Genomic DNA, 56,944 nt, shown 5'->3' on the forward strand with positions numbered 1-56,944 from the left:
CCGCCGGCGCCGCCGCGGCGGCGCCGGGCCGATGGTGGCCGTGGTCGCGGCCGTCGCCGGGACGGGCGTGATCGCCGCGCTGACCGGCGCCGGGTACGCGGTGTTCCGGGGCGAGGAGGGGGCCGACGCGGGCGCGCGGGCCGCCGCCTACGAACCGCTGGTCGCCGCGGAGGCCGGCGACCGCAACGGCATCCAGGTGCCCGGCGCGGGCCTCGGCGCCCCGGACCTGCTCCCGTCCGCCACCGACCAGGCCCACGCGGCCACGGCCGGTCCCACGGCCACCGCCGCCACCACCGCCCCCGTGACGCCCTCGCCCTCGGCCTCGGCCGCCACCCCGGGCCGGAGCGCCTCCGCCGCCCCCGGCACCGCCTCCGCCACGCCCCATGACCCGGCCGCGAGCACGGCGCCCGGTGGCGCTCCCGGCGGTCCGGCCGGACCGCAGCAGCCGAGTTCCCCGGCCCCGGCCCCGACCACCGCGACCGCCAGGCCCTCCGCGACCGCCCCGCGCCCGACCGCCACCGCCGACCCGGGCGGCTCGTCCAACGGCTCCTTCGCCCAGCAGGTGGTGGACCTGGTCAACGTCCGGCGCGCGCAGGCCGGCTGCGGGCCGCTCATCGCCGAACCCCGGCTGACCACCGCCGCCCAGTTCCACAGCGACGACATGGCGAACCGCGGCTTCTTCGACCACGCCAGCCCCGAGGGCCGGCACGCCGACCAGCGCATCGAGGCGGCCGGCTACCGCTGGAGCACCTGGGGCGAGAACATAGCGCGCGGCCAGAAGGACCCGGCGGCGGTGATGGAGTCCTGGATGAACAGCCCCGGCCACCGCGCCAACATCCTCAACTGCTCCTTCAAGCAGATCGGGGTCGGCGTACGGACCGGCTCGGGCGGCCCCTGGTGGACGCAGGTCTTCGCCGCGCCGTCCTGACGGGTGTTCCGAACCACCCTCCCCGGCGGCGGTCCGGCCCCGCGTGCACCCGTGGGGCCGGACCGCCGCACCCCCGCCGACCTCCGATTTTCCGAATCAGCGTGAATTGTTGTTATCTGAGCACTCCTCGGAGGTCTCCCAGGAGGCAGGGCGGACGGATGACAGCAAGACGGAGTGCGGACCCATGAACGTTGACGTGCAGGGCGGTGCCGGGGCGACCCTGGTGCTCGCGGCCCAGGCGGGCGACCCGCAGGCGCGCGAGGCGCTGGTCGCCGCCTGGTTCCCGCTGGTCTACAACGTCGCCGGCCGGGCACTGAACGGCCACGCCGACGTGGACGACATCGCCCAGGAGACCATGATCCGGGCCCTGGACGGCCTGGAGGACCTGCGTGACCCGCAGGCGTTCCGCTCCTGGCTGGTCGCGATCACCATGAACCAGGTCCGCCGCCGGTCGACCGGCCAGCAGAAGGCGGCCGTCGGCGGCCTGGACGAGAGCTGGGAGCTGGCCGACCCGCGCGCGGACTTCACCGACCTGACCATCCTGCGGCTCGGCCTCTCCGGCCAGCGCCGGGAGGTCGCCGAGGCCACCCGCTGGCTGGACCCGGACGACCGGGAACTGCTCGCCCTCTGGTGGCTGGAGGCCGGCGGTGAGCTGACCCGCGCCGAACTCGCCGAGGCGCTCGACCTGACGCCGCAGCACGCCGCCGTCCGCGTCCAGCGGATGAAGAAGCAGCTGGAGGCCGGCCGGGTGGTGGTCCGCGCGCTCGGGGCCTACCCGCGCTGCCCGGAACTCGTCGAGCTGACGGCGGGCTGGGACGGCACGCCGAACTCGGTCTGGCGCAAGCGGATAGCCCGGCACATCCGCGGCTGCGCCGCCTGCGACGGGCTGGGACGCGATCTGTTCCCGGCCGAGGGACTGCTGGCCGGGCTGGCGCTGGTCCCCGTGCCGATGGACGCCCCGGGCGGACTCGCCCTCCAGGCCGCGGGCGCGGCGGCCGGCGGCTCCCCGGCCTCGTCCGCCTCCGCCGGCGCCTCCTCCGGAGCTGCGGCCGGCGCACCGGTGGGCGGTGCTCCGGAGGGAGCACCGCCCACCGACCCGGCCGGCGGACCGGGCGGCCGTGCGGGGTCCGTCCGCCGCAAGACGGTGCTGGCGGGCGGGACGGCGGCCGTGCTCGCCGCGGCGACGCTCGTGATGGTCTGGCCCCAGCACACCGGACCGGGCGATCCCGTGCCCGGAGCGACCACCCCGGTCAGCACCCTCGACACCGCGCCGCCGACGGCCGCCGTGACCGCGACGGCCACCGCGCCGATTCCCGCGGCCCAGCCGCCCACGGCCGCCGCTCCGATCGCGACACCGCCGGCGGCCGAAGTGCCGGCCCCGGCGGCCACCCCGACGGGGAGTGCGAGCCCGGGCCCGAGCGGCACCCGGCCGAGCACGGCCCCGGCCACCCAGGAACGCCAGCTGGTCGACCTGGTCAACGCCGAGCGGGCCAGGCGCGGCTGCGCCCCCCTGCGGATCGACCCGAAGCTGCGCGCCGCCGCCCAGAGGCACTCCGACGACATGGCCGCCCGCAACTTCTTCGACCACGCCGCCCCCGACGGCAGCCGCGCGGACACCCGGCTGAACGCGGCCGGCTACCGGTGGTCGCAGTGGGGCGAGAACCTCGACCGGGGACCGAGCTCCCCGGGCGCGGTCTTCACGCGCTGGATGGACGGCGGTATCCACCAGTCGAACATGCTGGACTGCGCGTTCAAGGACGTCGGCATCGGCGTGGCCACCGGCCCCGGGGGCGTCTACTGGACCCAGGACCTCGCCGCCCCGCTCGGCTGACCGGGGCGGCGAGGAGGCGGGTCAGACCGGCAGGCCGACCAGACCGGGCGCCTCGCCCGTGACGTGGCCGGTCGCCTGACCGACCACCGCGCCGGCGTCCGTGACCTGCCCCGGCAGGGCGTCCGGCACCGAGGAGAGCGGCCCGCCCCGGAGCGGTCCGGTCAGCTCGCCCCGGCCGTCGGCGGCGTGGGCACTGGGAGCGGTCAGGGAGGCCACGACGCCGACGGCGAGCGAGGCGACGGCAAGCATGCTGCGCTTCTTCATGTCCGGTCCAACGACGCTCCGCCACCCGGGTTACGGCCCGGCCGCCACGACGGGGCGCGCCGGGGCCGGCGGCGCGCCCTCCGCCTCATGGCGTCGGGGCGAGCGGTGAGCGCGGACCCCCCGGGACCACCGAGGCGGTCGGGACGGTCGAGCCGTCCGGGGCGGTGGCGGCCGGGCGCAGCGAGGCGGCCAGCTTCGACAGTGCCGTGAGCGTCTCGTCCGTCGGGCGGCTCGCACAGGCCGTCAGCTGGACGACCTCCGGCCTGCCGTTGAGCAGCATGGCCCGGGACCCGAACAGCTGCAGGGTGCCGCCCCGGGCCTCGCAGTCCTTGTCGCGCGCCATGTTCTGCATCGTGCCCACCTCGCCCAGGTACTTGCCGACGGCGTTCGGGTCGCGGATCAGCCGGAGCGTGACCAGCACACCGTCGTCGAGCAGCGTCCCCGCGGTGAGGCACACCGACTCCTGCCGGCCGTCGCGGGTCGGGCAGCCGGTTCCACCCGCGAGCCGCTGGCTGGCGAGGTAGCCGACCGGATCCAGCTGTCCGACGCCGGGCAGCACGGTGAGGTCGTACCAGCCTCCCGGCACGTCCACGGCCACGTCGTCCAGCACGGTGAACCGGACCGTCCTGGCCCCGGTGGATCCGGCGCCCGGCGCGGCGCTCGGGGGCACGCTCGACGGCCGTGCGCCGGGCGGGACCGCGCCGAGGGCCGGACCGGAGGCGGCCGGGCCGAGCGCGGTGCCGCCCGGCCCCGGCGCCAGCGCGGGGGCCGCGGCCAGCGCGGCCGCGGTCAGGCCGACGGCGAGTCCGCCCGCGAGGGCGGCCCGGCGGCGGCGACGGCGCGTGCGGGCCGCCCGGGCCAGCACGCGCTCCATCCGGTCCTCGGGCGCCGGCAGGTGGGGGGCGGCCAGCTGAAGCAGGACCCGCAGCTCGTCCGCCACCTCGCGGTCCTCGTCGCCCTCCGGGGCACCGGGGTCCCAGTCGGTGTCCTCAGGCCCCGTCACGACGCCCCCCGTCCAGGAGCAGTTCCCGGGTGGGCAGCTTGCCGCGCAGCGCCTGCAGGGCGCGGTGCGTCTGGCTCTTGACGGTGCCCGTGCTGCAGCCCAGCGCCTCGGCGGTGTCCTCCACACTGAGGTCCTCGAAGAAGCGCAGCACCACCACCGCCCGCTGCCGGGGCGGCAGCGCCCGCACGGCGGTCGCCACCACCTGGCCCAGCACCACGTCGTCGAACGGGTCGGCGGCCGCCGGCGGCTCCGGCAGCTGGTCGTGCGGCAGCTCCCCGTGCCAGCGGCGGCGCCACCACGAGACGTGCGAGTTCACCAGCACCCGGCGGACGTACGCCTCGGGCCGGTCGATGGAGATCTGCGCCCAGCGCGGCCACACCTTGGCGAGGGCCGTCTGCAGCAGGTCCTCGGCCAGGTGCGGGTCGCCGGTGAGCAGCCAGGCCATCCGTAGCAGCCGGGGGCTGCGGGCGGCGACGAACTCCTCGAAGTCCGGTGTCGCGTCCCTCATCCCGCCGCCCCCGCCATGCCGTTCCCGCCACCGTCTCCGTCGCCCGTGCCGCCACCCCGGTGGCGGCGGTCCTGCCGGTCGGCCGTGGCCGCCGGGTCCTCGCTGTCGTTCTCACGGCTGCTGAACGCGCTGGGGTCCGCTCCGGGTTGCCCGGTCGGCGGGCCCATTTTTCCCGGGCCGGTGGGGCGGGGGCCACGCGGGGGGCCGTGCGGTGGCGTGAGGGGCCGGGCGGTGGCGGGAACGGCATGGCGGGGCCGGCCGGGGACGCTGGACGGCCCGCGAGCCGGCCGGGACTCGGCCGGGCGGCGGGCGGGCCGTGGCCACCACGATCCGCCCCCCTCCCGCGCCCGCCAAGGGCGCGCGGAGGGCGCCCGGGGGCACCCGCAGGGCGCGCCGGGCGAAGCGGCCCGCCCGCCGTCCGCCGTCTCCCGCCCCCGCGCGTCCACCGGTCTCCCGTACGGCTCAGAGCGTCCCCGACCCGCGCGGCACACCGCCCGGACGCCGGGCGGCGTCGGGATCCACCGGGTCCACCGTCCAGTCCGGGTGACCGGGCATCGGCGGGGTCCGCTCGCCGTAGAGCCACTCGCGCAGGAAGCCGTCCAGCGGCTGCCCGGAGACCTCGGCGGCGGTGCGCAGGAAGTCGGCGGTGGTGGCGGTGCCGTGGCGGTGACGCCGCAGGAAGGCCCGCTCGATCCGGTCGAACACCTCCGGCCCGACCAGCTCCCGCAGCGCGAACAGCACCAGCGTGCCGCCGGTGTACCGCTGGCTGTCGAACAGCGTCGCGGCGGTCGGCACGGCCACCGGGCCGGAGTCGTGGCGCCACTGGTCGCCCTGGGCGTAGACCCGGCGCATCCGGTCGGTGAGCGTGGTGGAGCCGCCGGAGTCCGGCCAGCCGCGCTCGTAGCGGTACGTCAGCCCGTAGAAGTCGGCATGGCCCTCGTTGAGCCAGAGGTCGGCCCAGGTGCCCGGGGTGACGCTGTTGCCGAACCAGGAGTGCACCAGCTCGTGCATCATGTGGGAGCCGATCAGCGGCTCCGGCTGGCGCAGGAAGTTCGGTTTGTAGAGCGTCAGGGTCTGCGTCTCCAGCCCGGTGAAGCCGAACGCCTGCGGGTCGTCGGTGTCGGCCGGCAGCAGCCCGTACGTCTCGAACGGGTACCGCCCGAGGTGCTGCTCGGCCCAGGCCAGCTGGCCGGGGGTCAGGGCGAGGGCCGGCTCCAGGTCGGCGGCGCGCGCGGTGGGCACGACGTCGCGCAGCGGCTGCCCCTGCGGGCCCCGGCGCTCGCGGACCGTGTAGCGGCCCACCGAGGCCTGGAGCAGCTCGGTCGCCATCGGCTCGCGGACGGCGTACCGCCGGGTGGTGGTGCCGTCGGCGTGCGGCTCGGTGGAGGTGGGCAGGCCGTTGGCCACGCCGAGGAGGTCGTCCGGCGCGGTGACGGCGATGGTGAAGCGGGCCTTGTCGCCCGGCCGGTCGTTGCAGGGGAAAACGGTGTGCGCGCCGTCCGGCTGCCCGGCCACCGCGAAGCCGTCGGGCGTCACCACCCAGCCCGTGTGCGGCAGCGTGGCGCGCGGGTCGGCGGTGTACTCGACCTCCACCCGCAGCACGGTGCCCGCCCGTACCGGACGGGCGGGCAGCACGGTGAGCTTCTCGTCGTGCGCCCGGAACCCGGCCGGGCGGCCGTCGACCCGCACGGCGTGCACGTCCAGGCCCAGCGCGTCCAGCTCCAGCTCCGCCGTCCTGGTCAGCGCGCGGGCGGTCAGCACGGTGGTGCCGTCGACCGTGCGGGTGGCGGGCCGGTAGGTGAACGCGAGGTCGTAGGCGAGCGCGTCGTAGGCGGTGGTGCCGAGCGAGGGGTAGACGGGGTCCCCGGTGCCCCCGGCCGGCGCTGCGGCGGCCGCGGCCGGTCCGAGCGGGAGCGCCGCCAGCGCGAGCGCGGCGGCGAGGGCGGAACGGTGCCAGGACAAGGTGATCACCTCTCTCGTGTCGTACGGACCGGCGCCCGGCCCGGGAACGGTTCCGGCTTCGGTTCCGGTTCCTCTCAGCGATGCTCCGGACACGGACCGTAGCAGAGTGCTCCGACAGTCCGGGCGACACGCGGCGTCGCCCGGACGGACCACCGGAGTAGCGGGGCGGCTGCGCAGTGTCATACCTTCGAAGTGCTCCGCCCCCTGACGGACGGAGCCACGGCCGTCGGAGCGCCTGGCCAGGTCCGGCGGCCGTACTCGTGCCCGCACACCCGGGCCCGTCACCTCGTAGGCTGGGCAGCCGTGCCGGCCGCCCGCAGCCCCGCCGGCCCACCGGACCGGCAGGAGCGAGCCCCGTGACCAGCCCGCACTTCGTGGTGATCGGCGAGTGCGTCGCCGACGTCGTCCGCACCGACGGCGCGCCCGACGCGATCCACCCGGGCGGCAGCCCGGCCAACGTCGCGTACGGGCTGGCGCGGCTGGGGCAGCCCGTCGCGCTGCTCACCGAGCTCGCCGACGACCCGTACGGGCGGCTGATCCGCGCCCATCTGGAGTCGGCCGGCGTCACCCTGCTGCGCGAGCCGGCCGCCGGGGACGACGGCCCGCGCACCCCCTCGGCGGTGGTGCGGCTGGACGCCGAGGGCCGGGCGCACTACACCTTCGACATCGGCTGGACCCTCCCGGCGATCGAACTCCCCTTTCCGCCGGGGCACCTGCACATCGGCTCGATCGCGGCCGTCACCGAGCCCGGCGCGGCGGCCGTGCTGGCCCTGGTCGAGCGCCGGCGCGGCCGGGCGTCCGTCAGCTACGACCCGAACGTGCGGCCCGCGCTGATGGGGGAGCACGCCGAGGCCGTCCGCCGGGTGGAGCGCTGCGTGGCGCTCAGCGACCTGGTCAAGGCCAGCGACGAGGACCTCGCCTGGCTCTACCCGGACCGCACCCCGGAGGAGTCCGCCCGCCACTGGCTCGGCCTCGGCCCGGCCACCGTCGCGGTCACCCGGGGCCCGGCCGGCGCCTTCGCGCTCACCGCCGACGGCCGCCGCGCCGAGGCGCCCGCCCGTCCGGTCCGGGTCGCCGACACCGTCGGCGCCGGCGACGCCTTCACGGCCGCCCTCCTGCACGCCCGTTACGCCGGCGCCGACCTCCCCGCCGCGCTCACCCGTGCCACGACCGCCGCCACCCTCACCGTCACCCGCCCCGGCGCCACCCCGCCCGACGGCGCCGAACTCACCGCCGCCCTGCGCGCCTGACCCCCTGCCGGGGCGGCGCGGCGGGCCGCTCCGCACGGTCCGGCGGACACCCGCCGCGCCCAGCGGCCGCTGCTGTCAAGGGACTCCGGCCGGGGATCCGGGCGCCGAAGCCCTGCTCGCGGACGCGGCGGACGGCCCGGCCGGTAGGGGGTGGCGGTCGACGCCGCGTCGGCCCTGGTTCATGGGTTGGTCAAATCTGCGATCCCGCCCGGGCGTTCGCAAGCCACGGTGCGCGAACCCGCGGCGCGCTGATGCCGCACGCCGTGCCGCCCGGCGCGGGCGCGATGGCGGCGCTGATCATGACCGGCGTCGCGGACAGCGACGCGTCCGGGCCGATCCGGGCGGCGGGCGCCGAGGTGGTCAACCACAACTCGCCCGACCAGGTGGTGATCGGCGGCAGCACGGAGAGCGTGGAGCGGGCCGGGGCCGCGCTGGAGGAGGCGCTGCCGGACCTGACGTTCGTCCGGCTCCGGGGCAGCGCGCCGTTCCACTCGACCCCGATGGGCGCCCGGGAGCGGTTCGGGGAGCCGCTCGCGCGCTGCGCGGGCCGGCTGCGGCCCGAGCGGGCGGCGCAGGTCACCTCCAACTACACCGGCGGGTTCCACGATCCGGACACGCTGCTCGAACACCTGCGCGGGCAGGTGGCCGGCCCGGTGCGCTGGACCGACAAAAATGCGGGCGCTGCGTGCCCGCGCCGGCCGTGACCGCCGACCCGGTCCCGGTCCCCGTCGCCGCGCCCGCGGCGGCGTCCTGCGACGACGGGCCCGCCACGCTGGGCGATCCCGGGTTCCGGCGGGACCGCAACACCCGCCCGGAGCTGGTGGTCGGCCTGGGCCGGGCGGGGCTGCTGGGCCACCTCGGCCCCGGCGGTCTGTCCCGGGAACGGGCGGCGGAGGACCTCCGCCGGGCCCGCTGGCTCCGCCTCGAACACCGGCCCGGCTACCGCAGCCCGGTCGGCCGGCGCTGACGGGTGTCACCCGTGGCCGGGGGCGCCCAGGGGGCGGGTCCGCTGGGTGTCGGAGTCGAAGGTGCGGGCGGCGGTGAAGGTGCCGGTGAGGTCGGGGTGGCGGCCGAGGAGGGTGTGGGCGAGGGTGACGGCCTCCGGGGTGAGGCGGCGGGTCAGTCCGAGGTGGGGGGACCAGCGGCCGGGGACGTAGTGGGGGTCGGGCTCCTCGGCGTGCTCCAGCACCTCCCAGACGCGCTGGTGCAGCCGCAGCAGGTCGAGGGTGGGCACGACCGACCAGCTGAGCACCCGGCGCCGGCTGCGGGCGGAGAAGGAGAGCAGGCCGGTCATCCGCACGGTCAGCGGCAGGGAGCCGGCGAGGAGTCCGTCCAGCCGCTCGCCCGCCCCGGCGGGCATCCGGGCGCAGGAGGCCAGGGTGAGGTGGGGGCGGTGGCCGGGGTGCTGGTTGTGGGCGAGGCTGTCCACTCCGCCGTCGGCGAGCCGCTGCCAGACCTCGCGCACGGCGCGGTCCAGCGGCGGGTCGCAGAGCAGTTCAACGGTCTGCACGGGTGAGGTCCTTGGCGTACCAGATCTCGGCGTACGGGCGGTCGGAGTAGGCGGGGATCTCCCGGTAGCCGTGCCGGGCGTACAGGGCGCGGGCCTCCACCAGGTCGAGCCGGGTGTCCAGGACGATCCGCTCGGCGCCCAGCGCCCGCGCCGCCTCGTCGACGGCGGCCATCAGCCGGGGCCCGCCGCCGGTGCCGCGGCGGGCCGGGCGGACGTAGACCCGGGTCAGTTCGACCGTGGTGGCGTCGACGACCCGCAGCCCGGCGCAGGCGGCGCTCTCCCCGGCGTAGCGGCCGACCAGGAACACGCCGGTGGGCGGCGCGAGGTCGTCGCTGGGCGAGCCGGCGAGCCCGGTCTCGATCTCCTCCGGAGTCCCCTCCCGGCCGAGGCGCAGCCGGTAGTAGCTGTTGGCGACGTCGATGTAGTAGTCCCGGAGCAGCGCCAGGGCCTCCGCGGACCCGACATCGGCGGGCGCGATCGCCCAGTGTTCGGTCGTACTGGGCTGCGTGCTGGCTGTCATGCGCGCATTATCGACGGCCCGCCGCTTCCCCGGCGAGCCCTTTTCGATCATCGTCGGCCCGGTGGGCCGGGCGGGTGACGGGGGGATTGGGCGGCCGGTGTGGCGGGGGAGCAGTGGGTCTATGGACAGACCATCAGATTGTCGTAGGGGCGGAGGGGTGGCGGGGCGCCGGCGTCGGCGGGGACGCGGCGGGCTGCTCGCGGCGGTGTGCCTGGCGGCCGCGGTCGCGGGGTGCGGCGGGCAGGGCGGGGACGGGGCGGCGCCGTCGGCCGCGCGGAACGGGGCGGACCCGGTGGCGGACCGCGGGGTGCCCCGCCCGCCCGCGGCGCCGCTGGTGCTGCCGGGGCCGGCCCGGGCGGAGGAGGAGGCCGGCGGCGAGGCGGTGGCCCGCAAGGCGCGGGAGGCCAGGGCGGTGCTGGAGACCGCGGCGCGCTGGGGTCTGGCACGCCCGCCGCTGCCCGCCCCGCCGCCCCCGGCGAGCCGGCCCGCGCTGTACGCCGCGCAGGGGGTGAAGCTCGCCGACGGGCTGCCGCCGGTGGTCTACCGGGTGCCCACCGACGAGAAGATCGTCTTCCTGACCGTGGACGACGGCGCCGAGAAGGACCCGGAGTTCAACCGGATGGCCAACGAGCTGGGCGTCCCGCTGTCCACCTTCGTCGCGGACTACCTGGCCCGCTCCGACTACGGCTACTTCCGCGGGCTCGCGGCCCAGGGCGACGCGGTGAACAACCACACGATCAACCACCGCAACCTCAAGCTGCTCGGCTACGGCACCCAGCGCGAGGAGATCTGCCGCCAGCAGGACCAGCTGGAGGAGCAGATCGGCACCCGTCCGCGGCTGTTCCGCCCGCCGTACGGCGAGTACAACGAGGACACCCTGCGGGCCGCCGCCTCCTGCGGCATCGAGGCGGTGCCGCTGTGGAACGAGGAGGCGTTCCCGGACCGCATGGAGTACCGCTACGAGGACCAGCGGCTCCACCCGGGCGACATCATCCTCACCCACTTCCGCGGCGCCGACCTGTGGCCTGGCACCATGCCGGACCTGCTGCGCAAGGTGGTCGACGAGGTGACCGCGCAGGGCTACGCGCTGGCCCGGCTGGACGACTACCTGTAGGCCCCGGAGCGGGGGCCCGGCGGCGTCAGCCGAGCGAGAGGGCGTCCAGGTACACCCAGGCGCCCTCGTGCCGGACGAACCGGCTGTCCTCGGTGAGGGCGCCCTCCTCGCGCCCGTCCGCGTAGTGGGCCCGGAAGGCCACCGTGCCCTCGGCGTGGAACGGCCCGCCCTCGGTGCCGGAGAGCACCTCCAGCCGCAGCCAGCGCAGCGCCGGGTCGAAGTCGACGCTGTCCGGCCGGGTGTCCGGGTGCCAGGTGCGCAGCAGGTAGGCCTCGTCCCGGGCGGCGAAGGCGCTGTAACGCGAGCGCATCAGCGCCTCCGCGGTGGTCGCGGCGGCCTGGCCGCGGTGCAGCCGGCCGCAGCACTCGGCGTAGCTGGCGGGCAGGCCGCAGGGACAGGGCGAGGAGGGCAGCAGGCGCGGCGCGGGGGCGGCGGCGCGGGTGGCGGATCGGCGTCGGGACATGGCTCCATTCTTGCGCCTCGCGGGGGCGGCTCGCGCCCGGCGTCCGGTCCGGGACGTCCCGGACCGCCGTGGGCGGGTGCCCGGGACGGGGCGGGCGCCGGTCCGGCGCCGGACCGGGGCCGGGACGCGGCCGACGCCCCAGGCGTCCGGGACGGCGGGTGGCGGACCTTGGAGGCGGACCCGGTGCCCGCCGGGTCCGCGTCCCGCCCGCCCCCTCCCACGAGTCTCCCCACGACACCCCTCGATTGACTGTCCTCGGACAATGTAAAGTCCGGAAATCTGCTTGCGGTGTCGGCAGGGCGCACGGGTGCCCGAGCTGACGGACCGTTGGCGAAGACGGTAGCGGTCCGAACTGTCGCTGCCAAGGGGGCGTCAAGGGGGCTGACAATCTGTAAGAAATCGCCAACGAACCGTCACGCTTCAGCACCGCTGACGGGGGAGAAGAGGGTGATCTTTCCGGCATATCGAACGAGTGACGGAAATGTGCTGGTGATTCGTAGATCTTTACCCCACCATCTCCCAGGGCACACCGCCCATTTCTCGCCGACCACAAGTCGATGCAGCAGCACCCTCGGGAGATAGTGATGAGTTCGACGGGACTTCCTCCGCTGGATCCGGCCGCGCCGCTGGCCGAACTGGTAGCAGCCCAGGCCAGACGGAGTCCGGACGCCACCGCCGTGATCGACGGCACGCGCCGGCTGACCTACCGCGAGCTGGATGCCGCGGCCGACGCGATGGCGGGCCGGCTGGCCGCCGCCGGTGTCCGGGCCGGGACACTGGTCGGTGTCTGCCTGCCGCGGACGGCGGAGCTCGTGGTCGGCCTGCTGGCGGTGCTGCGGGCCGGCGGGGCGTACGTGCCGCTCGACCCGGCCTATCCGCGCGACCGCCTGGAGCTGGTCATCGGCGACGCGCAGGCCCCCGTCGTGGTCACCGACCGCGCCCACGAGCACCTGCTGAACGGCGCCGGCGCCACCCTGCTGTACGTCGACGGCGAGAGCCCCGCCGCCGCGCTCGACCCGGCCGCCGCGCACCCCACCACCGGTGACGCCACCACCGACGCGCTCGCGTACGTGCTCTACACCTCCGGCTCCACCGGCCGCCCCAAGGGCGTCTCGGTCACCCAGCGCGGCGTCAACGCCATGCTCCGCTGGGCCGCCGGCACCTACACCGCCGCCGACCTCGCCGGCGTGCTCCTCGGCACCTCCGTGTGCTTCGACATCTCGGTGTACGAGCTGTTCCTCCCGCTCTCCGTCGGCGGTACGATCATCGTCGCCGAGAACGTCCTCGCCCTGCCCGAGCTGCCCGCCCGGGACGAGGTCACCCTGGTCAACACCGTGCCCAGTGCCATGGCGGCCCTGCTGCGCGGCGACGGTCTTCCCGGCGGCGGGGGTCTGCCGGGCACGGTGCGCGTGGTCAACCTCGCCGGCGAGGCGCTGCCCCGCCACCTGGCCGACAAGGTCTACGCCCAGCCCCAGGTCGAGCGCCTCTACAACCTCTACGGGCCCACCGAGGACACCGTCTACTCCACCTGGTCGCTGGTCGCCCGCGACGAGGCCGGCGAGCCGGTCATCGGCCGCCCGCTCGAAGGCACCCTCGGCCACGTCCTCGACGAGCACCGGATACCCGTGCCCGACGGCGGCATCGGCGAGCTCTACCTCTCCGGCGAGGGCCTGGCCCGCGGCTACCACGGCCGCCCCGACCTCACCGAGGAGCGCTTCGTCCACGTCGACGGCGTGCGCTGCTACCGCACCGGCGACCTGGTCCGCCGGCTGCCCGGCGGCGACCTGGAGTACCACGGCCGCGTCGACCACCAGGTGAAGGTCCGCGGCTTCCGCGTGGAACTCGGCGAGATCGAGGCCGTGCTCGCCACCCACCCCGCCGTCGAGGCCGCCGCCGCCGTCGTCCAGCGCGACGAGGCCGGCGACTACCTGGCCGCCTTCGTCCAGCCCGCCCCCGGCGCCGCCGAGCCGACGCCCGCCGAGCTGCGCGCCCACTGCGCCGCCGCCCTGCCCGGCTACATGGTGCCGCTGGCCGTCGCCGTCCTGGAGCGGATGCCGCTCACCCCCAACGGCAAGACCGACCGCAAGGCGCTGCCCCCGGTCGCCCGCAGTCGCGCCGGGCACGAGCTGTTCGTCGCCCCCCGCACCCCCGTCGAGACCCGGATCGCCGAACTCTGGCAGGGCCTGCTCGGCGTCCCCGAGGTCGGCGTCCACGACGTCTTCCTCGACCTCGGCGGCCACTCCCTGCTCGCCGCCGGCCTGCTCGCCCGGATCGAGCGCGAGTTCGGCACCCGGGTGCCGCTCGCCGAGTTCTTCGCCGCCCCGACCATCGCCTCCCTCGCCGTGCGCGTCGCCAACGGCGGCGGCGGACGGGCCTTGGTGGAGCCCCCGAAGCGCGAGGCCGAACTGCCCGCCCGCGCCACCGACTTCCAGCGCGAGCTGTGGCTGCACGAGTCCATGCAGCACGACAGCCCGCTCTACAACGTGCCGCTGCGCATCCGCGCCGAGGGCGCCCTCGACCGCGAGGCCCTCGGCCGCGCGCTCAGCGAGGTCGTCCGCCGCCACGAGGCGCTGCGCACCGCGCTGCGCGGAGCCCCGATCCCGACCGAGCACGACCCGGTCGTCGCCGACGTCCGCCCCCCGTACGCCGTCGACGTCCCGCTGCTCGACCTCACCGGGCCCGACGGCACGGCCCCCGACGAGCAGGCGCTGGACGCCGCGCTGCGCGCCGAGGCCGCCCGCCCGCTGGACCTCTTCAACGGCCGGCTGCTGCGCGTCCTCGCCGTGCGCACCGGCGAGGACCGGCACGAACTGCTGTTCACCGTGCACCACGCCGCGATGGACGGCTGGGCCGCCGGACTGCTGCTCGCCGAACTCGCCCGCGCCTACCGGGACGGCGAACTGCCCGAGCCCGCGCTCCAGCTGTCCGACGTCGCCCGCTGGGAGGAGCGCAACGTCGAGGCCGGCCGCGAGGCCGCCCAGCGCTGGGGCGAGCGGCTGCGCGGCATCGAGGGCGACCAGCACCTGCCCGGCGACCGCCCGCACCCCAACCCGCAGGACATCGCCGGCCGCCGGATCGCCCGCCCGCTCGACGCCGCCCTCGTCACCGGCGTCGAGAAGTGGGCCGCCCAGGAGGGCGCCAGCCTCTACATGGCCGTGCTCGCCGCGCTCGGCGGAGTGCTGCACCGCTACACCGGCCACACCGACATCGCGGTGATCAGCCCCTTCTCCGTCCGCCCGGTGCCCGAGCTGGAGACGGTGCTCGGCTCGCTGATCAACACCGTCGCGCTGCGCTTCGACGTGGCCGGCACCGACACCTTCCGCGAGCTGCTCGCCCGGGTGCGCCCGACCGTGCTGGAGGCCGCCGAGCACAGCGGCCACCCGTTCGTCGACCACGCCCGCCGCTCCGGCGGCTCGGCCGGCCTCACCGCCTCGCCGATCTCCCAGGTGCTGCTCGCGGTCCAGAACCACCCGGTGGCCGGCGTCCGGCTGCCCGGCCTGGACCTGACGTTCGTCGCCGAGGTGGACAACAGCACCGCCAAGACCGACCTGTCGCTGTTCCTGGAGTTCCCGGTCGACGGCCCGCTGCTGTCCGCCGAGTACCGCACCTCGCGCTACGACGAGCGCTCCGTGCGCGCCGCGCTCGACCACCTGGTCACGCTGCTCGCCGCCGCCGTCGCCGAACCCGACCGCCCGCTCGGCGAGCTCGCCATGCTCTCCGCCGCCGAACGCGAGGCCGACGAGCCGGTCAACCGCACCGAGGCGCCGATCCCCGGTGCCCGGCTGCACGAGCTGGTCGCCGCCCAGGCCGCCCGCACCCCGGACGCGCCCGCGGTGTCCGCCGCCGACGGCACCCTCGGCTACGCCGAACTCGACGCCGCCGCCAACCGGCTGGCCCACCTGCTGGCCGCCCGCGGGGCCGGCCCCGGCAGCATCGTCGCCGTCGCCGTGCGGCGCGGCCGGCTGCTGCCCGCCGCCCTGCTCGGCGTGCTGCGCAGCGGCGCCGCCTACCTGCCGCTCGACGTCGACCAGCCGCTCGCCCGCAACCGGGGCGTGCTCGACGACGCCGGCATCACCCTGCTGGTCGCCGAGAGCGCCACCGCCGGCGACGAGCTGCTGCACGGCCGCGAGGCCGTCCTGGTGGACGGCCCCGAGCACGCCGCGGCCCCCGCCGAGGCGCCCGCCGTCACCGTCGGCCCGGAGGACCCGGCCTACCTGCTGTACACCTCCGGCTCCACCGGCCGCCCCAAGGGCGTCGCCGTGCCGCACCGCGCGATCGTCAACTTCCTGACCTCGATGGGCCGCGAACCCGGCCTCACCGAGCGGGACGTGATGGCCGCCGTCACCACCGTCACCTTCGACATCGCCGGCCTGGAGCTGTGGCTGCCGCTGGTCACCGGCGCCCGGGTGGAGATCGCCGACCGCGCCACCGCCACCGACGGCACCGCGCTCGCCGCGTGGCTCGACAAGCAGGGCGTCACCCACCTCCAGGCCACCCCCGCCACCTGGCGGATGCTGCTGGAGGCCGACTGGGCCGGCCGCCCCGGGCTGACCGCCCTGTGCGGCGGCGAGGCGCTCACCGCCGACCTCGCCCGCGCCCTGCTCGGCCGGGTCGGCGCGCTGTGGAACCTGTACGGCCCGACCGAGACCACCGTCTGGTCCACCGTCCAGCGGGTCACCCCCGAACTCGCCGCCCACGGCGGCGTGGTGGCCCTCGGCGCGCCCATCGCCAACACCCGGCTGCACCTGCTCGGCGCGGCCGGGCAGCCCGTGCCGGTCAACGGCATCGGCGAACTGTGCATCGCCGGCGCCGGCGTCGCGCTCGGCTACCACGGCCGGGCCGACCTGACCGCCGAACGGTTCACCGCCGAACCCGGCCGCACCGACGGCGCGCGGATGTACCGCACCGGCGACCTCGCCTGCCGCCGCGCCGACGGCCGCCTGGAGTACCACGGCCGCGCCGACGCCCAGGTCAAGCTCCGCGGCTTCCGCATCGAGCTGGGCGAGATCGAGGCCGCGATCACCGCCGTCCCCGCCGTCGCCGCGGGCGCCGCCCGGCTGATCGAGACCCCGGCCGGCGCGGCCCTGGCCGGCTACGCCGTCGCCCCCGGCCTCACCGAGGACGCGCTGCGCATCGCCCTGACCGAGCGGCTGCCCGACTACATGGTGCCCGCCGGCCTCGTCCTGCTCGACGCGCTGCCGCTCACGCCGGCCGGCAAGGTCGACCGGGCCGCCCTGCCCGTGCCGCAGCTCGGCGGCGCCGGCGCCCCGCCCGAGGGCGACTGCGAGGAACTGCTCGCCGACCTGTGGATCGAGGTCCTCAAGGTCGAGCGCGTCTCCCGGCACGACGACTTCTTCGCGCTCGGCGGCCACTCCCTGCTCGCCACCCGACTGCTCGCCAGGATCCGCGACACCTTCGAAACCGAACTGCCCCTGCGCGTCGTCTTCGAGGACCGGACCCTGGCCGCCCTGGCCCGCCGCGTCGAGGAGCGCCTGCTGGAGGAGATCGACGACCTCGACGACCTCGGCCTCGACCGGACCACCGGGAGCGCGCTGTGACCCGACCCACCGTATCCGCACCCACCGGCAACACCGGTGGGTCCGGACCCATGAACGCACGCCCGGCCGCCGGCGACACCGGCGCCCCGACGGGGGAGACCGCATGACCGACCAGCACACCGCCGGGACCGTTCCGGAACCGGATCCCGCCGCCCGGCGGCAGGAACTGCTGCGCGCCCGCCTCGCCAAGGCCAAGGCCGCCAAGGCGGCGGCCGCGGCCGGCGGCGCCGAGCGCCGCACCATAGCCCCGCGCCCCGAGGGCACCCCGGCACCGCTCTCCTTCGCCCAGCGCCGGATGTGGTTCCTCGCCCAGTACGAGCCGGACAGCGCCGCGTACCACATCCCGCTCGCCCTGCACCTCGACGGCGAGCCCGACGAGGCCGCCCTCGGCGCCGCCCTCACCGACGTCCTCGCCCGGCACGAGGTGCTGCGCACCGTCTACCCGGAGGTCGACGGCGAGGTGCGCGCCGAGGCGCTGCCCGCCGACCGCTTCACCCTCACCACCGCCGACGTCCCCGCCGACGAGGTCGACGCCTGGCTGGCGACCGAGGCCCACCGCCCCTTCGACCTCGCCGCCGACCTGCCGCTGCGCGCCGCCCTGCTGCGCACCGGCGACGGCGCGGTGCTCACCCTGGTGCTGCACCACATCGCGGCCGACGGCTGGTCGATCGGCGTCCTGTTCGGCGACCTCGCCGCCGCCTACGGCGCCCGGCGCACCGGCGCCGCCCCGGCGTTCGAGCCGCTGCCCGTCCAGTACGCGGACGTCGCGCACTGGCAGCAGACCGGGCTCGCCGCCGAACTCGACCGCCAGCAGGCCTGGTGGCAGGAGCGCCTGCGCGGCGCCACCGCCACCGTCACGGTGCCCGCCGACCGGCCCCGGCCGGCCGTCGCCGGCACCGCGGGCGCCCGGTTCACCGCCGAACTCGGCGCCGAGCGCAGCCGCCGGATCCGCGCCCTCGCCGAACAGACCGGCACCACCGTCTACATGGTGCTGCTGGCCGCCCTGCAGACCGTCCTCGGCCGCTACACCGGCAGCGAGGACGTCACCGTCGGCACCCCGATCGCCGGTCGCACCCGCAGCGAGACCGAGCCGCTGGTCGGCTGCTTCGTCAACACCCTGGCGATGCGCACCGACCTCTCCGGCGACCCGACGGTCCGCGAACTCCTGGAGCGGGTCAAGGACGCCACCCTCGGCGCCTACGGCCACCAGGACCTGCCCTTCGAGCGGCTGATCGACGCCCTCGGCCTGGAGCGCGAACTCGCGCACACCCCGCTGTTCCAGGTCCTGCTCAACGTCCACAACCAGGCCGAGGCCCGTCCCGAGCTGCCCGGGCACACCGTCAGCTGGTGGCCGATCGGCACCGACACCGCCAAGTTCGACCTGTCGGTGGCCGTCGTCGACACCGGCGGCGACCTCGCCGCCGACCTGATCTGGCGCACCGAGCTGTACGACGAGGCCACCGTCCACCGCGTCTTCGGCCACCTCACCACGGTGCTCGACGCGATGGCCGCCGGCCCCGACCGCCCGCTCGCCGACCTGCCCCTGCTCACCCCGTCCGAGCAGCGGCAGCTCACCGTCTGGGACGAGGAGACCCTGCGCGACTGGGACCTCGACGGCACCCTGCACGCCCTGGTCGAGGAGCAGGCCCGCCGCACCCCCGACGCGCCCGCCGTGCGCGGCGCCGACGGCGTGCTCAGCTACGCCGAACTCGACCGGCGCGCCAACGCGCTGGCCCACCGGCTGCGCGCGCACGGCGTCGGCCCGGACCGCCCGGTCGGCCTGCTGGTCGAGCGCTCCGCCGCCCTGGTCGTCGGCATGCTCGGCATCCTCAAGGCCGGCGGCGCCTACCTGCCGCTCGACCCGGTCTACCCCGACGGGCGCATCCACGGGCTGCTCGACGCCTCCGGCGCCGCCGCCGTCGTCACCACCGACGACCTGCGCGAGCGGCTCACCGGCGAGCTGCCGGTGGTCGTCCCGGACGGCGAGGAGCGCGCCGACGCGCCCGAGGCGGACGTCCGCCCCGAGCACCTCTGCTACCTCATCTTCACCTCCGGCTCCACCGGCGCGCCCAAGGGCGTCGCCGTCGAGCACCGCAACTACCGCAACTACCTGCACGGCCTGCGCGAGCGGATCGGCGGCGACCAGCAGGGCTGGAACTGGGCCCTGGTCTCCACCTTCGCCGCCGACCTCGGCACCACCAACGTGTTCGGCGCGCTCACCGGCGGCGGCTGCCTGCACCTGCTGACCCGCGACCAGGCCACCGACCCGGACGCCTTCGCCGCCTACGCGGCCGAGCACCGGATCGACGCCATGAAGCTGGTCCCCAGCCACCTGGAGGGCCTGGCCGCGCACGGCACCGGCCTCGGCGGGATCCTCCCCGCCCGGCTGCTGATCTGCGCCGGCGAGGCGCTGCGCCCCGACCTGGTGGACCGGATCCGCGCCGCCCGGCCCGACCTGCCGCTGCACAACCACTACGGGCCCACCGAGACCACCGTCTCGATGCTCGGCACGCCGGTGCCCGCCGACCTCGGCGACGCGGCCACCGCGCCGCTCGGCCGGCCGTTCGGCAACGTCCGCGCCCACCTGCTGGACGCCCGCCGCCGCCCCGTCCCGGTCGGCGTCCCCGGCGAGCTGTACGTCTCCGGCGGCGGCGTCGCCCGCGGCTACCTGGGCCGCGACGACCTCACCGCCGAGCGCTTCCTGGAGGTCGACGGCCGCCGCTGCTACCGCACCGGCGACCTGGTCCGCCGCCGCCCCGACGGCGCCGTCGAGTTCCTCGGCCGGATCGACCACCAGGTCAAGATCCGCGGCTTCCGGGTCGAGATCGGCGAGGTCGAGGCCGAGCTGACCGCCCGACCCGAGGTGCGCGAGGCCGTGGTGGTCGCCCGCGGCGAGGGCGCCGCCCGCACCCTGGTCGGCTACCTGGTGCCCGCCGACCCGGCCACCGCGCCCGACCCGGGCGAGCTGCGCGCCGCGCTGCGCACCCGGCTGCCCGACTACATGGTCCCGGCCGCCCTGGTCGTCCTGGACGCCCTGCCGCTGAACGCCAACGGCAAGGTCGACCGGGCCGCCCTGCCCGAGCCGCTCGCCGCCCAGCCGGTCTCCGGCGGCGGCGAGCTGACCACCGACACCGAGCACGCGGTGGCCGAGGTCTACCGCAAGGTGCTGGAGGTCGAGGAGGTCGGCGCGGCGGACGACTTCTTCGCGCTCGGCGGCGACTCCTTCTCCGCCGTGCGCGCCGTGCGCCTGATCGGTGACGGCCTGTCGGTCATCGACCTCTTCCAGCACCCCACCGTCCGCGAGATCGCCGCGCTGATGGACGCCCGGGCCGGCGGCTGCGCCGACGAGGGCCCGCGCACCCTTCTGCACAAGCTCACCCGGGGCAACGCCCCGGCCGAGGTCAACGTGGTCTGCGTGCCCTACGGCGGCGGCAGCCCGATCACCTTCCAGCCGCTCGCCGACGCGCTGCCCGCCGGCCACCGGCTGTACGCCGTCGAGCTGCCCGGCCACGACCCGAGCCGCCCCGACGACGAGCTCGCCGATCTCGACACCCTCGCCGACACGCTGACCGCCCAGGTGCTGGAGAAGGTCGACGGCCCGGTGCTGCTCTACGGCCACTGCCTCGGCGGGGCGCTGGCCACCGCCCTCGGCTCCCGGCTGGAGGCGGCCGGCGTCGACCTGCGCGGCCTCGCGCTCGGCGGCACCTTCCCGGCGGCCCGCCTGCCCGGCCGCTTCGCCGAGTGGATGGCGCGCCGGATGCCGGGCGACCGGGCGCTGTCCAACCGCGGCTACCTCGAGTACCTGCGCGCCATGGGCGGCTTCACCGACGTCTACGACCAGGCCGAGCAGGACTTCCTGGTCCGGGCGCTGCGCCACGACGTGCGCCAGGCCGAGGAGTTCTACACCCGCGCCTACGGGGACGAGCGGCCGCAGAAGATCGACGCCCCGATCCTGTGCGTGGTCGGCGAGAAGGACCGCGCCACCCTGCTCTACGAGGAGCGGTTCACCGAGTGGGAGCACTTCGGCGACACCGTCGACCTCGCGGTCGTCCCGCGCGCCGGGCACTACTTCCTCAAGCACCAGGCCGACGAGCTCGCCCGGGTGCTGGCGGAGTTCTCCGCCACCGGCACGGTGGCCGAGCAGGTCGCGGGCAAGCGCCCGGCGGCCCGGGCCGAACTGGGCACCTTCGCCAAGGTGGCGCTCGGCCAGTTCGTCTCGATGATCGGCACCAGCCTGTCCACCTTCGCCCTCGGCGTCTGGGTCTACCAGCAGACCGACTCGGCCTTCGACTTCGCGATGATCTCGTTCATCGCGGTGCTGCCGGCCGTCCTGCTGCTGCCGATCGCCGGCGCGATCGCCGACCGGGTCGACCGGCGCAAGATCATGATCGTCACGGACACCGTGGCCGCCGCCGGCATGCTCGGTCTCGGCGTGCTGCTGTGGACGGACCTCCTGCAGGTCTGGCACATCTACATCGTGGCCTGCGTGGCCTCCACCTGCGGAGCCTTCCAACGGCCCGCCTACCTCGCCGCGATCACCCAACTGGTGCCCAAGCGCTACCTCGGCCAGGCCAACGGCCTCGCCCAGCTCGGCACCGGCGCCGGCGACATGATGGCCATCCTGGCCGGCGGCGTCCTGGTCTCCCTGGTCGGCCTGCACGGCGTCGTGCTGTTCGACATGGCCACCTTCCTGGTCGGCGTCACCTGCCTGCTGATCGTCCGCTTCCCGAACGCCATGTTCGACAAGCAGGAGGAGCCGCTCTGGCGGGAGGTCGTCACCGGCTGGCGGTACATCGCGCGCCGGCACAGCCTGGTCGCCATGGTGGTCTTCTTCGTGGTGTTCAACTACCTGTTCGCCGTCGCCACCGTGCTGATCACCCCGATGGTGCTGGCCAGTGGAACGCCCTTCCAGCTCAGCGTCGTCACCGCCCTCGGCGGCCTCGGCGCGATGGTCGGCGCCCTGGTCATGGGGCTCTGGGGCGGCACCCGCCGCCGCTCGGTCGGCATGATCGGCTTCACCTCGGTGGTCGGCCTCGCCGCCGTCGTCACCGGAAGCCGCCCCGAGACCGCCCTCACCGCCTGCGGACTCTTCCTGCTCTGGGCCTCGATGATGATCCTCAACTCGCACTGGATGTCGCTGATCCAGACCAAGGTGGGGATGGAGCTGCAGGGCCGCGTGCTGGCGACCAACCAGATGCTCGCCATGTCGATGATGCCGCTCGGCTTCCTCACCGCGGGACCGCTCTCCGACCACGTCTTCGAGCCCCTGATGCGCCCCGGCGGCGCGCTCGCCGACTCGGTCGGCCTGGTGCTCGGCACCGGACCGGGCCGCGGCGCCGGCCTGCTGCTGGTGGTGGTCGGCCTGATGCTCGCCGTCTGGGGTCTGCTCGGCCTCGCCTACCGTCCGCTGCGCCTGCTGGAGGACCTCCTCCCGGACGCGGTGCCGGACGCCGAGATCGGCGACAAGGACGCCATCCAGGCCGAGGCCGACCGGCAGCTCGCCCTCGCCGAGGCCGCCCGCAAGGGCCGCCGCGCCCCCGGCGCCCTCCGGGTGCCGCGCCCGTCGGGCACGCCCGAACCGGTCGAGGACGACGACCGGGCCGACCGGGTGCACGCCTCCACCGGCCGCCGGTAGCGGCACCCGCACGGACGCGCCCCCGTCCCCTCTCCGGAGGGGGCGGGGGCGCCGCCGTCCGCTACTGCGCGCGCTTGAAGGCGTAGTTGAACTCCGTGGTGCCGAAGGCCCCCATCAGCCGGATCCAGAACGGCATCGTCATCTCCATCGCCCGGGCAGCCGTGATGTCGCCCAGGTCGATCACCCACGCGGCCGGCCAGCCGAAGGTGCCCAGCAGTTCCACCGTCCGCGCCTTGGCGTCCGCGTCGTTCCCGGCCACGAACAGGTTGTGCTCGCCCTCCAGCCGGGCCGGGTCCACCATCAGCGGCGCGGTCAGCGTGTTGAGCGTCTTCACCACCAGCGCCTCGGGGAACTCCCGCTGGATCCGCTCGCCGACGCTGTCGGTGTTCACCGGGTCCAGCGTCAGCTCGCCCTCCGGCGAGAAGACCAGCGGGTTGGAGAGGTCGATCAGCAGCTTGCCGGCCAGGTGCTCCGCCCCCGCCGCCCGCAGCGCCTCCACCGCCACCGTGCCCGGGGTGGCGTTCAGCACCACCTCGCCGGACTCCGCGGCGTCCGCGAAGGTGCCGTGCCGGCCGTTCGGCCCGGCCTGACCGGCCCACTCCACGGCCGCCTCGTTGTCCTTGCTGCGCGAACCGAGCGTCACCTCGTGGCCGAGCGCCACCAGCTTGTCCGCGATCGTCCGCGCGACCCCACCCGTCCCGATGATTCCGTACCGCACCTGCCGTACCCCCTGTCACTCGGACCTCTGGGGCACCGACGATAGATCACCGCGGTCCCCGCGTCCGGCGAACGCCGCGAACGGGCGCCCGCCGACTGGACCACCCCGGCTGGTGAGGGCGACCGGCCCGCCGAACCATGGCGCCATGAACCGCACCGCCCGCCCGTACCGCCCGAGTGGCCGGAGCCGCCCGGCCCGGCTCCTGCCGCGCGCCGCCGCGCTCCTCACCGGCCTCGCCCTGCTCGGCCCGCTCGCCGCCGGCACCGCCCGCGCCGACGTCACCACCATCTCCTTCGGCACCGATCGCACCGCCTGGGACCGCTCCGAACCGCTGCTGAGCCCGGCCGAGGTCGACAAGCCGGACTTCGGCGTCCGCTTCTCCACCCAGCTCAACGGCCAGGTCTTCGCCCAGCCGCTGGTGATCGGCGACCTCGTCGTCACCGCCACCGAGACCAACCACGTGTACGGCGTCGACGCGAACACCGGGAGGATCGTCTGGCACCGCGAGATGGGCCCGGCCTGGGCGTCCGCCGCGATCGGCTGCTCGGACCCCGGCCCCAACGTCGGCACCACCTCGACCCCCGTGTACGACCCCGCCACCGGGACCGTCTACCTCACCAGCAAGGTCGACGACGGCCCCGACGACCACCACCCGCACTACTACGTGCACGCCGTCGACGCCCGCACCGGCGCCGAGCGCAGCGGCTGGCCGGTCACCGTCCAGGGCGACCCGGTCAACGCCCCCGGAAAGCCGTTCAACGCCTACCGGTCCCTCCAACGCCCCGGGCTCCTGCTGCTGGACGGCCGGCTCTACTTCGGCTTCGGCTCGCTCTGCGGCATCGGCGACTACATCGGCACGGTCGCCGGACTGGACACCCGCACCCGCAAGCTCACCCTGTTCTCCACCGTCGCCGGCTCCGACACCCAGCGGGCCTCGGTCTGGATGTCCGGCAGCGGCCTGGTCTCCGACGGCCCCGGGCGCTTCTTCCTCACCACCGCCAACGGCCAGGGCGCCGGCGCCTCGCCCGCCCCCGGCCCCGGCAACCGTCCGCCCGGCGGCCTCGGCGAGTCGGTGATCCGCTTCGGCGTCGGGGCCGACGGCGGCTTCGCCCCCGAGGACTTCTTCAGCCCCACCGACAACGCCACCCTCGACCGGAGGGACACCGACCTCGGCTCCGGCGGCCCGGTGGCCCTCCCGTCGATGTTCGGCACCGCCGCGCACCCGCACCTGATGGTCCAGGTCGGCAAGGACGGCCGGATCTTCCTGCTCGACCGCGACGACCTCGGCGGCACGGGCCAGGGCCCGGGCGGCACCGACAAGGTCGTCGGCCGCACCGGCCCGTACGGCGGGGTCTGGGGCCACCCGGCGGTCTGGGGCGGTGACGGCGGCTACGTCTACACCGTCGAGAACTACGGCAAGCTGCGTGCCCTCAAGTACTCGGTGAGCGGCGCCGGACTGCCGCAGCTGACCAGTGCCGGCACCAGCGCCGAGGACTACCTGAAGATGTCCGGCTCGCCCGTCGTCACCTCCGACGGCACCCGCAGCGGCTCCGCCCTGCTCTGGGTGATCTGGTCCGGCACCGGCACGTACGGCGAGGGCGGTGAACTGCGCGTCTACGACCCCGTCCCGGTCGGCGGCACCCTGAAGCTGCGCCGCTCCTTCCCGCTCGGCACGGTCAGCAAGTTCTCCGTGCCCGCCACCGACCGGGGCCGGATCTACGTCGGCACCAAGGACCACCACCTGGTCGCCCTCGGACGCCCCTCGGCCTTCGCCTGACGGCCGCCCGCCCGGTGGGACCGTCCCGCGCCGTGCGGGGCGGTCCACCGGGCGTCAGGTGCCCGGTTCGACGGCGAACAGCACGACCACCACCGCGAGCAGCGCGGCGCCGGGGGCGAGGCCCGCCGGGACGCGCGCCCGGCGGGAGAGGTAGGCGATCGGCCACTGCAGGACCGTCAGCAGCACGGCGGCGAGCAGCAGGCGGTCGGAGAGGGCGAGGCCGGCGTGGGTGCGCGGGCAGGAGCCGGGCCCGTAGCACGCGTCGGTCAGCATCTCGGCGAACCCGCGCAGCGGCAGGACGAACAGCAGGCACGCCGTGGTGACGAGGGTCGACCGCGACGGCACCCGCGTCCACTCGCCCCGCTCCGGGGCCGTTCTCCTCGTCATGACCCGATCCTGCCCGGGAGCCGGCCGCCCGGGCAGGGGACGGGTACTCGGACCGGCTTGCGCGACGTACTCAGCGCCGACGTATCCGCGGCCGGGGCCTCAGAGCCGGGCGGTCACCGTCTTGGGCCGCTGGTACTCGTGCAGGGCCAGGACGGACAGGTCGGTGCCCTGGCCGGAGGCGCCGCGGCCGCCGTGCGGGAGTTCGGCGCTCTGCGCCAGGTGGCAGTTGATCCAGGTCTCGCCGGCGTCCAGGCGGGCGGTGAGGTCGAGGGCGATGGACAGGTCGCCGGTCCACACGCTGGCGGCGAGCGCCTGCGGCACGGCGTTGGCGAGGGCGAGCGCGGCCTCGACGGTCGGTGCGTGCTGGACGGTGAGCAGCGGGCCGAACACCTCCTCGACCACCGCCGGGTCGTCGTCCGGGAGGTCGGCGAGCAGCCGGGCGGGCCGCCACAGGCCGTCGCCGCGTCCGGGGGCGGGCAGCGAGCGCTTGGCGGCGGAGTCGGCGAGGATACGGTCGTAGCGGGCGGCCTGGTCGGGGTTGTTGAGCGGCCCGAAGTCGCGGCCTGCCTCGCGGGCGCCGAGCGCGGCGGCGAGCGCCTCGACGGTCCGCTCGTAGTTCTCGGCGAGGGTGATCACCCGGGCCGGCGCGGCGCAGCTCTGGCCCGCGTTGTAGGTGCAGGCGGCGGCGAGCGCGGACCAGGTGTGTCCGGGCGCGTCCGGCAGGACCAGCACGGGGCTGTTGCCGCCGAGTTCGAGGCTGACCCGGCGGTGGCCGGCCCGGGCGGCGATGTCGGCGCCGGCGGCGGCGCTGCCGGTGAAGGCGATGAGGTCGACCCCGGCGGCGACCAGCAGCCGGCCGCTCTCCCGGTCACCGGCCAGGGTGGTGAGCACGTCCTCGCCGAGGGCCTCGGCCGCGTGGGCGGCGAGCAGCGCGGCGGAGTCGGGGGTGGTCTCGGCGGGCTTGAGGACCACCGTGTTCCCGGCGGCGAGCGCCGGGGCGCAGCGCCAGGCGGCCATCAGCAGCGGGTAGTTCCACGGGACGACGGCGGCGACCACGCCGACCGGCTCCCAGCGCACCCAGCTCTCGTGGCCCGGCAGGTAGCGGCCGGCGGCGGGGGCGGTGCCGCCGCGCGCGGCGCCCGCGTAGAACCGGAAGAGGTCGGCGGCCTCGCGTATCTCCGAGGCCGCCTCCGCCTCGGGCTTGCCGGTGCCGGCCTGCTCCAGCACGGTGTACTCGGTGAGATGACGCTCGATCAGGTCGGCGAGCGCGTCCAGCCGGCGCTCGCGCTCGCGCGGGGTGAGCGCGCGCCAGCGCGGGGCGGCGGCCCGGGCGCGGGCCACGGCCTCGGTGACCTGCCCGGCCCGCGCCGGGACGAGCGTGCCCCGGGTGTGGCCGGTGCGCGGGTCGGTCAGGTGGAGTTCGGGTGCGGCGTCGGAATCGGTGGAGGGAGCGGTGGAGGGAGCGGTGGACGGTGCCATGACGGGGCCTCCCGGGCCGGGACAGCAGGGGACGAGGGGGAGCGGGTCACAGGTCGTAGGCGCGCAGCCAGAGTTCGAGGGTGAGCACCAGCCAGAGCTTGCCGCCCTGGCGCGGCAGCAGCGTGCCCTCCCGGCGCATCCAGGTGCGGACGGTGTCCGGCCGGACCAGCCCGCGCTGCCGGGCGGTGCGCCCGAGCAGCAGGTCGCCGGAGAGCTCGCGCAGCGGCCCGTGCAGCCACTGCTGGACCGGCACCCGCATGCCGCTCTTCGGCCGGTCGACCACCGCGGCGGGCAGCAGGTCCCGCACGGCCTCCTTGAGCACCCACTTCTCCACCGTGCCGCGCAGCTTGAGGGTCGGCGGGGTGGCGAAGGCGTGGTCGACGACCTGCCGGTCGAACAGCGGCGAGCGGCCCTGCACCCCGCGCGAGGCGGTGAGCCGCTCGACCTTGGTGAGGATGTGGTGCGCGCCCTTGGTCCGCAGGTTGCAGTGCAGCAGCTGGTTGAGCAGCGCGTGCATCGGCCCGGGGGTCAGGTAGGGGGCGACGAAGCGGCGCGGCTGCGGCTCCTGGCCCAGGGCGCGCAGGGTGTCGGCGGTGAGCAGCCGGGGCAGGTCCTCGTAGCACTTGCGGTAGGACCGCAGGTAGGCCTCGGCCCGTGCCTCGGGGGCCGGGTCGTCCCGGTGCATCTCGTGGACCAGCATCGGCAGGTTCTTCGGCCCGCCGTAGACCGGGTCGCCGCCCTCGCCGTTGAGCGAGACGGTGATCCCGTCGGCGGCGACGGCCTCGGCGAGCATGAGGTTGGGGACGGTCAGCGGGTCGCCGACCGGGCTGTCCAGCAGGGCGACGGTGTCGGCGAGCCGGGCGGCGACCTCCTCGCCGGAGACGGTGAGGATCCGGTGCCGGGTGCCGCAGTGGTCGGCGACCAGCCCGGAGTACCCCAGCTCGTTGGGCAGCCGGTCGCCGAAGCTGATCGAGTAGGTGTGCACCGGGTGGTCGTGCAGCTCGGCGGCGAGCGCGGTGACCAGGGAGCTGTCGACGCCGCCGGACAGCAGCACCCCGACCGGCCTCCCGGCGGGCAGCCGCCGGGCGGTGGCCCCCTCCAGCAGGGCGCGCAGCTCCCGGGCGTACACCTCGGCGGGCGGTGCCTCGCCCTCGGGCAGGCGTTCGGCGGGCTCCCAGAACGGCTCCTGCCGGGCGGTGCCGTCGGCGGCCAGGCGCAGCACCCGGCCGGGCAGCGCCTCCTGGACGCCGCGCAGCAGGGTCTCCTCGCCGGGCAGGTAGGCGAAGGTGAGGAAGGAGCGGACGGCGGCCAGGTTGAGGCCGGTGCCGAGCGCGGGCCAGTGGCGCAGGGCGCGCAGCGAGGTGGCGGCGGCCCAGCAGCCGTCGGCGCGGGCGTAGAACAGGGTGCGGGTGCCGGTGTGGTCGCGGATCAGCACGAGGTCCGGGCCGTCGACCACGGCGAGCGCGAACATGCCGTCGGCCTGCCGCGGGCCGTCGGCGCCGAGCCGCAGCCACAGGCGCAGCAGCAGCTCGCCGTCGGTGCAGCCGGCGGGCGCGGGGGAGCCGGCCGCGGCGAGGGCGGCGAGCAGCTCGGGCCGGTTGTGCAGGGTGACCTCGCCGACGGCGGTGGTGCCGTCGACGGTGAACGGGCCGGTGGCGAAGCCGGGTTCGGCGGGGAGCAGGGCGGCCTGCGCGCCGTCGGGCGCGGGGGCGCCGGTGAGCGCGGCGAGGTGGGCGCGGGCCCGGTCGGCGTCGGGGCCGGCGCAGGCGCAGCAGCGGGGCATGGTGGTGCGGTGCCTTTCGTCGAGGGGCGGCCCGCGCCGGGGCGGGCCGGGTCCGGGAGCCGGGGCGGCTCAGCCGAAGTCGTCGCCGTCCCAGCCGTCGTCGGAGTCGTTCCAGTCGCCGAAGTCGTCGCCGGAGGCCGGGTCGTCGGCCGCGGGGTTGTCGTGGCCCGCCGCCGCCTCCCCGCCGGCACCGCCGCCCCCGCCGCCGGAGGAGTCGGCGGCCTGCTGCCGGGCCTGCGCGCGCAGTTCCTCCTCCTCGTCCTCGGACAGGGCGTCCGGCGGCAGCTGCGCGGCCGTGATCGCGGCGACGCCGGCCACGCCGAGGGCGCCGACCACGACCCCGAGCCGCCCGCCGAAGGAGCTGCGGTTGAGGGTGACCAGCCCGCCGCCCCACACGGTGCGCCCGTATCCGATGTCGCGGCCGTACTCGGTGGTGCCGTCCGCGTACCGCCGCTTCACCAGGTCACGGCCGAGGGGTTCGTCGGTGCCGGTGCGGCCGAGGCTGTCGTGCCAGTGGATCTGCCGGTCGGTGCCGCGCCGGCGCCACTCGCTGCGGCCGTCCTCGTACCGGCGGTGCACTTGGCCGTCCGCCAGCAGTTCGTCGCGGTAGCCGAGGTGGCGTGCGTTGCTCATGGGTGCGGGGTCCTCACGGATCGGGACGGGACGGGACGGGAGTCGGGCGGCGGGGGCGGGCGCTCAGCCGGTGGGCCAGCTGAGGAAACCGCTGCCGCGCGCGGTGCGCACGCGCCGGCGCAGCGGGGTGCGGCGCGGGCCGGCCGCGCCCGCGCCGCGGAGTTGGCGGATCACGGTGTGCAGCAGCCGGGCCGGGGCCACGGCGGCCAGCTCGATGGTGCGGCCGCTGCCCAGCCAGGCCCGCTCCTCGGGGCGCAGCCCGGCGGGCAGCGGTCCCCGGAAGCCGCGCGGGCCGCGTCCGGAGGTCAGGTGCAGGGTGGTGGCGTGCCGGGGCACCAGGCCCATCGAGCGCACCCGGACGTCCGCGCCCCCGGCCGGCCCGTAGGCCGCCCTGACCTCCTCGAAGCAGGCGAGCCCCGACGGGCTGGCGTCGTGCAGCACGTGCACGACGGCGCCCCCGGCCCGGGCCAGCGCGGCCACCATCCTTTCGTCGAGCGGGAGTTCACCGGCCGCGACGATCGGGCAGGCGGCTTCCAGGTGCAGGTCGTTGGCGAGCAGCATCGCGGTGATCTCCCGGCTCTGGCAGACCAGCAGCCGGGGCAGCCCGTAGTCGTAGAGGTCCGGCTCGGTGCTCGCGGCCCCCCGCGGCGCCTCCGGCCGGGGCGCTGGCGGCGGCAGCAGACCGGGCAGCTCCTCGCGGCGCGCGGCGAGCGCGGCCGCGAACCGGGCGTAGCGGACCGGCGGCGCCAGCGTGTAGGGGATCCGGCGCGGTCCGGCGTGCAGCGGCTGGAGCACCCGGCACAGCTCGTAGTAGAGCTGCCGCTCGGTGTACCGCAGCCCGCCGGGCGCCCCGGCCCGGGTGGCCGCGACGGTCAGCGCGCCGTCCAGCAGCGGACGCAGCGTCATGGGGTTCCTGCCTCTCCTCGTCCCCGCCGTCACACGGGGCCCCTGCGCGGATCCGGGCCGTTCGGTCGGCCCCCGTCCTCGGGCACGTCGCCCGCCCCGGGCTCCGGCCAGGTCATGAAGCCCACGGCCAGCGCCCGGCGGCGGGTCTCCAGCGGGTTCTCCGGCCGGCCCGCGGCCGGGGAGCGCACCGGCCCGCTCCGGAGGGCCGCGGGGTCCCGGGGCGCCGGCGGCGCGGTGATCCGCTCGGCGGCCCGGTCGGCGACGGCCATCAGCCGCTTGGGCGCCAGCGCGGCCAGCGGGGTCCACCAGCCCGCGGCGAACCACTCGCGCTGGCCGGCGGTCAGCTCCGGAACCTCGCGCTCCAGCCGTGCGGACAGCTCCTGCGGCCGGTTCAGGTCGCGCAGCAGCGTGTACTTGTGCTCGTCGACCAGCACGGTGCGCACCGACAGCCCGGCGTCCAGCACCCGCGCACCGGGGCGCGCGGCCCGGGCCTCGGCGACCAGCAAGTGCCCCTGCGGCGAGGCGTCGTGCAGCACCACCAGCGCCAGGCCCACCGGGACGGCGCGCAGGTTGTCGACGATCAGCGCGCGGTGGCGCTCGGGGTAGCCGTTGGCGCGCAGGAACACCCGGACGGTGAGGTCCGGGCAGAGCAGGGCGAACGCCGGGTCGGCGGGCGGCGGCCCGGGTGGCACCAGCGTGTCCTCCACCAGTGCGGCCGGCAGCGCGCCGTAGACCGCCCGCCAGCGGTTCAGCACGGTGTGCCGGAACGCCTCCTGGGTCCAGCGCGACTCCACCGAGGCGTCCGGCGCGGGCGTCCCGGACAGGATCCAGCTGCGCACGCCGAGGCCGATCAGCGTGAGCGCGACGAGTACCAGCAGCAGCGCGAAGCCGGGTGCGTCCAGCACCGCCGTGCCCACCAGCAGCCCGATCGCGCCGAAGCCGATCATCGAGACGGCGTTGCCCTTGTCGCCCCGGAACTTCTGCGGCGGCCGGCCCCGGTGCTGGAGGGCGTAGTTGAGCTGCCCGCTGGTGACGGTCAGCCGGCCCCCGTCGGAGAGCTTCTCCGTCACCTTGCGGATCCGCACGTCGTGCAGGCCGACGCCGTCGAGCTTCGGGTCCAGCGCGAACTCCGCGCGGCAGTACGAGCAGCGGCGCTTGGGGCGCTGACGCTGGAGCAGGTCCTTCGAGCAGTGCGGGCAGATCATCGCGGCACCTCCGGCACCGGCCAGCTGAGGAATCCGACATGGCGGTTCAGCGCCCGCTCGGCGGCCCGCTCGGCCGTCGCCAGGAGCCGTTTGGGCGGGACGGCGGCGAGCGGGCTCCACAGGCCCGCCTCGAACCAGGCGCGCTCCGCCCCGGTGAGCCGCGGCAGCCCCCGCAGCAGCGCCTCCAGCGGCTCGCGCAACTGGTGCGCGTACAGCTGGACGGCCCGGTCCTGCGCCGCGAGCACGGCGCGCGCCGACAGGCCGGCGTCCACCACCGGGCCGTCCGGCCGCGCGGCGCGGACCTCGGCGACCAGCAGACAGCCCTGCGGCGAGGCGTCGTGCAGCACCACCACCGGAAGGTCCTCCGGGAGCTGCCCGGGCGTGGCGACGAGCAGCGCCCCGTACCGCTCGGGGAAGGAGTTGGCGTGCAGGAAGGCGGTCACCGTCGGGTCGGGGCAGAGCACCGCGAGGGCCGCCGCGCCCGGCGGCACGACGGGCGTGACGGCGGAGTCCTCGACGACCCCCTCCGGGAGGCCGCCGTAGACCTCGGCCCAGGGAGCCAGGACCGAGGTGCGGAACTCCGCGGAGCTCCAGGTGGGGCGGTGGTCGAGCGGCGCGGTCCACCGCGCCGCCTCCTGCCGGTCCCGCTCCTGCTGTGCCTGCCATGCCAGTTCGGCCTTCTCCCAGGCGGCCACCGCCTTGCGGCGCCGGGACAGCCGCGCCAGATCGGACGCCGTCGAGCCGAGCGCGAGGAGGCCGAAGAAGCCCACCGGGACGGCCAGGCCGACGAGCCCCTCCAGCAGGGTCAGCAGGAGGTAGGCGGCGGTCAGCAGCGCCAGGCCGACGCCGACGGTGGCGGCGATCTCGGCGGGCTCCGTGAACCGCGGCGGGACCGGCCGCCAGGAGGTGCTCCTGCGGGCCACGGGTGAGGGCCGCCCCCGGGGGTGGAGCGCCCAGCGGAGCTGCTCGGCCGTCAGGGTGACCCGGCCCTCGTCGCCGAGCCGTTCGGCGGTGCGCCGCAGCCGCACGTCGGTCAGGCCCCGGGTCCTCTTCGGCTCCAGTGCGTAGGACTGCCGGCACCTCCAGCACAACCGGTTCACGCGATGGCGGGCGGTCGGCAGTTCGGCGGAGCAGTGCGGGCACTTCATCGGCCGGAGTCCTCCAGCGCCGCCGCGAGCCGGCGCAGCCCGGCGGCCAGCCGCTCCCGCCGGCCGACCCGCCCGATCCGCTGCCCGCGCTCCACCGCCCGCAGCGCCTCGGCGAGTTCGTCCTCCGAGCGGCGCTCGGCCTCGGCCGCGGTGATCGCGTAGTCCTCGTGGTCGATGCCGTACCCGGTGTTGGCGGCCAGGATGTTGAGCGGTTCGCGGCCCCGGTTGGCGAAGGAGTGCGGCATCAGCTCGGGTATCCGGATCAGCAGTCCGGGTGTCAGCGGCACCTCCACCACCCGGCGCCGCTCGGCGTCGTACAGGCCGCAGGCGGCGTGCCCGAGGCTGAGCACCAGGTGCTCGCCGCCGTGCGCGTGCGGGGTGAAGGCGCTGCGCGGCGCGACGATGCCGAGCTTGTAGGTGGCGTTCGAGGGCCGCTCCGGCGAGGTCTTGGCGTCGCCGACCAGGTAGTGGGCGAACTGGCCCTCGTCGATGAACCGGAGCAGTTCCTCACCGGCCGGACCGTGCGCGGACGTCGGCCCCAGCTCGCGGGCGCCGTCGCGGTCCGCGAGCAGCACCCGGCCGTCCGGGCGCAGCCGGTACAGTTCGGCGCCCCCCGGCAGCCGTCCGGCGAGCCGTTCGAGTTCCCGCAGACCGGATCGTACGGACATCGGCCACCCCACCCCACCTCGTCGTGTGCGACGTCATCCCCGGTGACGCGGACCGCCGCGCGGCCGGTTCCCGCTCTCCGGGACCGGCGTTGCGGATCTTACGCACCCGAGGTGACAACGCCCAGGGGATCAGGGCTCAACGGCCGCGGGCCACCACGAAGTCGGGCAGCGCGGCGAGGAAGGCCAGGGCCTGCGCCGCCTCCTCGTCCGACGGCTCGGGCGCCCCGGCCAGCACCGCTCCGACCTCCCGCCCGGCGGCCTCCACCAGGCCGGCCGCCGCCTCCCGGGCGCTCGCCACGCAGTCGTACGCCGCCATCCGGTCGAGCAGCCAGTCCACCTCCGCCGCCGCCCCGGGGCCGCGCTGCGCCCGGGTGAGGCTCAGGTGGCGCACCACCCGGGCCCGTTCGGCGGGGGTGGCGCGCTCCAGCAGGTGGATCAGCATCAGGGTGCGCTTGCCCTCCCAGAGGTCCCCGGCGATCTCCTTGCCGTACTCCTCGGCCGCCCCGGTCAGGTTGAGCACGTCGTCCTGGATCTGGAAGGCGGCGCCCAGGTACCAGCCGAACCGGTCCAGCCGGGTCGCCGCCGTGGCCGCGCCCTCGGCGACCAGCAGGCCGGAGCGGCACGGGTAGAGGAAGGTGTACCAGGAGGTCTTCTTCAGGCACATCCGGTAGTAGTCGGTGCTGCTCAGCCCGCAGACGTTGTCCCGGATCCAGCCGATCTCCAGCGCCTGGCCCTCCAGGGACTGGCGGCACATCAGCTCGGTCTCCTCGAACAGCCGCCAGGCCAGCTCCGCGCCGAGCCCGCTCCGGTTGGCCATCACCCGGCGCAGGGCGAGCAGGTGGGTCGCGTTGCCGACGTTCAGCGCGACCTCGACGCCGTACCGGGCGGGGAGGGTGGGGGCGCCGCGGCGCAGCTCGCTGCCGTCCTGGATGTCGTCGTGGACGAGGAAGGCGTTGTGGAACAGCTCCACGGTGACGGCCGGGTTGAGGGCCCGTGCGCAGTGCCCGCCGAAGGCCGCGCAGGTGGCCAGGCAGAGCGCCGCGCGCAGGCCCTTGCACGGGCGGGTCGGATAGTCGGCGGCCAGGTCGTAGAGGTAGGGCGGGCTCTGCGCGGGGATGTGGCGCAGGAGTTCGGCCACGGTCCGCTCGCGGTAGCGGGCCAGCACCTGTTCGACCAGCGGCGCGCCGAGGGCGGGGGGTGCGGCCGGGGCCGTCACCCCTGCGGCCGCTCGTGCGGCCCGGCGCCGGGGGTCCCGTCCGCGCCGTCGCCCGGCCGCGCGGCGCGCTGCGGTCCGAAGGCGTCCTGCAGGCCGCGGTTGGCGAGGCCGGGGGCGAGCGAGCCGAGGCTCAGCAGCAGGTCGAGGACGTCGTGGGCGTTGGCGGTCAGCCGCCGGGCGTGCTCGGAGACCTCGCCGCCGGTGCCCGCGAGCACCCGCTCGCTGACCGCGTCGATGAGCTGGTGGGTGTTGTCCGAGACCCGGCGCACCAGTTGGTCGAACTCCTCCTGGTCGACGCGGTGCTCGCCGGTCAGCCGCTCCGTCGCCGCCTTGGCGTCGGCGAGTCCGGCGGCCAGCTCGCGCTCCAGGACGGCCGCCGCCTCCATCACCGCGCGCGAGCCCTGCTCGCCCCACTCGCTGAACCGACCGGCGTCGGGCATGGCTGACCTCCTGGTTCGCGTCCCGGACGGGGCCGGGGGGCGGGCCGGTCCGGCGCCGGGCAGGGCGCCGCCTCGATCGCCGATGGTACACGGGTGTGTGCGGAGCGTGTCCACGGCGGCGCGCAGTGCCGTCCGCCGCGCGCGTGTGCCGTGGTGCGCGGTCACGGCCCCGGCGCGCGACGGCGCCGCGCGCCGCCTGCCGGCCGGGCGGCTCCCGGGGCCGGCGGTGCGGCGGTCCGGCGAGTCGGGGGCCGGCCGCCGTCCGGTCACTGATAGTGGTGGCCTGCTCGCGGAGCGATCCGCCGGGGGTGGAGGGCGAAACCCGCACGGGACAGCACGGGACAGGGAGCGGTCATGGGTGGCAGGCAGCGTCCGCCGAAGGCGCAAAACGTCCGGCCGGTGGTGGACACCGGGGCGGAGATCGCGAGGTTGGAGGGCTACCTCGCCTGGGAGGCGGAGGTCGCGGCGGCCGCCCGGGACGCCCGGGCCTTCGCCGACCGCTTCCCCTGGCTCCCGGCCGACGACCGCGAGGCGCTGGAGCAGGCGTACGCCCACGACCGGCTGCGCTACGCCGAGGAGGTCGTCGACCGGGCCGTGGGCCGCTGCCGCGAGCTGGCCGCCCGCTACCGCGCCGAGTGCCGCCGGGTCTGCGCCCGCTGGGCGGCCGTCTGCCTGTCCGTGGCCTTCGCCGCGGCGCTGCTCGCCGCCCTCCCGGTGGCGCTGCGCGGCTGACGGCCCGCCACCGCGCGCGAACGGGCCCGCCGCACACCCCTCGGGTGCGCGGCGGGCCCGTTCGCGCGGTGCGCGGGTCTCAGTGGTGGCCGTGGCCGCTGCTGACCTCCCGGTGCTCCTCGGCGGTCGGCTTGGCGATCTGGGCGCCCTCGCCGTAGAAGCCGCGGGAGAGCTTGGCCCGGGTGCGCTTCCACAGCGACACCTTGCGGGCCACCCCGTTCTCGTCCACCTCGGGCGGCAGGACGACCGGCTGCGGCTGGTCGTGCGAGGTGAGGGTGTAGAGCCGCTCCTGCGGCAGCGGCGCGTGCACCTCGATGAACTCGCCGTGCTGCAGCCGCTTGATGACGCCGGTCTCGCGCCCGTGCAGCACCTTCTCCTTGTCCCGCCGCTGCAGGCCCAGGCACCAGCGCTTGGTGATCACGAAGACGATCACCGGGCCGACGAAGAAGCCGATCCGCGCCGCGATGGTGATCGCGTTGATCGACAGGTGGAAGTGGGTGGCGAGCAGGTCGTTGCCGCCGGCGGCGAGCAGGATCAGGTAGAGGCAGATCCAGGCGGCGCCGAAGGCGGTGCGCACCGGCGCGTTGCGCGGCCGGTCGGCGATGTGGTGCTCGCGCTTGTCCCCGGTGATCCAGGCCTCCAGGAACGGATAGGACCAGATCGCCACCAGTACCAGCGGGAAGATCATCAGCGGCACGAACACGCCCATCACGAGCGTGTGGCCCCACAGGCCGATCTCCCAGCCCGGCATGATCCGGATCAGGCCCTCCGAGAAGCCCATGTACCAGTCCGGCTGGGCGTCGGTGGACACCTGGTCGGGCCGGTACGGGCCGTACGCCCAGATCGGGTTGACGGTGGCGATCGCGGCCATCGCCGCGACCACGCCGAACACCAGGAAGAAGAAGCCGCCCGCCTTGGCCATGTAGACCGGCATCAGCGGCATGCCGACCACGTTCTCGTTCCTGCGGCCGGGCCCGGCGAACTGGGTGTGCTTGTGGTAGAAGACCAGGATCAGGTGGGCCACCAGCAGGCCCAGCATGATGCCCGGGATCAGCAGGATGTGCACGGTGAAGAGCCGCGGGATGATCACCGAGCCCGGGAACTGACCACCGAAGACGAACATCTCGAAGTACGAGCCGATGATCGGCACGGCGAGGACCGCGCCCTCCATGAACCGGATGCCGGTGCCGGAGAGCAGGTCGTCGGGCAGCGAGTAGCCCATGAAGCCGTCGAACATGCCGAGGATCAGCAGGCCCGCGCCGAACAGCCAGTTGAGCTCGCGGGGCTTGCGGAACGCGCCGGTGAAGAAGACCCGGAACATGTGCGCGAACATGCCGGCCACGAAGACGATCGCGGCCCAGTGGTGGATCTGGCGGATCAGCAGGCCGCCGCGGATCTCGAAGCTGATGTGCAGCGTCGAGGCGTAGGCCTCCGACATCCGGATGCCCTTGAGCGGGACGTAGCTGCCCTCGTAGACCACCTCGCCCATCGACGGGATGAAGAAGAAGGTCAGCCAGACGCCGGTCAGGATGATGATGATGAAGGTGTAGAGGCAGATCTCGCCCAGCATGAAGGACCAGTGGTCCGGGAAGATCTTGCGCAGGTTGGACTTGGACAGGGCGTAGATGCCGAGCCGTCCGTCGGTCCAGTCGGCCAGCGCCTCGGCCTTGTTGGCGGGCTCCGCGCGGGTGCTGGTGACCGGTCCCGGGCCCGGCTGCTGGTCGGCTCTCACGACGGGCTCCCCGGCGTCCGCCGCGGTACGTCCTGGACGCCCGGCCCCGAAACGGCCGGCCGCTGGAGTGATGTGATCATCGGACCTCTCGATACGGGGGTGCCGGGCAGGCCGGCGCGCGGATCCGGCGACCCGCCGCCCCGTTGCTCAAAGTGATGGAGCGCTTACTCTGTCATGCTGTCGGGAGCGCGCCGACTGTGCACGTCCATCGGCCCGTCCGGCCGCTCGTGTCGGCCCGTCCGGGGGTCCGCCGCCCCGCCGCGGGGTCCGGCCGCGGCCCCGATGCTGCGCTCGGGTGCTGTTGGCGGCGCGGTGAAGCGTTTCGGCGCGCGCCGCGCCCGAGGAGGGTGCGGGGCCGGGCCTACGCTGCGCCAATGGTGGAACACCGGGAACTCTTCGAGGACGTGACAGCCGACCTGGCCAGGGCCGGCTTCGACACCGGGCGCGGGCCCTCGGGCCTGCGGATCGACCGGGGCCCGCAGGGGGTGGTGGTCGGCTGGCCGCCCGCCGAGGGCGCGGCCGGCGACCCGCCGCCCGCCGAGGGCATCCGGGCGGCGGTCACCGGCGCGGTCGCCGCCGTCCTGCGCGAGTCCGGCTACCGGGTGGCGCAGCCGGGCCCGGACGAACTGCTCGTCACCGCTGGCCCCGCGCCGCGGGTGCCGCAGGGGGCGGAGGAGCCCGGGCGCGAACCCGCCGCCGTCCCCGAGCAGTGGTGGGGCTGAGCGGAGGCGGGGCCGAGCGTGGTGGGGCCGACCGCCCGGGCCGGGGGCCGGATTGCCCCTGCTCCCGGCTGAGTGCAACCATGTGGTTGCCACTGCTGGACGGCCGAGGAGCAGCCCGTGAACGACACCGCGACGGCACCCCCCGGCCCCGGCGGCACGGCGGTCGACGGTGTGCTCGGCGCGCTCGCCGACCCGACCCGCCGCCGGCTGCTCGACCTGCTCGCCGACCGGGGCGAGGCCACCGCGACCACCCTGGCCGGGCGGCTGCCGGTCTCCCGGCAGGCCGTGGTCAAGCACCTCGCGGTGCTGGACGCCGCCGGCCTGGTCGCCGGCCACCGGACCGGCCGCGAGGTGCGCTACGCCGTCCGCCCGGCGGCCCTGGACGACACCGCGCGCTGGATGGCCGGCCTCGCGGCCGACTGGGACCGGCGCCTGGCCCGGACCGGCACCCGTGACGGGACGCCCGCGCCGCCCGGGGGCTGACGAGCGGTCCCGGGCGGCGCGGACGAGGTCCGGACGGCGGGTCAGTCCCGCGCCACGGCGGCGATCGCCGCGGCCAGCTCCGCCACGCCGGGCTCCCGCAGCACGCCGTAGTGGTCGCCGGCCAGCCGCACCGTCGCCGGCTCGGCCGCCGACCAGCCCGAGCTGCCCTCGATGAACGAGTAGTCGTCACCGGTGGCCTTGAAGACGGTCACCGGCGCCGACAGCCGCCGCTCGGCCAGCTCGCGGAAGCTGTAGTCGAACTCGTACGTCTCCCCGACGATCCGGGCGATCCGGCGGATCAGCTCCTCGTCGAGGTCCGGCAGCAGCCGGTGGACGAACGCGGCGAAGCCGTCCTCGTCGCGCACCTCGGCCAGGCACCGCTCCAGCTCCGGCCCGTGGACCGACCCGGCGAACACCGAGTACAGGATCGTCAGGTACGCCGGGTTGCGGTACGAGGACTCGCGCCCGTACCGCTCCCCGTCGGCGCGGCGCAGCTCCGGGTTGCCCGGGCAGATCAGCAGCAGGTCCGCCACCCGCTCCCCGGCCCGCTCCAGCTGCCAGGCCGCCTCGAAGGCCACCCGGGCGCCGAAGGAGTACCCCCAGAGGGTGTACGGGCCGTGCGGGCGGATCCGGCGGATCTCCGCCAGGTCGGCGGCGGCCATCTCCCGGATCGTCGGGTACGGCGTCTCCCCGGGGTTGATGCCGTGCGACTGCACCCCGAAGAACGGCCGGCCCGAGCGCCCGGCGAGCGGCCGCAGGTTCATCGGGTAGCCGCCCAGCCCCGGCCAGCAGAACACCGGCGCCCCGGCGCCCTCGCGGTGCAGCGGCACCAGCCGCGACACCGGCGCGCCCGCCGACCCGCCGGCCGCCCGGGCGGCGTCGATCCGCGCCGCCAGGTCCGCCAGCCCCGGGCACTCGAACAGCACCTGGAGCGGCAGCCGGGTGCCGAACTCCCGGTTCACCCGGTTGACCAGCGCCACCGCGATCAGCGAGTTGCCGCCCGCCGCGAAGAACTCGTCCGCCGCCGAGACGGCCTCGTACTTCAGCGCCGCCGCCCACACCCCGGCCAGCCGGCGCTCGGTCGGCGTCGACGGCGCCACGAACGGCGCGCCCGTGCCGGCGTCCCGGACCCGCTCGGCGGCGGCCAGCGCCTTGGCGTCCACCTTCCCGTTCGCGGTCAGCGGCAGCTCGTCCAGCACCAGCACCCGGTTCGGCACCATGTAGTCCGGCAGCACCGCGGCCAGCTCGTCCCTGATCAGCTCCGCCGGGCCCTTCATGTGCACGGCGTCCTCCCGCATGCCCTCGCTGCGGACCTGCTCCTCGCTCACCCGCCCGCCGAGGAAGAAGTACGACGGACCGGCCGCGATCCCGCACCCGGCCAGCACCGTCTCCATCCGCCGGGCGGACGGCAGCGGGTGGCCGCTCTTCGAGCTGTAGCCCGAGGACATGAACCCGAAGCCCAGCGCGTTGCGCTGCAGGTGGTGCAGCCGGGTGCCGAGGTCGATGTACTCCAGCCACGCCTCGGCGGCCCGGCTCACCGCCGTGACGCCGAACGCCGCCCGCCGGTACACCTGCTGGTTGATCGCGATGACGTGCCGGGACTCCACCACCGCGTCCGAGATCCGGGTCAGCTCGCCGCCCTCGTACCGGTACAGACCGGCCGGCAGGCCCTCGACCCCGCCCGGATGGGCCTGGACGAACAGCTCGGTGTCGTCCCGGCGCGGCCGACCGTCGTCCGGGACGATCGTGAAGCTGCCCAGGTAGTAGTCCTCCTCGGCGACGTCCAGCCGCCGCTGCACGTCCGGCTCGTGACCCAGCGGACGCACCGCCAGCCCGTACTCCGGCAGCACCTCCTCCAGCACGCCCAGCATGTGGCCGGTCTCGAACTCCAGCACCTCCTGGATGTTGTTGCGGTACACCGGCTCGATCGCGCCGCGCCGGCCCAGGAAGTGCACGGCCAGCGGAACGTCCCCGGCGGCCTCGCCGACCCGGACCAGGGTGTGGTCCACCGGGTGGTAGTAGTAGACGCCCGCGGCCGGGCCGTGCGAGCCGTCCGTCTCCAGGTACAGCTGGGTCGCGTACAGCGCGCCGGGGGAGGCGTACGCGTACTTGGGCAGCAGCCGCTCAGGGCTGTGGAACTGCCCGAACCAGCGCAGCACCGGGCCGAGTTCGGCGAGCGTGACGGCCTCCTCGCGCAGCCCCGCCGGCGCGGGCGCCGGGCGCGGGGCGGCGAGCAGCGCCAGCAGGTCGTCCCTGGTCACCGCACCGCCCTCGAAGAAGCGGTAGGTCTTGCGGGCGAACGTCTCCCGGCGCTGGCGCCCGGTCTCCCGGCGTCCCGGCAGCTCCACCACCGGCCGCCCGGCCAGCTCGGCCGCCGTGCGCACGCCCGGGTTGGACAGCTGCGCCTTCACCTGGAGCTTGCTCGCCTTGGACTGGTGGTGGCCGCCGTGGTTGCCCTGGTCCATCAGGGCGGCCTCCTTCGGGTTCAGCTCCACGCAGGCCACCAGGTTCCGGTGCCCCGTCCGCGCGTCGTCGGTGACCACGGCGGCCGCCCGGCGCACCCAGGTGTGCTCCTCGATCGCCAGCGCGATCTCGTCCAGCTCCACCCGGTAGCCGCGCAGCTTGACCTGGTTGTCCACCCGGCCCGAGCACTGCAGCGTGCCGTCCGGGTTCCACTGCGCGAGGTCGCCGGTGCGGTACAGCCGCTCGCCCGGCAGGTGCGGCGAGGCGACGAACCGCTCCGCCGTCAGGTCCGGCCGGTTGAGGTAGCCCCGGGCCAGCTGGACGCCGCCGATGTACAGCTCGCCGGTCGCCCCGACCTCCACCGGCGCCAGCTGCTCGTCCAGCACGAAGCAGCGGGTGCGGTCCACCGGTACGCCGATCGGCACCGAACCGGCCCCGTCGCCGAGCGCCCGCGGGTCCACCCGGTGGGCGGTCGCGTTGATCGTGCACTCGGTCGGGCCGTAGAGGTTGACCAGCGCGGCGTCCGGCAGCGCGGCCGTCAGCGCCCGGGCCAGGCGCACCGACAGCGCCTCGCCGCCGGAGTAGAGGCCGCGCACGGTCGTGCAGTCCACCAGCCGCTCGGTGTCCAGCAGCGCCTGGAGCAGGGTGGGCACGCACTGCAGGGTGGTCACCCCGTGCGCGAGCACGGTGTCGACCAGCGCCTCAGGGTCGCGGTAGACGCCCGGCGCGCCCATCACCACCCGCGCGCCGGCGGCGGGCGCCAGGATCTCCCACTGGGCCGCGTCGAAGCTCATCGGCGTCTTCTGCAGGACGACGGCGTCCGGGCCGAGGTGCCCGGCGTCGGCCAGCCAGCGCAGCTGGGAGACGATGCTGTGGTGCTCGATCATCACGCCCTTGGGGCGGCCGGTGCTGCCGGAGGTGTAGATGACGTACGCCAGCGAATCCGGGGCCGGGGCGGTGGGGCCGTGCCCCTGGTGCGGGATCGGGTGCGCCCCGGGGTGGCCGGGGTGATCGGGGTGATCGGGGTCCTCCGCGGCGTCCGGCAGGTCGGCCGAGGTGACGATCCGGGTGCCCGGCGGGACCAGCTCGGCCAGCCGGGCCCGCAGGTGCTCCTGCGTGACGATCACCCCGGTGCCGCTGGACTCGATCATCCAGCGGATCCGCTCCTGCGGGTACTCCGGGGACAGCGGCAGGTAGGCGGCGCCCGCGTGCAGGATGCCCCAGGCCCCGGTCATCAGCTCCAGGGACGGCTCGGTGTACAGGCCGACGCAGTCGTCGGTGGCCACCCCCAGCCGGTACAGCTGCGCCGCGAGCGCGTCGGCGGCCGCGTCGAGCCCGCCGAAGGTGAGCCGGCCGCCCTCGCCGGTCACGGCGGTGGCGTCGGGCCGGGCGGCGGCCTGGGCGCGGAGCAGGTCGGGCAGGCAGAGGGAGCGGCGGGCGTCGAGGAGGACGGCGGACAGGACGGACTCTGCGGTCATGAGGGGGTTCCCTGAGGTCGGGCCGATACGGCCGCCCGGTGCGCCGACCGGGCGTGACTCCCAAGGTCGGCCGCCCGGTGTCCCGACCGCCTGGGGCGACGGCCGCTACCCGGCCCTCGTTTCCGCCCGGGCCGGGAGGCGTTCCGGTCCCGGGTGTCCCGGGCACGTCCCGGTCAGGAGGCCTGCGGCTCCGGGTCCCGCTCGACGCGCCGCCAGCCGCGGACGGCGACCGTGTCGGGGTGGTCCTCGCCGAGGAGCCCGGTGAAACCCCGCAGCGCGTCCTCGCGAAGTTCCGCGGACTCGCCGTACCGGCCCGGGTCGTGCAGGGTGACGGCCAGGTTGGACCGGCAGGCGAGCACGTCCGGGTGCGCGGTGCCGTAGAGCCCGATGAACCCGTGCAGGGCGGCCCGATCCAGCTCCTCCGCACGACCGGTCCGCCGCGCCCGCGCATGCGCTCCGGCGAGGGCGACCACGGCGGTGAGCGTGGACGGATGATCGGATCCAAGGACGCGGGCCAGGCCGTCGAGTGCCAACCGCCCCGGTTCGACGGACGCTGCGAGGTCCCCACAGCGGCTCAGGTACCGGGCGACGAGAGTCGGCTCTGCCGGCGCTGCCGTTCCTGCCCGACGGCCACCGGCGCACCGTCGGCCTGCTGCGCACCCACGCGGCCACGGCCGCCGTTCTGCTGGCCCACAGCCGCCGTCGTAGCCGCACTGGTCCGGGTGCTACGGCACGGTGATCGCCAGGGTCGCGTCGTTGCAGGCCGCCACCACGGTGGCCTTGCGGCCGATCGGGAGGGCGACCGGGACCGGCAGCAGGTGCGGGTCGCTGGTGGTGCCGGTGCCCGCCTCCCCGTAGATGTTGCGGCCCCAGGAGAAGGCCTTCCCGGTGACGGTCGCCGCCGCGCTGTGGTGCATGCCGCCGGCGACCGAGGCGACGGCCGTCAGGTCCTCGGCCCAGATCGGCCCCGGCCGGTGCCAGGTCATCTCCCGGCCGGGGCCCTGCTGCGTGCTGTAGCCGTTGCCGAGCTGGCCCGCGAAGTTGTTCCCCCAGGTGTAGAGGGCTCCGGCCGTCGTCACCGCCAGGCTGTGCCGGTAGCCGGCCGCCACCTGGCGGATGTCGTTGGCGAGATCCCACACCGGTACCGGCGAGGTGCGGGTCTCGGTGGTGTTGTCGCCCAGCTGACCGGCCACGTTCAGGCCCCAGGCGTAGGCCCGGCCCCCGGAGATCGCCAGGGTGTGCTCCGAACCGGCGGCGAGCGAGGACGCCGTGAACGGGGTGACGCCGTCGGAGTGCACCACCGGCCCCGGGACCTTGTTGTCGCCGGTCCGGCCCAGGACGCCGGTCCTGAGGCTTCCCCAGGTGTACACGACGCCGTCCGCGCCGATCGCCGCGCTGTGCGAGTTGCCGGCGGTCACGCCGCCCGGCAGGGTGATCCGCTTCGGTGAGCGGCCGGCGGCGAGGGTGCCGTCGCCCAGCTGGCCCGCGCCGTTGGCGCCGAACACGTAGACGCCGCCGTCGGAGCCGGCGACCAGGCTGTGCCGCTCGCCCGCCGTGGCGCCGGCCGTCCCGGGCAGGGCGGCGAGCAGGGCGAGGGCGGGCGGCAGGGCGAGCAGGGCGCGGCGGGAGACGAGGGCGCGGTCGTGGGACACGGGGACTCCTTGGCGGGCGGAGAGGGGCCGGCGCTCCGGGGCGGCCGGATCAGCGAACCGCGTCCGGCCAACTCCCGCAATCCGCAGATGGTTTGAGTGCCCGTTCGGGGATCGCTTCCCGCCGGTTCCGGCGTTGTCCGCACTGCTGCGGCCCGGACCAGGACCGGATCGGGGCGGGATCAGGGCCGGGGCGGGGCGGTGGCGGCCGCCGTCAGGTGGGTGAGGAAGGCGGTCACGGCGGGCGGGGCCGAGCGGCCGCGCAGGGTGGCGGTGCGCACGACGCGCACGGGCGTGTCCTCCGGGTGCAGGGGGACGAGGGCGACGTCCGGGCGGGTCGCGCGGGCGGCCATGGCGGGGATCAAAGTGGCTCCGAAACCGGCGGCGACCAGGCCGAGTTTGGCCGTCCAGGCGGCGACCTCGTAGGCGATCCGAGGCCGGAAGCCGCTGCGCACACAGGCCGCGAGCAGGGTGGACTCGGGGTGGCGGCTGGCCGCGATCCAGGGCTCGTCGGCGAGTTCGGCGAGCCGCAGCCGGTCACGGGCGGCCAGCGGGTGGTCCGGCGGGAGGGCCACCAGCACCGGGTCCTCGACCAGCGGCCGCAGCTCGAACTGCTCGGTGTCGTAGGGGTGTCCGGGGTAGGCGGCGACCACCGCGAGGTCGATCGCGCCGTCGCGCAGCCGCTCCAGCAGGTCCGCCGAGAGTCCCTCGGTGAGCGCGATCCCGATGCCCGGGTGGGCGGTGCGGAACGCCGCCAGCGCGGCCGGCAGGAGCGCGGCGTTGGCGCTGTCGAAGGCGCCGACCCGCAGCCGGCCCAGGCCCAGCTCGGTGAGCGCCGCCAGCTCCTGGCGGCTGCCGTCCAGCCGGTCCAGCATCGCCTCGGCGTGCGGCAGCAGGGTGCGGCCGTGCTCGGTGAGCCGCACCCCGCGCGCCAGGCGGTCGAACAGCTGGGCGCCGAACTCGGCCTCCAGGGCGGCGATCTGGCGGGATATCGCGGACTGGGTGAAGCCGAGGTGCTCCCCGGCGGCGGTGAACGAGCCCAGGCGGGCGGTGGTGCGGAAGACGTCGAGCCAGGCCATGTCCATCCCGCATGGATAGCATGCGAGACATTCGTTTGTCGCCTGGCTCTGGGATTCCTAGCGTGGAGGCCATGGAGAAGATCGCATTTCTCGGCCTCGGCCGGATGGGGCTCCCGATGGCCCGCCGACTCGCGTCCGCCGGCCACGCGCTGACGGTGTGGAACCGGACGCCGGGCCGGGCGGAAGAACTGCCGGGGGCCGCCGATCCGGCGGCGGCGGTGCGCGGCGCGGGCGTGGTGATCACGATGCTGTCCGACCCGGCGGCGCTGGCGGCCGTCGCGCGCCGGTTCGCCGGCGAGCTGGTGCCCGGCACGGTGTGGGTCGAGATGTCCTCGGTGGGGCCCGGCGCCGTCGCCGAGGTCCGGCGGCGACTTCCGGACGGGGTCGGGCTGGTGGACGCCCCGGTGCTGGGCAGCGTCGGCCCGGCGGCGTCCGGCGGGCTGACGGTGCTGGCGGGTGGCGAGCCGGCGGACGTCGGGCGGGTGCGACCGGTGCTGGAGCGGCTCGGCACGGTGGTCGACTGCGGCGGGCCCGGCTCGGGCGCGGCGCTCAAGCTGGTGGTGATCGGCGCGGTGATCGGGGGCGTGGCGGTGGTGGCCGAGGCACTGGCGCTGGCGCGATCGCTGGGCCTGCCGGAGGAGTTGGCGTTCGGCGCGCTGGCCGGCGGTCCGCTGGGCGGGGTGGTCGGGCGGGCGCGGGCGACCGACGCGGACTTCCCGGTGCGGCTGGCGGCCAAGGACCTCGCGCTGGCGGGCGGCGGGCCGGTGCTCACGGCGGTGCGCGAGCGGTTGCTGGCCCACCCGGAACTCGCCGAGCAGGACCTCGCCCGCTGGGTGGACGCCGTGCGGGCCGGCTGAGCGGGCCGGTCACCGCCGGCCCGGCCGCCGGGGAGGTCACGGGGGTGCCGCCCCGGCGGTCCGGTCGGGCTCGGGCGGCTCAGGCCGCCCGGCGGGTCACCGTGAAGCCGGTCCCGGCCCGCCGCACCTCGGCGGCGCCCGACCCGGCGAAGTGCGCCGGGATCACCGACTCCCGTTCCTCCCGTGCGTCCGCCCTGGTCGGCCGCGCGCCGATGGCGGCCGGCCGGGCCGACGGATGATCAAAGACTTGAACACGTGATCGTGTTCGCCCTGATCCCGTCAAGAGGGTTGCCGGCGCCCGCTCGTGGGGATGCGACTCGAAGGATTCGCCGGCTTTCCGGGGTGGGCGGGCGCCCATGGGGAGTTCACGAAGGTAACGAACGAGCCGGGATTGTCCCGAGCTTGGATTTACTTCTTGACGGTGCATGACATGTCCGGGTTAACTCCTGCCACCTCGCCGCTTTGGTGCGGCCCTGTCAAGGAGGGTTCCCATGAACGCAACGACGCGTCGCGTCCTCGTCGGCACCGCCGCACTCTCCCTCGCCCTGTCCCTGGCCGCCTGCGGCAAGGCGGGCGGCGACAAGCAGGACACCGCGGGCTCCGGGGACACCAAGGCCATCGGCCTGCTGCTGCCGGAGAACGCCTCCTCCAGCCGCTACGAGTCCTTCGACCGCCCGTTCATCGAGGCCAGGGTCGCCTCGCTCTGCCCGGACTGCAAGGTCCGCTACAGCAACGCCGAGGGCAGCGCGGCCAAGCAGAAGCAGCAGTTCGACACCCTGATCGCGGAGGGCGTCAAGGTGATCGTGCTCGACGCCTTCGACGCCAAATCCACCCAGGCGTGGGTCAAGGAGGCGGCGGGCAAGGGCGTCAAGGTCATCGCCTACGACCGCCTGGCGACCGGCCCGGTCTCCGCCTACGTCTCGTTCGACAACGAGAAGGTCGGCGAACTCCAGGGCCAGGCCCTGCTGGACGCGCTCGGCGCCGAGGCCGCCGAGGCGAACATCGTGATGATCAACGGCGACGAGGCCGACCCGAACGCCGCGCTCTTCAAGTCCGGCGCCCACAAGGTCCTCGACGGCCGGATCAAGAAGGTGGTCTACGAGCAGTCCGGCGAGTGGAAGCCCACCGTCGCCGGCCAGAAGGCCGGTGCGGCCATCACCCAGCTCGGCAAGGACGGCTTCCAGGCCGTCTACTCCGCCAACGACGGCATGGCCGGTGCGATCATCACCCAGCTCAAGGCCGCGGGGATCAGCGTCCCGGTCGGCGGCCAGGACGCCGGCCTCGACGCGATCCAGCGCATCGTCGCCGGCGACCAGGCCTACACCATCTACAAGGCGTACAAGCCGCTCGCCGAGAGCGCCGCCGAACTGGCCGTCAACCTGCTGCGGGGCCAGGACGTCAAGGGCGTCGCCACCGGCAGCGTGGACAGCGCCACCGACCAGGGCATCCCGGCCAAGCTGCTGGAGCCGAAGGTCGTCACCAAGGCCGACATCAACGGCACCGTCGTCGCCGACGGCCTCTACAAGGTCGCCGAGATCTGCACCACCGACTACGCCGCGGCCTGCGCCGCCGCCGGCCTCAAGTGACGGTCGGCCGCACAGTGACCGGCGCGCTCAAGTGACCGCCGCGCTCAAGTGACCGCCGGCCGGGGCCGGTCGGCCCGACGGCCGTTCACCCGCCCCGCGCCGCCCCGTCCCTCCCGGCCCCGCCCCGGCCGGGTTCGCCCGCGAGCGCCCCCTCCCTCCCCGCCCCGCACACCCCCGCAGGAGATGGTTCACGTGACAGGCGCACCCGTACTCGCGCTGCGCGCGGTCTCCAAGCGCTTCGGCGCCGTCCAGGCCCTCACCGCCGTCGACCTCGACGTCCACGCCGGCGAGGTCCTCGCCCTGGTCGGCGACAACGGCGCCGGCAAGTCCACCCTGGTCAAGACGATCGCCGGCGTCCACCCCGTCGACGAGGGCGCGATCACCTGGGAGGGCCGCCCGGTGCGGATCGGCCGCCCCCAGGACGCCCAGGCGCTCGGCATCGCCACCGTCTACCAGGACCTCGCGCTCTGCGACAACCTCGACGTCGTCGCCAACCTCTTCCTCGGCCGGGAGCTGCGCCGCCGCGCAACCCTGGACGAGGTCGCCATGGAGCGGCGCGCCAAGGAACTCCTGGACACCCTGTCGATCCGCATCCCCAGTGTGCGGATCCCGGTCGCCGCGCTGTCCGGGGGACAGCGCCAGGTCGTCGCCATCGCCCGCGCCCTGGTCGGCGACCCGCGGATCGTCGTCCTCGACGAGCCGACCGCCGCACTCGGCGTCGAGCAGACCGCACAGGTCCTGGACCTCGTCGAGCGGCTGCGCGAGCGAGGCCTCGGTGTCATCCTCATCAGCCACAACCTGGCGGACGTCCGCGCCGTCGCCGACACCGTCGCCGTCCTGCGGCTCGGCCGCAACAACGGGGTGTTCCCGGTCGCCGGCACCTCGTCCGAGGAGATCATCTCCGCCATCACCGGCGCCACCGACAACGCCGTCACCCGGCGTCAGGCACGCATCGCGGAGGAAGCCCAGTGAGCACCGGTCAGACCACTCCCGCCGCGGACGCCGCGGCCCCGGCCGCCGACCCGCGGCTGCTGGTCCGCCGCGGCGGCGCGGCCGGTTACGCCGAGGACCTCCGGCGCCGGATCCGCAGCGGCGACCTCGGCTCGCTGCCCGTCGTCCTCGGCCTGATCCTGATCGCCGTCATCTTCCAGAGCGTCACCGGCCACTTCCTCCAGGCCGACAATCTGACCAACATCACCAAGTGGATCGCCGGCTACGGCCTCATCTCGGTCGGCGTCGTCTTCGTCCTGCTGCTCGGCGAGATCGACCTCTCGCTCGGCTCGGTGGCCGGCGCCTGCGCCGCCATCACCTCCGTGCTCGCCGTGCGGCAGGGCGTCGACGAGTGGCTCGCCCTCCTGCTGGGCCTGCTCGCCGCCGCCGCGATGGGCGCCCTGCACGGCTTCTTCTTCGCCCGGATCGGCGTGCCCGCGTTCGTCGTGACCCTGGCCGGCATGCTCGCCTGGAGCGGGCTGCAGGACTACGTGCTCGGCAGGCTCGGCACCGTCAACAACCTGAACGAGGGCGTCGTCGCCCACCTGGACAACCACTTCCTGGGCGACGGCGACATCGCCTTCGCCTGGCTGCTCGCCGTCCTCTCCGTCGGCGGCTTCCTCGCCGCCCAGCTGATCACCGCCCGCCGGCGCACCGCCGCCGGGCTGCCGGCCCGCCCGCCCGGCGAGATCGCGCTGCGCACCGGGGCGCTGGCCGTGGTCGCTCTTGCCGGCGCCTGGACGCTCAACCAGGACAGCGGGCTGCCGCTGCCGCTGGTGGTGCTGCTCGGCGTCGTCGTGGTCACCGACTTCGTGCTCCGCCGCACCTCCTGGGGCCGACAGGTCTTCGCGGTCGGCGGCGGCGTCGAGGCCGCCCGCCGGGCCGGCATCAACGTGGCCCGGGTACGGATCTCGGTGTTCGTCGTCTCCGCCGCGCTGGCGGGCCTCGGCGGCCTGTTCATCGCCTCGCAGCAGGGGTCGGCGGACAAGCTGCTCGGTGGCGGCAACGTGCTGATGAGCGCGATCGCCGCCGCCGTCATCGGCGGGACCAGCCTGTTCGGCGGCCGGGGCAGCACCTGGTCGGCGCTGCTCGGCATGCTGGTGATCCAGTCGATCACCACCGGGCTGGACATGGTGCACGCCGCCCAGGCCATCCAATACATGATCACCGGTGCGGTGCTGCTGGCCGCCGTGGTGCTGGACTCGGTCTCCCGGCGCACCCAGAAGTCGGCCGGCCGGGGTTGACCCTGGCCTCGCGCCGCCCCCGAACCGCCCGGTCCCCACCCCCACGGGGACCGGGCTCCCGCCCGTCCGGGGCCGCCGTGCCCGGTCGGCCGCCGCGTGGGCCGACCGCCCGCCGGAAGCATGACCTCCGAGGTAATCGACGCCCCCGAACCGGTCCGGCAGGGTGATCACCACGGGCCGGGGACACCCTCCGACCTGGTGCTGAAGCCTTGGAAGGGGATCGACATGACGAAGCTCCGGCAGTTCGCCCGCCGACCGGAACGCGGTGTCCGCACCACGCTGTTCGCCGCGGCGACGGCCGCCGCGGTGGCCTTCGGCGCGGTCACCACCGCGACCGGTGCCACGACGGAGGCCGGTGCCGGTGCCGACGGCGGGCGCGGCGACGGCGCGGGCGTGATCGCCGAGTGCGCCGACGTCCAGGACCGGCTGGAGCGGCTGGAGGGCCGGCTCACCCCCAACGCCTGCGCCTTCCTCGGGCGCCAGCTCGCCTTCGGCGAGACCCCGACCGGCACCCCGCCGGTGCCCGGCGACCTCACCCACCCCCGGGTCCGCGCCTACCAGGCCATCTTCGACGACGAGGCCACCCTCTGGGAGGCCGGCGGCGCCCCGCAGCGCGGGCTGACCACCATCGGCACCTCGATCACCCGCACCCTCGGCCTCGTCCCGGACTTCCGCTACCGCGGCACCGAAGTGGTCGCCGACGGCGCGGTGGTGATGTTCGGCCAGTGGAACGAGGCCACCGTCAAGGGCCACCCGATCGCCTTCCCGCAGATCGCCCGGAACGTGCTCTCCGACGACGGCAGGACCATGCAGGCCCGCCGCTACTACGACCGCCACGAGCTGTTCGAGCCGGTGGCCCCCGAGCTGCGGCCGCTCTTCGCCGGCATCGCCGACCCGGCCACGGCCGCCGTGCCCGCGGGCCGGCCCGCCCCGGAGCCGTTCCGGGCCGGGGAGATCACCGCCCGGCTGGCCGCCTGGAACGGCGAGGACGCCGCCGCCCTGGTCGGCCGGACGGGCGGCGCCCGTCTGAGCGGACCCGGCCTGGCCGAGCCGCTGGCCACCGCGGAGGGCAAGGCCGGCTACCTGCGGCGCCTGTTCGCACAGGCCGACGTCCGCTTCGAGGCCGGCCAGGTGGCGTTCGGCCGGACCATGACCTACGTGGAGTGGCACGGCACGGCCGTCCCCGAGTGGAGCAAGGACCCGGTGACCGGGAAGGGCACGGAGGTGTCCTTCGGCATCGTCGAGCGTTTCGGTCCCCGGGGCGAGTGGGAGCTGTTCTTCGACACCCTGCCGCTGATCGCCGACGCGGACCGGATCGGCGGTCTCTACCAGCGCCTCGCCCAGCCCTGACCGGCCCGCCGACCCGTCATTCCGCCCGCCCGTCATTCAGATCGTCCGTCATCCCGTCGCGCCCCGCCGTCGTCACCGGACCGGGTCCGCCGCGGCCCGCGCCGACCGCACCTGCGCGACGTGCGGGTCGGTGCGGTCGTCGTAGCGCCAGAGCGCCGGCAGCGCGGCGGCCAGCACCCCGCCGCTCACCAGGCAGGCCAGCCCGCCGGTGCGCAGCGCGGCCCGCAGCCCGTAGCGGGCGGCCAGGCCACCGGCCCGCCAGTCGCCGAGCGCGGGCCCGGCGGCGCCGATCAGCAGCTCCAGGCCGGCCGCGCGGGCAGGGCGGCGCGCCCTTCCCGGACGAGACGCTGCGCGACCTCCCGCTGCTGCGCGAGGCGGCCGACGTGCTGCGGATGACCGACCACGACGCGGACTTCGAGTACGGCCTGCGGGTGCTGATCGAGGGCTTCCGGGCCGAGATCGCCCGCGAGGCCGGGAACACGGGGCAGGCCGCATCCCGGGCCGATCCACTACCGTGACGGGACGGCCGGCCGCCCGAAACGGTCCCTAGCGCCGCCCCGCGAGCTCCAGCGCCTCGCGCAGCCGGCCGCCCGATGCGGTGAGCAGCCGGGCGGCGGCCGGGGCGTCCACCCCGGCGAGGACGACCAGCACGGCGTCCTTCACCGCGCCGCCGGTGGCCGCCAGCGCCCGGAGCGCCGTCTCCTCCTCCGCGCCGGTGATCTCGGTGACGATCCGCAGTGCCCGGTCGCGCAGCTTGGCGTTGCCCGCGCGCACGTCGACCATCAGGTTCCCGTACGTCTTGCCGAGCCGGACCATGACCGCCGTGGAGAGCAGGTTCAGCACCAGCTTCTGCGCCGTCCCCGCCTTGAGCCGGGTCGAGCCGGCCACCACCTCCGGCCCGGTCACCACCTCGATGCCCAGCTCGGCGGCCGCGACCAGCGGTGACCCCGTGGTCCCCGCCAGCCCCACGCCCAGCGCCCCGGCGGCGCGGGCGCGGCGCACGGCCGCCACCGTGTACGGGGTGCGGCCGGACGCGGAGACGCCCACCACGGTGTCCTCACCGCCCAGCCCCAGCGCCGCCAGATCGGCGGCCGCCAGCTCCGGGCGGTCCTCCGCGCCCTCCACGGCGCGCACCAGCGCCTGCGGGCCGCCCGCGATCACCCCCATCACCTGGCCCGGGGCGGTGCCGAAGGTCGGCGGGCACTCGCTCGCGTCCAGCACCCCGAGCCGCCCCGCCGTCCCGGCGCCCGCGTAGACCAGCCGTCCGCCCCGGGCCATCCGCTCCGCCACCGCGTCCACCACGACGGCGATCCGCGGCAGCTGCTCCGCCACCGCCTTGGCGACCGTGCGGTCCTCGGTGTTCAGCAGCCGCAGCAGCTCCAGTGTCCCCAGCCGGTCGAGCCCGGCCCACTCCGGCCGTACCGCCTCGGTGGCCGGCCGGTCGGCGTTCTCCGTCCCGCCCGTCATACCGCACCTCTCCCCGCGCATGACCGCCGCCAACCCGGGCAGGTGCCGGACGGGCGAGGAAAGGAGGCCCGCCATGGGCCACGAGGAGACGGTCGGCGCCCTGCTGAAGCGCTTCGGCCGCACCTACGCCGACGAGGCGGGCATCCGGCTCCGTGACACGCCGGCCCCGCTCTACCGGCTGCTCGTCCTCACCACGCTCAGCTCGGTGCGGATCAGCGCCGACCTCGCCGTCGCGGCCGCGCGGGAGCTCTCCGCGGCCGGGCTGCGCACCCCGAAGGCCATGGTCGCCGCCCGCTGGCAGGACAGGGTCGACGCCCTCGGCCGCGCCCACTACGTCCGCTACGACGAGAGCACCGCGACCGCCCTCGGGCGAGGCGCCGACCTGCTCCTCGACCGCTGGCACGGCGACCTCCGCCGGCTCCGCGACGAGGCCGGCGGCGACCCGGCCCGCATCGCCGAGCTGCTGCGCGAGTTCCCCCGGATCGGCCCGGTGGGCGCGGGCATCTTCTGCCGCGAGGCGCAGGGCGTCTGGCCCGTGCTGCGCCCCTCCTTCGACGACCGCGCCCTGCGCGCCGCCGCCGACCTCGGCCTGCCCCGCACCCCCGCCGCCCTCGCCGCCCTGACCCCGCCCGAGGATCTCGCCCGCCTCGCCGCAGCCCTCACCCGCCTGAGCCTGAGCCACGCCCGCCCCCGCGACCTCCTGCCGGCCTGAGGCGGAGACGCCGCGGCCCGCTACTCCAGCCACGCCCCGTCGCGCATGACGACCCTCCCGCGCAGCTCCGGCACGCCGCGCCAGGCGCGCACGGTCCTCGGGACGACGCGCATGTACAGGAAGGACCCTTCCTCCCCGCGCGGGTCCCACCCGAACTTGCCGGTGAACGCCTCCGCCGCCGCGTCGGGCACCTCCTGGTCGAGGAAGCACTCCGCCTCGCCCTGCACGAGCACCACGTCGACGGTGTCCGGCAGAGCCAGGCGCACCCGCGGCTCCCGGCGCACGTTCCGCGCCGTCACGGACGTGGCGTCGGTGCACATCCACACCGCCTGCCCGTCCCACAGGAACCAGAGCGGCACCTGGTGCGGCCCGCGATCGGGGTGTGCCGTCGACAGCCAGATGTCCCGCTCGGCGACGAGCCGCTCCAGAACGCCGCGCACGCGCTCCGCCGTCGGCCGAGGACCGATTCCTGTGGTCTCCATGAGGAGCGACCCTAGCCAGGCAGGCCGGAAGCGCGCCTGCGGCGCAGGACCTACTCCCGGCGACCGATCCCCCCTAGGCTCCCGGCCGGGGGCTGGGCTACCGCCGAGGAGGCGCTCATGGGGATCGAGCTGGAACTGCATTCCGTCCGACCGGCGCCGAGCGACTGGGCCGGGTCCAGGGCCTCGCTCCTGCGGGGCTCGTACGAGCACGGCGAGGCGCTGGCGCAGGTGCCGGCCGGACTCGACGTGAACGGTTCCGGCAGGCTCCAGAGGGTGGATCCCTACGGTGACACGCGGTTCGGCGAGCAGGAGGCGCGGGCCGCGCTCGGCGAGATCGAGGGGCTGCTGCGGCTGTGCGCCGACGCCGCGGAGACCGCCGCCGTGACCGACCTCGCGGCGCTGCTGACGGCCTGTGCGGCGACACCCGGGAGCTGTCTGTGGTTCATCGGGGACTGAGGAACCCGGTCGTCGCGGGGCCCGCGTCGGCGGCGGGTAGGGGGATGCCCCGGTGTGGGGTCAGGCCATCCAGAAGAAGACCGCCGTCATCCGCCGCTCCTCCAGGGCGAGGCCGTGGTAGGAGGTGGCGCTGTGGATGAGGTTGGCGTGGTAGACGAGCAGGCGGTTGTAGCGGTTGGGGACGCGGACGTCCTCGGTGAAGGCGTCGGCGGGGACGCGGCGGGTGCCGAGGGCCTCGACCAGGTTGCCGTGCGGGGCGGTGACCAGGTTGCCGCCGAGGCGGCCGCCGGGGAACCGCTGGCGGTAGAAGCCGGTGCCGGCGTCCTTGGGGGCGCCGGGGCTCAGGTAGAGGACGGCCGCGTAGCGGCACAGGGCGCGGGAGTCGGTGTGCGGGCGCGGCTGCGACTCGCCGGCGCCGACGAGCTGGACGCAGTTGTGGTTCAGGGTGCCGCCGCCCGGGGCGTTCTGCGTCCAGAGCCGCGGTGCCCCCGTGGCCTTGCGGACCAGGGCCTCGATGCGGGCCAGTTCCGCGGGTTCGAGGCCGGGCATGGTCCGCAGGCCGGGCCAGGTCTCCGGGCGGTAGGGGTAGCCCTCGGTCCAGTCGTTCCGGTCGAGGCAGCGGCGCCGGACGGCGTCCGGGTCGGGCAGGACGTCGTCGAACACCCAGTAGTCACGGCCGGGGGTGGGCTTGCGGTAGGGCAGGACGGGCAGGGGAGCGGTCCGTCCGGCGGGCAGTGGAGGCATGCGCCGACCATAGGTTTTTCCGCCCCCAAACTTCTGCCGTGAGCAGGTCAACCTTTCGTCAAGGCAGGCAGGGGTGGGGACGTCGGCAGGGAGGGAGGTCAGCACTGCCCGTCGGCGAGGACGTAGTACCCGGGGCCGGTCTGCCGCAGGGTGTGCACGGTGAAGGTGTTCCACAGGCCCATCGCCTGACCGGACCCGAGGGCCGAGACCAGACCGCCGCTCTGCGTCGCCCGGCCCGCCGCCACCTGGTGGTAGTTGTCGGTCGTGAAGCACGGCGAGGTGTCGCCGGGCGTGGTGGCGGTGACGGTGGCCGAGCGGGCGCCGGCGGTGCCGTCGGCGGCGACCGCCGCCACCGCGTAGCCGTGGGAGGTTCCGGCGCCGAGCCCGCCGTCGGTGTACGCGGTGCCCGTCGGGCTCGCGACGAGGGCGCCGTCCCGGAACACCCGGTACGAGGCTGCGCCGCTGACGGGCTGCCAGCCGAGCGTGACGGCGTCGGCGCCGGTGGGGGTGGCGGTCAGGCCGGTCGGGGCGGGCAGTCCGGGGACGGTCGGCCCGCCGGCGTCCAGGCCCCAGAACAGCGCGGTGTGGTAGCCGGAGCAGATCGTGTCGAGGAAGTAGGGGCCGGTCGCGCCGCACCGGTCGGTGCCCGACCCGGGGGCGACCGCCAGGCCGTGCCCCATGCCCGCGATCGAGTACACGGCGACGGCGGTCCGCCCGGCGGCGTCGGCGTAGCGGGTCTCGGTGGTGCCGCCGGGCAGGCTCCGGGTGGCGGCCGGGGTGCGGCCGATGCCCCACACCTCCGTCCACTGGTCGCGCAGTTCGGTGGCGTTCACCGGCCGGACGGTGGTGTCCGCCGTGCCGTGCCAGACCGCCACCCGGGGCCAGGGGCCGGTGTACCCGGGGTGGGCACGGCGGACCTTCTCCGCCCACTGGGCGGGGGTGAGGCCCTGGTCGCTGTTCTGGCAGGACGAGGCCGCGGCCTGGGTGGTCGCGCAGTGCGCGGGCAGGCCGGAGTCGACGGACCCGCCCGCGAAGACGTCCGGGTAGTCGGCCAGCAGGTCCGCCGCCAGGCCGCCCCCGGCGGAGAGGCCGGTGACGAACACCCGCTGCCGGTCCGAGCCGAACAGCGAGCCGGCCCTGGTGACCATCTGCACCACGGAGGCCGCCTCGCCGACGCCCCGGGAGGCCTGGGCGGCGTCGAACCAGCGGAAGCAGGAGAGCGGGTTGTTGGCCGGACCGGTCTGCGGGAACACCACGGCGAAGCCGTAACGGTCGGCGAGTTCGGGCCAGCCGGAGTGCCGGTGGTAGTCGTCGGCGCTCTGGAGGCAGCCGTGCAGGGCGACCACCAGCGGGGCGCCGGAGGCGAGACCGGCCGGGGCGTAGGTGTACATCGCCAGGTTGCCCGGGTTGCTGCCGAAGCCGGTGACCTGCTGGAAGGTGCCGGACGCGGAGGACGGCGCGGGGGCGGACGCCGCACGGGCGGGGGCCGCCGGAAGCAGCAGCGCGGCGGCGGCGAGCAGGGCGCTCGCGAGCCGGCGCACCGACCGGGCGGCACAGCGGGTCACAGGGGCGGCAGGGGCGGCAGGGGCGGCGGGGACGGCGGGGACGCCGGGGGCGGCAGGGCGCGCGGTGGGGGACACGGCCATCGGGGACTCCAGGTGGGGGAGGAGCGCGGGACGTCGTCGGGGCAGCGTCGCGCAGCCGACGGTCCGTCGCCATGTGGCGGGCGTCCGTTCCCGGCCGCCCGGCCATGGCCGACGCCGCCATGGCGCGCCGCGGTCGCCGGACGCCGGGTGCGCCCGCGCCGCGACG

General features: G+C 75.8%; 47 protein-coding genes. 20 read left to right on the forward strand and 27 right to left on the reverse strand.

Annotated features, from left to right (window positions below; all coding sequences use genetic code 11):
- The coding region (locus ABT093_RS02465) for a CAP domain-containing protein (RefSeq protein ID WP_350559247.1) at positions 1–928 on the forward strand (928 nt) is incomplete at its 5' end.
- A gap of 184 nt (positions 929–1,112) precedes the next feature.
- Complete coding sequence (locus ABT093_RS02470) at positions 1,113–2,759, forward strand: sigma-70 family RNA polymerase sigma factor (protein WP_350559250.1); 1,647 nt, start codon at positions 1,113–1,115, stop codon at positions 2,757–2,759.
- 21 nt (positions 2,760–2,780) lie between these two features.
- Here ABT093_RS02470 and ABT093_RS02475 read toward each other — a convergent pair whose 3' ends face one another.
- From ABT093_RS02475 to ABT093_RS02490, 4 genes are all read right to left on the reverse strand, one after another.
- On the reverse strand, positions 2,781–3,023 hold the full coding sequence (locus tag ABT093_RS02475) for a hypothetical protein (RefSeq protein WP_350559253.1): 243 nt from the start codon (positions 3,021–3,023) through the stop codon (positions 2,781–2,783).
- An 85-nt stretch (positions 3,024–3,108) separates the two neighbouring features.
- A complete protein-coding gene (locus ABT093_RS02480; protein ID WP_350559256.1) occupies positions 3,109–4,026 on the reverse strand; it encodes a hypothetical protein in 918 nt (305 codons plus the stop codon).
- A complete protein-coding gene (locus tag ABT093_RS02485; RefSeq protein ID WP_350559259.1) occupies positions 4,013–4,534 on the reverse strand; it encodes a SigE family RNA polymerase sigma factor in 522 nt (173 codons plus the stop codon). The genes ABT093_RS02480 and ABT093_RS02485 overlap by 14 nt, the downstream gene beginning before the upstream one ends.
- A 462-nt stretch (positions 4,535–4,996) precedes the next feature.
- A complete protein-coding gene (locus tag ABT093_RS02490; protein WP_502884107.1) occupies positions 4,997–6,505 on the reverse strand; it encodes a M1 family metallopeptidase in 1,509 nt (502 codons plus the stop codon).
- A 347-nt stretch (positions 6,506–6,852) separates the two neighbouring features.
- Here ABT093_RS02490 and ABT093_RS02495 point away from each other — a divergent pair, with 347 nt between their 5' ends.
- From ABT093_RS02495 to ABT093_RS02505, 3 genes are all read left to right on the forward strand, one after another.
- Positions 6,853–7,746, forward strand: coding sequence for a carbohydrate kinase family protein (locus ABT093_RS02495; RefSeq protein ID WP_350559265.1), 894 nt, complete (start codon positions 6,853–6,855; stop codon positions 7,744–7,746).
- 251 nt (positions 7,747–7,997) lie between these two features.
- The gene (locus tag ABT093_RS02500) at positions 7,998–8,450 is read left to right on the forward strand and encodes a hypothetical protein (protein WP_350559268.1); all 453 of its coding nucleotides are present in this window, start codon (positions 7,998–8,000) and stop codon (positions 8,448–8,450) included.
- Entirely contained in the window at positions 8,447–8,713 is a 267-nt protein-coding gene (locus tag ABT093_RS02505; protein WP_350559271.1) for a hypothetical protein, read from the forward strand. The genes ABT093_RS02500 and ABT093_RS02505 overlap by 4 nt, the downstream gene beginning before the upstream one ends.
- A gap of 6 nt (positions 8,714–8,719) precedes the next feature.
- Here the strand turns inward: ABT093_RS02505 and ABT093_RS02510 are convergent, their stop codons facing one another.
- Together ABT093_RS02510 and ABT093_RS02515 are read right to left on the reverse strand one after the other, a co-directional pair.
- The gene (locus ABT093_RS02510; RefSeq protein WP_350559274.1) at positions 8,720–9,256 is read right to left on the reverse strand and encodes a 2'-5' RNA ligase family protein; all 537 of its coding nucleotides are present in this window, start codon (positions 9,254–9,256) and stop codon (positions 8,720–8,722) included.
- Positions 9,243–9,776: a GNAT family N-acetyltransferase gene (locus tag ABT093_RS02515; RefSeq protein WP_350559277.1), complete on the reverse strand. Its 534-nt coding sequence runs from the start codon at positions 9,774–9,776 to the stop codon at positions 9,243–9,245. The genes ABT093_RS02510 and ABT093_RS02515 overlap by 14 nt, the downstream gene beginning before the upstream one ends.
- Before the next feature lie 307 nt (positions 9,777–10,083).
- On the opposite strand from ABT093_RS02515, the gene ABT093_RS02520 reads away from it, so the two are divergent.
- Positions 10,084–10,890 carry a polysaccharide deacetylase family protein gene (locus ABT093_RS02520; protein WP_350559280.1) on the forward strand — a complete coding sequence of 269 codons (807 nt, stop codon included), beginning with the start codon at positions 10,084–10,086 and terminating at the stop codon, positions 10,888–10,890.
- Positions 10,891–10,915: 25 nt separating this feature from the next.
- Here ABT093_RS02520 and ABT093_RS02525 read toward each other — a convergent pair whose 3' ends face one another.
- Positions 10,916–11,353 carry a YchJ family protein gene (locus tag ABT093_RS02525; protein WP_350559283.1) on the reverse strand — a complete coding sequence of 146 codons (438 nt, stop codon included), beginning with the start codon at positions 11,351–11,353 and terminating at the stop codon, positions 10,916–10,918.
- A 584-nt stretch (positions 11,354–11,937) separates the two neighbouring features.
- On the opposite strand from ABT093_RS02525, the gene ABT093_RS02530 reads away from it, so the two are divergent.
- The gene (locus tag ABT093_RS02530; RefSeq protein WP_350559286.1) at positions 11,938–16,911 is read left to right on the forward strand and encodes a non-ribosomal peptide synthetase; all 4,974 of its coding nucleotides are present in this window, start codon (positions 11,938–11,940) and stop codon (positions 16,909–16,911) included.
- 103 nt (positions 16,912–17,014) lie between these two features.
- Positions 17,015–22,546, forward strand: a complete 5,532-nt coding sequence (locus tag ABT093_RS02535) for a non-ribosomal peptide synthetase/MFS transporter (protein WP_350559289.1) — start codon at positions 17,015–17,017, stop codon at positions 22,544–22,546.
- Between the two features lie 61 nt (positions 22,547–22,607).
- Here ABT093_RS02535 and ABT093_RS02540 read toward each other — a convergent pair whose 3' ends face one another.
- Positions 22,608–23,264, reverse strand: coding sequence for an NADPH-dependent F420 reductase (locus tag ABT093_RS02540; RefSeq protein ID WP_350559292.1), 657 nt, complete (start codon positions 23,262–23,264; stop codon positions 22,608–22,610).
- A 145-nt stretch (positions 23,265–23,409) separates the two neighbouring features.
- On the opposite strand from ABT093_RS02540, the gene ABT093_RS02545 reads away from it, so the two are divergent.
- Positions 23,410–25,041 (forward strand): outer membrane protein assembly factor BamB family protein, encoded by a 1,632-nt coding sequence (locus ABT093_RS02545; protein WP_350559295.1) that lies wholly within the window; start codon positions 23,410–23,412, stop codon positions 25,039–25,041.
- A 54-nt stretch (positions 25,042–25,095) separates the two neighbouring features.
- Here the strand turns inward: ABT093_RS02545 and ABT093_RS02550 are convergent, their stop codons facing one another.
- From ABT093_RS02550 to ABT093_RS02595, 10 genes are all read right to left on the reverse strand, one after another.
- The gene (locus ABT093_RS02550; RefSeq protein WP_350559298.1) at positions 25,096–25,428 is read right to left on the reverse strand and encodes a hypothetical protein; all 333 of its coding nucleotides are present in this window, start codon (positions 25,426–25,428) and stop codon (positions 25,096–25,098) included.
- Positions 25,429–25,527: 99 nt separating this feature from the next.
- The gene (locus ABT093_RS02555; RefSeq protein WP_350559301.1) at positions 25,528–26,907 is read right to left on the reverse strand and encodes an aldehyde dehydrogenase family protein; all 1,380 of its coding nucleotides are present in this window, start codon (positions 26,905–26,907) and stop codon (positions 25,528–25,530) included.
- 46 nt (positions 26,908–26,953) lie between these two features.
- Positions 26,954–28,690, reverse strand: coding sequence for an asparagine synthetase B family protein (locus ABT093_RS02560; protein WP_350559304.1), 1,737 nt, complete (start codon positions 28,688–28,690; stop codon positions 26,954–26,956).
- Positions 28,691–28,759: 69 nt separating this feature from the next.
- Complete coding sequence (locus ABT093_RS02565) at positions 28,760–29,323, reverse strand: hypothetical protein (RefSeq protein ID WP_350559307.1); 564 nt, start codon at positions 29,321–29,323, stop codon at positions 28,760–28,762.
- A gap of 63 nt (positions 29,324–29,386) precedes the next feature.
- Complete coding sequence (locus ABT093_RS02570; protein ID WP_350559310.1) at positions 29,387–30,229, reverse strand: hypothetical protein; 843 nt, start codon at positions 30,227–30,229, stop codon at positions 29,387–29,389.
- A 29-nt stretch (positions 30,230–30,258) separates the two neighbouring features.
- Positions 30,259–31,434 (reverse strand): hypothetical protein, encoded by a 1,176-nt coding sequence (locus tag ABT093_RS02575; protein ID WP_350559313.1) that lies wholly within the window; start codon positions 31,432–31,434, stop codon positions 30,259–30,261.
- A complete protein-coding gene (locus tag ABT093_RS02580; RefSeq protein WP_350559316.1) occupies positions 31,431–32,582 on the reverse strand; it encodes a hypothetical protein in 1,152 nt (383 codons plus the stop codon). Before ABT093_RS02580 ends, ABT093_RS02575 begins: the two co-directional genes overlap by 4 nt.
- Positions 32,579–33,250, reverse strand: coding sequence for a cupin domain-containing protein (locus ABT093_RS02585; protein ID WP_350559319.1), 672 nt, complete (start codon positions 33,248–33,250; stop codon positions 32,579–32,581). The genes ABT093_RS02580 and ABT093_RS02585 overlap by 4 nt, the downstream gene beginning before the upstream one ends.
- Positions 33,251–33,386: 136 nt before the next feature.
- Positions 33,387–34,466, reverse strand: a complete 1,080-nt coding sequence (locus tag ABT093_RS02590; RefSeq protein ID WP_350559322.1) for a polyprenyl synthetase family protein — start codon at positions 34,464–34,466, stop codon at positions 33,387–33,389.
- Entirely contained in the window at positions 34,463–34,906 is a 444-nt protein-coding gene (locus ABT093_RS02595; RefSeq protein ID WP_350559325.1) for a hypothetical protein, read from the reverse strand. The genes ABT093_RS02590 and ABT093_RS02595 overlap by 4 nt, the downstream gene beginning before the upstream one ends.
- A gap of 354 nt (positions 34,907–35,260) precedes the next feature.
- Between ABT093_RS02595 and ABT093_RS02600 the strand changes: the two genes are divergently transcribed.
- The gene (locus ABT093_RS02600; protein ID WP_350559328.1) at positions 35,261–35,638 is read left to right on the forward strand and encodes a hypothetical protein; all 378 of its coding nucleotides are present in this window, start codon (positions 35,261–35,263) and stop codon (positions 35,636–35,638) included.
- 79 nt (positions 35,639–35,717) lie between these two features.
- On the opposite strand, the gene qcrB is transcribed toward ABT093_RS02600, so the two are convergent.
- Positions 35,718–37,295 (reverse strand): cytochrome bc1 complex cytochrome b subunit, encoded by a 1,578-nt coding sequence (qcrB, locus tag ABT093_RS02605; protein ID WP_350560048.1) that lies wholly within the window; start codon positions 37,293–37,295, stop codon positions 35,718–35,720.
- Positions 37,296–37,744: 449 nt separating this feature from the next.
- Between qcrB and ABT093_RS02610 the strand changes: the two genes are divergently transcribed.
- Both ABT093_RS02610 and ABT093_RS02615 read left to right on the forward strand, forming a co-directional pair.
- Entirely contained in the window at positions 37,745–38,092 is a 348-nt protein-coding gene (locus tag ABT093_RS02610) for a hypothetical protein (RefSeq protein ID WP_350559331.1), read from the forward strand.
- Between the two features lie 117 nt (positions 38,093–38,209).
- Entirely contained in the window at positions 38,210–38,575 is a 366-nt protein-coding gene (locus ABT093_RS02615; protein WP_350559334.1) for an ArsR/SmtB family transcription factor, read from the forward strand.
- 41 nt (positions 38,576–38,616) lie between these two features.
- Here ABT093_RS02615 and ABT093_RS02620 read toward each other — a convergent pair whose 3' ends face one another.
- From ABT093_RS02620 to ABT093_RS02635, 4 genes are all read right to left on the reverse strand, one after another.
- Positions 38,617–42,516: a non-ribosomal peptide synthetase family protein gene (locus tag ABT093_RS02620; protein WP_350559337.1), complete on the reverse strand. Its 3,900-nt coding sequence runs from the start codon at positions 42,514–42,516 to the stop codon at positions 38,617–38,619.
- Between the two features lie 173 nt (positions 42,517–42,689).
- Positions 42,690–43,094, reverse strand: coding sequence for a tetratricopeptide repeat protein (locus tag ABT093_RS02625; RefSeq protein WP_350560050.1), 405 nt, complete (start codon positions 43,092–43,094; stop codon positions 42,690–42,692).
- Between the two features lie 147 nt (positions 43,095–43,241).
- The gene (locus ABT093_RS02630) at positions 43,242–44,168 is read right to left on the reverse strand and encodes an RCC1 domain-containing protein (protein WP_350559340.1); all 927 of its coding nucleotides are present in this window, start codon (positions 44,166–44,168) and stop codon (positions 43,242–43,244) included.
- 179 nt (positions 44,169–44,347) lie between these two features.
- Positions 44,348–45,250, reverse strand: a complete 903-nt coding sequence (locus tag ABT093_RS02635; RefSeq protein WP_350559343.1) for a LysR family transcriptional regulator — start codon at positions 45,248–45,250, stop codon at positions 44,348–44,350.
- 65 nt (positions 45,251–45,315) lie between these two features.
- On the opposite strand from ABT093_RS02635, the gene ABT093_RS02640 reads away from it, so the two are divergent.
- The 6 genes from ABT093_RS02640 (at position 45,316) to ABT093_RS02665 (ending at position 51,789) form a co-directional block, all read left to right on the forward strand.
- A complete protein-coding gene (locus tag ABT093_RS02640; protein ID WP_350559346.1) occupies positions 45,316–46,101 on the forward strand; it encodes an NAD(P)-dependent oxidoreductase in 786 nt (261 codons plus the stop codon).
- 491 nt (positions 46,102–46,592) lie between these two features.
- Positions 46,593–47,687, forward strand: a complete 1,095-nt coding sequence (locus ABT093_RS02645; protein ID WP_350559349.1) for a sugar ABC transporter substrate-binding protein — start codon at positions 46,593–46,595, stop codon at positions 47,685–47,687.
- A 183-nt stretch (positions 47,688–47,870) separates the two neighbouring features.
- Entirely contained in the window at positions 47,871–48,659 is a 789-nt protein-coding gene (locus ABT093_RS02650; protein WP_350559352.1) for an ATP-binding cassette domain-containing protein, read from the forward strand.
- Positions 48,656–49,921: a sugar ABC transporter permease gene (locus ABT093_RS02655; RefSeq protein ID WP_350559355.1), complete on the forward strand. Its 1,266-nt coding sequence runs from the start codon at positions 48,656–48,658 to the stop codon at positions 49,919–49,921. Before ABT093_RS02650 ends, ABT093_RS02655 begins: the two co-directional genes overlap by 4 nt.
- A gap of 225 nt (positions 49,922–50,146) precedes the next feature.
- Positions 50,147–51,271, forward strand: coding sequence for a hypothetical protein (locus ABT093_RS02660; RefSeq protein WP_350559358.1), 1,125 nt, complete (start codon positions 50,147–50,149; stop codon positions 51,269–51,271).
- Positions 51,272–51,654: 383 nt separating this feature from the next.
- Positions 51,655–51,789, forward strand: coding sequence for a hypothetical protein (locus ABT093_RS02665; RefSeq protein ID WP_350559361.1), 135 nt, complete (start codon positions 51,655–51,657; stop codon positions 51,787–51,789).
- Positions 51,790–51,817: 28 nt separating this feature from the next.
- On the opposite strand, the gene murQ is transcribed toward ABT093_RS02665, so the two are convergent.
- Positions 51,818–52,738 (reverse strand): N-acetylmuramic acid 6-phosphate etherase, encoded by a 921-nt coding sequence (gene murQ / locus ABT093_RS02670; protein WP_350559364.1) that lies wholly within the window; start codon positions 52,736–52,738, stop codon positions 51,818–51,820.
- Between the two features lie 73 nt (positions 52,739–52,811).
- Here murQ and ABT093_RS02675 point away from each other — a divergent pair, with 73 nt between their 5' ends.
- Positions 52,812–53,450 carry an endonuclease gene (locus ABT093_RS02675; protein ID WP_350559367.1) on the forward strand — a complete coding sequence of 213 codons (639 nt, stop codon included), beginning with the start codon at positions 52,812–52,814 and terminating at the stop codon, positions 53,448–53,450.
- Between the two features lie 20 nt (positions 53,451–53,470).
- Here the strand turns inward: ABT093_RS02675 and ABT093_RS02680 are convergent, their stop codons facing one another.
- A complete protein-coding gene (locus tag ABT093_RS02680; RefSeq protein ID WP_350559370.1) occupies positions 53,471–53,932 on the reverse strand; it encodes a pyridoxamine 5'-phosphate oxidase family protein in 462 nt (153 codons plus the stop codon).
- Positions 53,933–54,049: 117 nt separating this feature from the next.
- On the opposite strand from ABT093_RS02680, the gene ABT093_RS02685 reads away from it, so the two are divergent.
- Entirely contained in the window at positions 54,050–54,388 is a 339-nt protein-coding gene (locus ABT093_RS02685; protein WP_350559373.1) for a hypothetical protein, read from the forward strand.
- Positions 54,389–54,448: 60 nt separating this feature from the next.
- Here the strand turns inward: ABT093_RS02685 and ABT093_RS02690 are convergent, their stop codons facing one another.
- Both ABT093_RS02690 and ABT093_RS02695 read right to left on the reverse strand, forming a co-directional pair.
- Positions 54,449–55,132: a DUF6445 family protein gene (locus ABT093_RS02690; protein WP_350559376.1), complete on the reverse strand. Its 684-nt coding sequence runs from the start codon at positions 55,130–55,132 to the stop codon at positions 54,449–54,451.
- Positions 55,133–55,230: 98 nt separating this feature from the next.
- Complete coding sequence (locus ABT093_RS02695) at positions 55,231–56,778, reverse strand: extracellular catalytic domain type 1 short-chain-length polyhydroxyalkanoate depolymerase (RefSeq protein WP_350559379.1); 1,548 nt, start codon at positions 56,776–56,778, stop codon at positions 55,231–55,233.
- Positions 56,779–56,944 lie beyond the last annotated feature (166 nt).

The organism is Kitasatospora sp. NPDC002551 (assembly GCF_040296005.1).
Classification (GTDB): Bacteria; Actinomycetota; Actinomycetes; order Streptomycetales; family Streptomycetaceae; genus Kitasatospora.

What these genes read in the sequence shown, in the direction of transcription:
- ABT093_RS02660 (WP_350559358.1), top strand. Translation starts at nt 50,147, where the DNA reads ATGACGAAGCTCCGGCAGTTCGCCCGCCGACCGGAACGCGGTGTCCGC.
- ABT093_RS02500 (WP_350559268.1), top strand. Translation starts at nt 7,998, where the DNA reads ATGCCGCACGCCGTGCCGCCCGGCGCGGGCGCGATGGCGGCGCTGATC.
- ABT093_RS02645 (WP_350559349.1), top strand. Translation starts at nt 46,593, where the DNA reads ATGAACGCAACGACGCGTCGCGTCCTCGTCGGCACCGCCGCACTCTCC.
- ABT093_RS02545 (WP_350559295.1), top strand. Translation starts at nt 23,410, where the DNA reads ATGAACCGCACCGCCCGCCCGTACCGCCCGAGTGGCCGGAGCCGCCCG.
- ABT093_RS02525 (WP_350559283.1), bottom strand. Translation starts at nt 11,353, where the DNA reads ATGTCCCGACGCCGATCCGCCACCCGCGCCGCCGCCCCCGCGCCGCGC.
- ABT093_RS02535 (WP_350559289.1), top strand. Translation starts at nt 17,015, where the DNA reads ATGACCGACCAGCACACCGCCGGGACCGTTCCGGAACCGGATCCCGCC.
- ABT093_RS02675 (WP_350559367.1), top strand. Translation starts at nt 52,812, where the DNA reads ATGGGCCACGAGGAGACGGTCGGCGCCCTGCTGAAGCGCTTCGGCCGC.
- ABT093_RS02635 (WP_350559343.1), bottom strand. Translation starts at nt 45,250, where the DNA reads ATGGACATGGCCTGGCTCGACGTCTTCCGCACCACCGCCCGCCTGGGC.
- ABT093_RS02640 (WP_350559346.1), top strand. Translation starts at nt 45,316, where the DNA reads ATGGAGAAGATCGCATTTCTCGGCCTCGGCCGGATGGGGCTCCCGATG.
- ABT093_RS02580 (WP_350559316.1), bottom strand. Translation starts at nt 32,582, where the DNA reads ATGAAGTGCCCGCACTGCTCCGCCGAACTGCCGACCGCCCGCCATCGC.
- ABT093_RS02620 (WP_350559337.1), bottom strand. Translation starts at nt 42,516, where the DNA reads ATGACCGCAGAGTCCGTCCTGTCCGCCGTCCTCCTCGACGCCCGCCGC.
- ABT093_RS02515 (WP_350559277.1), bottom strand. Translation starts at nt 9,776, where the DNA reads ATGACAGCCAGCACGCAGCCCAGTACGACCGAACACTGGGCGATCGCG.
- ABT093_RS02565 (WP_350559307.1), bottom strand. Translation starts at nt 29,323, where the DNA reads ATGAGCAACGCACGCCACCTCGGCTACCGCGACGAACTGCTGGCGGAC.
- ABT093_RS02595 (WP_350559325.1), bottom strand. Translation starts at nt 34,906, where the DNA reads ATGCCCGACGCCGGTCGGTTCAGCGAGTGGGGCGAGCAGGGCTCGCGC.
- ABT093_RS02555 (WP_350559301.1), bottom strand. Translation starts at nt 26,907, where the DNA reads ATGGCACCGTCCACCGCTCCCTCCACCGCTCCCTCCACCGATTCCGAC.
- ABT093_RS02685 (WP_350559373.1), top strand. Translation starts at nt 54,050, where the DNA reads ATGGGGATCGAGCTGGAACTGCATTCCGTCCGACCGGCGCCGAGCGAC.
- ABT093_RS02585 (WP_350559319.1), bottom strand. Translation starts at nt 33,250, where the DNA reads ATGTCCGTACGATCCGGTCTGCGGGAACTCGAACGGCTCGCCGGACGG.
- ABT093_RS02485 (WP_350559259.1), bottom strand. Translation starts at nt 4,534, where the DNA reads ATGAGGGACGCGACACCGGACTTCGAGGAGTTCGTCGCCGCCCGCAGC.
- ABT093_RS02680 (WP_350559370.1), bottom strand. Translation starts at nt 53,932, where the DNA reads ATGGAGACCACAGGAATCGGTCCTCGGCCGACGGCGGAGCGCGTGCGC.
- ABT093_RS02650 (WP_350559352.1), top strand. Translation starts at nt 47,871, where the DNA reads ATGGTTCACGTGACAGGCGCACCCGTACTCGCGCTGCGCGCGGTCTCC.
- ABT093_RS02610 (WP_350559331.1), top strand. Translation starts at nt 37,745, where the DNA reads ATGGTGGAACACCGGGAACTCTTCGAGGACGTGACAGCCGACCTGGCC.
- ABT093_RS02560 (WP_350559304.1), bottom strand. Translation starts at nt 28,690, where the DNA reads ATGCCCCGCTGCTGCGCCTGCGCCGGCCCCGACGCCGACCGGGCCCGC.
- murQ (WP_350559364.1), bottom strand. Translation starts at nt 52,738, where the DNA reads ATGACGGGCGGGACGGAGAACGCCGACCGGCCGGCCACCGAGGCGGTA.
- ABT093_RS02570 (WP_350559310.1), bottom strand. Translation starts at nt 30,229, where the DNA reads ATGACGCTGCGTCCGCTGCTGGACGGCGCGCTGACCGTCGCGGCCACC.
- ABT093_RS02475 (WP_350559253.1), bottom strand. Translation starts at nt 3,023, where the DNA reads ATGAAGAAGCGCAGCATGCTTGCCGTCGCCTCGCTCGCCGTCGGCGTC.
- ABT093_RS02600 (WP_350559328.1), top strand. Translation starts at nt 35,261, where the DNA reads ATGGGTGGCAGGCAGCGTCCGCCGAAGGCGCAAAACGTCCGGCCGGTG.
- ABT093_RS02575 (WP_350559313.1), bottom strand. Translation starts at nt 31,434, where the DNA reads ATGATCTGCCCGCACTGCTCGAAGGACCTGCTCCAGCGTCAGCGCCCC.
- ABT093_RS02695 (WP_350559379.1), bottom strand. Translation starts at nt 56,778, where the DNA reads ATGGCCGTGTCCCCCACCGCGCGCCCTGCCGCCCCCGGCGTCCCCGCC.
- ABT093_RS02690 (WP_350559376.1), bottom strand. Translation starts at nt 55,132, where the DNA reads ATGCCTCCACTGCCCGCCGGACGGACCGCTCCCCTGCCCGTCCTGCCC.
- ABT093_RS02530 (WP_350559286.1), top strand. Translation starts at nt 11,938, where the DNA reads ATGAGTTCGACGGGACTTCCTCCGCTGGATCCGGCCGCGCCGCTGGCC.
- ABT093_RS02470 (WP_350559250.1), top strand. Translation starts at nt 1,113, where the DNA reads ATGAACGTTGACGTGCAGGGCGGTGCCGGGGCGACCCTGGTGCTCGCG.
- ABT093_RS02550 (WP_350559298.1), bottom strand. Translation starts at nt 25,428, where the DNA reads ATGACGAGGAGAACGGCCCCGGAGCGGGGCGAGTGGACGCGGGTGCCG.